Annotated in this window: 48 protein-coding genes and 1 pseudogene (1 of these 49 running past the window's edge); 25 read left to right on the top strand and 24 right to left on the bottom strand. The window is 71.3% G+C overall.

What is annotated here, in order from left to right; translation table 11 throughout:
• Together ACWDR0_RS12395 and ACWDR0_RS12390 are read left to right on the top strand one after the other, a co-directional pair.
• A protein-coding gene (locus tag ACWDR0_RS12395) for a transglycosylase domain-containing protein (protein ID WP_456351607.1) crosses the window boundary here: on the top strand, nt 1-986 show its 3' portion. It extends 1,792 nt beyond the left edge of the window; 986 of the gene's 2,778 nt are visible here — the last part of the coding sequence; its start codon lies beyond the left edge, outside the window; the stop codon is at nt 984-986.
• 127 nt (nt 987-1,113) lie between these two features.
• The gene (locus ACWDR0_RS12390) at nt 1,114-2,652 is read left to right on the top strand and encodes a glycosyltransferase family 87 protein (RefSeq protein ID WP_456351606.1); all 1,539 of its coding nucleotides are present in this window, start codon (nt 1,114-1,116) and stop codon (nt 2,650-2,652) included.
• 57 nt (nt 2,653-2,709) lie between these two features.
• On the opposite strand, the gene ACWDR0_RS12385 is transcribed toward ACWDR0_RS12390, so the two are convergent.
• The 3 genes from ACWDR0_RS12385 to ACWDR0_RS12375 form a co-directional block, all read right to left on the bottom strand.
• On the bottom strand, nt 2,710-3,741 hold the full coding sequence (locus ACWDR0_RS12385) for an alanine racemase (protein ID WP_456351605.1): 1,032 nt from the start codon (nt 3,739-3,741) through the stop codon (nt 2,710-2,712).
• Between the two features lie 141 nt (nt 3,742-3,882).
• The gene (locus ACWDR0_RS12380; protein WP_456351604.1) at nt 3,883-5,001 is read right to left on the bottom strand and encodes a lipid II:glycine glycyltransferase FemX; all 1,119 of its coding nucleotides are present in this window, start codon (nt 4,999-5,001) and stop codon (nt 3,883-3,885) included.
• A gap of 329 nt (nt 5,002-5,330) precedes the next feature.
• A complete protein-coding gene (locus ACWDR0_RS12375; protein ID WP_456351603.1) occupies nt 5,331-5,639 on the bottom strand; it encodes a hypothetical protein in 309 nt (102 codons plus the stop codon).
• A 280-nt stretch (nt 5,640-5,919) separates the two neighbouring features.
• Between ACWDR0_RS12375 and rpsF the strand changes: the two genes are divergently transcribed.
• The 4 genes from rpsF (at nt 5,920) to rplI (ending at nt 7,649) form a co-directional block, all read left to right on the top strand.
• Nucleotides 5,920-6,210 (top strand): 30S ribosomal protein S6, encoded by a 291-nt coding sequence (rpsF, locus tag ACWDR0_RS12370; RefSeq protein ID WP_005482942.1) that lies wholly within the window; start codon nt 5,920-5,922, stop codon nt 6,208-6,210.
• Between the two features lie 71 nt (nt 6,211-6,281).
• The gene (locus ACWDR0_RS12365) at nt 6,282-6,884 is read left to right on the top strand and encodes a single-stranded DNA-binding protein (RefSeq protein WP_456351602.1); all 603 of its coding nucleotides are present in this window, start codon (nt 6,282-6,284) and stop codon (nt 6,882-6,884) included.
• A 63-nt stretch (nt 6,885-6,947) separates the two neighbouring features.
• Nucleotides 6,948-7,184, top strand: coding sequence for a 30S ribosomal protein S18 (gene rpsR, locus ACWDR0_RS12360; protein ID WP_358826448.1), 237 nt, complete (start codon nt 6,948-6,950; stop codon nt 7,182-7,184).
• 18 nt (nt 7,185-7,202) lie between these two features.
• A complete protein-coding gene (gene rplI / locus ACWDR0_RS12355) occupies nt 7,203-7,649 on the top strand; it encodes a 50S ribosomal protein L9 (protein ID WP_456351601.1) in 447 nt (148 codons plus the stop codon).
• Between the two features lie 189 nt (nt 7,650-7,838).
• Here the strand turns inward: rplI and ACWDR0_RS12350 are convergent, their stop codons facing one another.
• Entirely contained in the window at nt 7,839-9,176 is a 1,338-nt protein-coding gene (locus tag ACWDR0_RS12350) for an MATE family efflux transporter (protein WP_456351600.1), read from the bottom strand.
• Nucleotides 9,177-9,602: 426 nt separating this feature from the next.
• On the opposite strand from ACWDR0_RS12350, the gene dnaB reads away from it, so the two are divergent.
• Nucleotides 9,603-11,099 carry a replicative DNA helicase gene (dnaB, locus tag ACWDR0_RS12345; protein WP_456351599.1) on the top strand — a complete coding sequence of 499 codons (1,497 nt, stop codon included), beginning with the start codon at nt 9,603-9,605 and terminating at the stop codon, nt 11,097-11,099.
• Nucleotides 11,100-11,135: 36 nt separating this feature from the next.
• On the opposite strand, the gene ACWDR0_RS12340 is transcribed toward dnaB, so the two are convergent.
• Together ACWDR0_RS12340 and ACWDR0_RS12335 are read right to left on the bottom strand one after the other, a co-directional pair.
• Nucleotides 11,136-11,699 carry a dihydrofolate reductase family protein gene (locus ACWDR0_RS12340; RefSeq protein WP_456351598.1) on the bottom strand — a complete coding sequence of 188 codons (564 nt, stop codon included), beginning with the start codon at nt 11,697-11,699 and terminating at the stop codon, nt 11,136-11,138.
• Between the two features lie 105 nt (nt 11,700-11,804).
• Complete coding sequence (locus ACWDR0_RS12335; protein ID WP_456351597.1) at nt 11,805-12,347, bottom strand: GNAT family N-acetyltransferase; 543 nt, start codon at nt 12,345-12,347, stop codon at nt 11,805-11,807.
• Nucleotides 12,348-12,437: 90 nt separating this feature from the next.
• Here ACWDR0_RS12335 and ACWDR0_RS12330 point away from each other — a divergent pair, with 90 nt between their 5' ends.
• Complete coding sequence (locus tag ACWDR0_RS12330; RefSeq protein ID WP_456351596.1) at nt 12,438-13,823, top strand: serine hydrolase domain-containing protein; 1,386 nt, start codon at nt 12,438-12,440, stop codon at nt 13,821-13,823.
• Nucleotides 13,824-13,876: 53 nt separating this feature from the next.
• Here the strand turns inward: ACWDR0_RS12330 and ACWDR0_RS12325 are convergent, their stop codons facing one another.
• From ACWDR0_RS12325 to ACWDR0_RS12305, 5 genes are all read right to left on the bottom strand, one after another.
• Nucleotides 13,877-14,356, bottom strand: coding sequence for a MarR family winged helix-turn-helix transcriptional regulator (locus ACWDR0_RS12325; protein ID WP_456351595.1), 480 nt, complete (start codon nt 14,354-14,356; stop codon nt 13,877-13,879).
• A 133-nt stretch (nt 14,357-14,489) separates the two neighbouring features.
• Nucleotides 14,490-15,350 (bottom strand): GNAT family N-acetyltransferase, encoded by an 861-nt coding sequence (locus ACWDR0_RS12320; RefSeq protein ID WP_456351594.1) that lies wholly within the window; start codon nt 15,348-15,350, stop codon nt 14,490-14,492.
• Between the two features lie 222 nt (nt 15,351-15,572).
• Nucleotides 15,573-16,052, bottom strand: a complete 480-nt coding sequence (locus tag ACWDR0_RS12315) for an NUDIX domain-containing protein (RefSeq protein ID WP_456351593.1) — start codon at nt 16,050-16,052, stop codon at nt 15,573-15,575.
• Nucleotides 16,053-16,146: 94 nt separating this feature from the next.
• Entirely contained in the window at nt 16,147-17,037 is an 891-nt protein-coding gene (locus ACWDR0_RS12310) for a LysR family transcriptional regulator (RefSeq protein ID WP_456351644.1), read from the bottom strand.
• Nucleotides 17,038-17,257: 220 nt separating this feature from the next.
• Nucleotides 17,258-18,409, bottom strand: a complete 1,152-nt coding sequence (locus tag ACWDR0_RS12305) for a cystathionine gamma-lyase (protein WP_456351592.1) — start codon at nt 18,407-18,409, stop codon at nt 17,258-17,260.
• Between the two features lie 183 nt (nt 18,410-18,592).
• On the opposite strand from ACWDR0_RS12305, the gene ACWDR0_RS12300 reads away from it, so the two are divergent.
• From ACWDR0_RS12300 to ACWDR0_RS12285, 4 genes are all read left to right on the top strand, one after another.
• Nucleotides 18,593-18,910 carry a cupin domain-containing protein gene (locus ACWDR0_RS12300; RefSeq protein WP_456351591.1) on the top strand — a complete coding sequence of 106 codons (318 nt, stop codon included), beginning with the start codon at nt 18,593-18,595 and terminating at the stop codon, nt 18,908-18,910.
• Between the two features lie 144 nt (nt 18,911-19,054).
• Nucleotides 19,055-19,273 (top strand): DUF5326 family protein, encoded by a 219-nt coding sequence (locus ACWDR0_RS12295; RefSeq protein ID WP_456351590.1) that lies wholly within the window; start codon nt 19,055-19,057, stop codon nt 19,271-19,273.
• 309 nt (nt 19,274-19,582) lie between these two features.
• Complete coding sequence (locus ACWDR0_RS12290) at nt 19,583-20,224, top strand: helix-turn-helix domain-containing protein (protein ID WP_456351589.1); 642 nt, start codon at nt 19,583-19,585, stop codon at nt 20,222-20,224.
• Nucleotides 20,225-20,370: 146 nt separating this feature from the next.
• The gene (locus tag ACWDR0_RS12285) at nt 20,371-20,805 is read left to right on the top strand and encodes an SsgA family sporulation/cell division regulator (RefSeq protein ID WP_456351588.1); all 435 of its coding nucleotides are present in this window, start codon (nt 20,371-20,373) and stop codon (nt 20,803-20,805) included.
• Nucleotides 20,806-20,943: 138 nt separating this feature from the next.
• Here ACWDR0_RS12285 and ACWDR0_RS12280 read toward each other — a convergent pair whose 3' ends face one another.
• Nucleotides 20,944-22,503 (bottom strand): YibE/F family protein, encoded by a 1,560-nt coding sequence (locus ACWDR0_RS12280; protein WP_456351643.1) that lies wholly within the window; start codon nt 22,501-22,503, stop codon nt 20,944-20,946.
• 428 nt (nt 22,504-22,931) lie between these two features.
• Between ACWDR0_RS12280 and thiC the strand changes: the two genes are divergently transcribed.
• Nucleotides 22,932-24,698 (top strand): phosphomethylpyrimidine synthase ThiC, encoded by a 1,767-nt coding sequence (gene thiC / locus ACWDR0_RS12275; protein WP_456351587.1) that lies wholly within the window; start codon nt 22,932-22,934, stop codon nt 24,696-24,698.
• A 28-nt stretch (nt 24,699-24,726) separates the two neighbouring features.
• On the opposite strand, the gene ACWDR0_RS12270 is transcribed toward thiC, so the two are convergent.
• The 3 genes from ACWDR0_RS12270 to ACWDR0_RS12260 all read right to left on the bottom strand — a co-directional run bounded on the left by ACWDR0_RS12270 (nt 24,727) and on the right by ACWDR0_RS12260 (nt 28,532).
• Entirely contained in the window at nt 24,727-25,560 is an 834-nt protein-coding gene (locus tag ACWDR0_RS12270) for a hypothetical protein (protein ID WP_456351586.1), read from the bottom strand.
• A gap of 149 nt (nt 25,561-25,709) precedes the next feature.
• Nucleotides 25,710-27,086, bottom strand: coding sequence for a metallophosphoesterase (locus ACWDR0_RS12265; protein ID WP_456351585.1), 1,377 nt, complete (start codon nt 27,084-27,086; stop codon nt 25,710-25,712).
• A gap of 333 nt (nt 27,087-27,419) precedes the next feature.
• Nucleotides 27,420-28,532: a LacI family DNA-binding transcriptional regulator gene (locus ACWDR0_RS12260; RefSeq protein WP_040915572.1), complete on the bottom strand. Its 1,113-nt coding sequence runs from the start codon at nt 28,530-28,532 to the stop codon at nt 27,420-27,422.
• Nucleotides 28,533-28,917: 385 nt separating this feature from the next.
• Between ACWDR0_RS12260 and hisC the strand changes: the two genes are divergently transcribed.
• The 6 genes from hisC (at nt 28,918) to ACWDR0_RS12230 (ending at nt 40,529) form a co-directional block, all read left to right on the top strand.
• A complete protein-coding gene (gene hisC / locus ACWDR0_RS12255; RefSeq protein ID WP_456351584.1) occupies nt 28,918-29,997 on the top strand; it encodes a histidinol-phosphate transaminase in 1,080 nt (359 codons plus the stop codon).
• Nucleotides 29,998-30,384: 387 nt separating this feature from the next.
• Complete coding sequence (locus ACWDR0_RS12250) at nt 30,385-31,893, top strand: cytochrome ubiquinol oxidase subunit I (protein ID WP_456351583.1); 1,509 nt, start codon at nt 30,385-30,387, stop codon at nt 31,891-31,893.
• 21 nt (nt 31,894-31,914) lie between these two features.
• Entirely contained in the window at nt 31,915-32,916 is a 1,002-nt protein-coding gene (gene cydB / locus ACWDR0_RS12245; RefSeq protein ID WP_456351582.1) for a cytochrome d ubiquinol oxidase subunit II, read from the top strand.
• 136 nt (nt 32,917-33,052) lie between these two features.
• The gene (gene cydD / locus ACWDR0_RS12240; protein WP_456351581.1) at nt 33,053-36,790 is read left to right on the top strand and encodes a thiol reductant ABC exporter subunit CydD; all 3,738 of its coding nucleotides are present in this window, start codon (nt 33,053-33,055) and stop codon (nt 36,788-36,790) included.
• A 317-nt stretch (nt 36,791-37,107) separates the two neighbouring features.
• Nucleotides 37,108-38,907 (top strand): sensor histidine kinase, encoded by a 1,800-nt coding sequence (locus ACWDR0_RS12235; RefSeq protein ID WP_456351580.1) that lies wholly within the window; start codon nt 37,108-37,110, stop codon nt 38,905-38,907.
• 299 nt (nt 38,908-39,206) lie between these two features.
• Nucleotides 39,207-40,529 carry a peptidoglycan DD-metalloendopeptidase family protein gene (locus ACWDR0_RS12230; protein ID WP_456351579.1) on the top strand — a complete coding sequence of 441 codons (1,323 nt, stop codon included), beginning with the start codon at nt 39,207-39,209 and terminating at the stop codon, nt 40,527-40,529.
• A gap of 70 nt (nt 40,530-40,599) precedes the next feature.
• Here ACWDR0_RS12230 and ACWDR0_RS12225 read toward each other — a convergent pair whose 3' ends face one another.
• Together ACWDR0_RS12225 and ACWDR0_RS12220 are read right to left on the bottom strand one after the other, a co-directional pair.
• Complete coding sequence (locus ACWDR0_RS12225; RefSeq protein ID WP_456351578.1) at nt 40,600-41,457, bottom strand: Cof-type HAD-IIB family hydrolase; 858 nt, start codon at nt 41,455-41,457, stop codon at nt 40,600-40,602.
• A gap of 100 nt (nt 41,458-41,557) precedes the next feature.
• The gene (locus tag ACWDR0_RS12220) at nt 41,558-42,451 is read right to left on the bottom strand and encodes an LLM class flavin-dependent oxidoreductase (protein WP_456351577.1); all 894 of its coding nucleotides are present in this window, start codon (nt 42,449-42,451) and stop codon (nt 41,558-41,560) included.
• 154 nt (nt 42,452-42,605) lie between these two features.
• On the opposite strand from ACWDR0_RS12220, the gene ACWDR0_RS12215 reads away from it, so the two are divergent.
• Together ACWDR0_RS12215 and ACWDR0_RS12210 are read left to right on the top strand one after the other, a co-directional pair.
• Nucleotides 42,606-42,887, top strand: a complete 282-nt coding sequence (locus ACWDR0_RS12215; RefSeq protein WP_456351576.1) for a hypothetical protein — start codon at nt 42,606-42,608, stop codon at nt 42,885-42,887.
• Complete coding sequence (locus ACWDR0_RS12210) at nt 42,884-43,276, top strand: type II toxin-antitoxin system VapC family toxin (protein WP_456351575.1); 393 nt, start codon at nt 42,884-42,886, stop codon at nt 43,274-43,276. The genes ACWDR0_RS12215 and ACWDR0_RS12210 overlap by 4 nt, the downstream gene beginning before the upstream one ends.
• A 38-nt stretch (nt 43,277-43,314) precedes the next feature.
• On the opposite strand, the gene ACWDR0_RS12205 is transcribed toward ACWDR0_RS12210, so the two are convergent.
• The 3 genes and pseudogenes from ACWDR0_RS12205 to ACWDR0_RS12195 all read right to left on the bottom strand — a co-directional run bounded on the left by ACWDR0_RS12205 (nt 43,315) and on the right by ACWDR0_RS12195 (nt 46,659).
• A complete protein-coding gene (locus tag ACWDR0_RS12205) occupies nt 43,315-43,914 on the bottom strand; it encodes an RNA 2'-phosphotransferase (protein ID WP_456351642.1) in 600 nt (199 codons plus the stop codon).
• Nucleotides 43,915-44,416: 502 nt separating this feature from the next.
• A pseudogene (locus ACWDR0_RS12200) lies at nt 44,417-44,746 on the bottom strand (MerR family transcriptional regulator); the annotation flags it as partial.
• 65 nt (nt 44,747-44,811) lie between these two features.
• The gene (locus ACWDR0_RS12195) at nt 44,812-46,659 is read right to left on the bottom strand and encodes an SDR family oxidoreductase (protein ID WP_456351574.1); all 1,848 of its coding nucleotides are present in this window, start codon (nt 46,657-46,659) and stop codon (nt 44,812-44,814) included.
• A gap of 430 nt (nt 46,660-47,089) precedes the next feature.
• Between ACWDR0_RS12195 and ACWDR0_RS12190 the strand changes: the two genes are divergently transcribed.
• From ACWDR0_RS12190 to ACWDR0_RS12175, 4 genes are all read left to right on the top strand, one after another.
• A complete protein-coding gene (locus ACWDR0_RS12190; RefSeq protein ID WP_456351641.1) occupies nt 47,090-48,157 on the top strand; it encodes an ABC transporter ATP-binding protein in 1,068 nt (355 codons plus the stop codon).
• Nucleotides 48,154-49,074: an ABC transporter permease gene (locus tag ACWDR0_RS12185; protein WP_456351573.1), complete on the top strand. Its 921-nt coding sequence runs from the start codon at nt 48,154-48,156 to the stop codon at nt 49,072-49,074. Before ACWDR0_RS12190 ends, ACWDR0_RS12185 begins: the two co-directional genes overlap by 4 nt.
• Before the next feature lie 91 nt (nt 49,075-49,165).
• Complete coding sequence (locus ACWDR0_RS12180; protein ID WP_456351572.1) at nt 49,166-50,077, top strand: ABC transporter ATP-binding protein; 912 nt, start codon at nt 49,166-49,168, stop codon at nt 50,075-50,077.
• Between the two features lie 19 nt (nt 50,078-50,096).
• Nucleotides 50,097-50,816 carry an ABC transporter permease gene (locus tag ACWDR0_RS12175; RefSeq protein WP_456351571.1) on the top strand — a complete coding sequence of 240 codons (720 nt, stop codon included), beginning with the start codon at nt 50,097-50,099 and terminating at the stop codon, nt 50,814-50,816.
• A gap of 435 nt (nt 50,817-51,251) precedes the next feature.
• Here ACWDR0_RS12175 and ACWDR0_RS12170 read toward each other — a convergent pair whose 3' ends face one another.
• The 4 genes from ACWDR0_RS12170 to efeB all read right to left on the bottom strand — a co-directional run bounded on the left by ACWDR0_RS12170 (nt 51,252) and on the right by efeB (nt 56,620).
• A complete protein-coding gene (locus ACWDR0_RS12170) occupies nt 51,252-52,037 on the bottom strand; it encodes an HAD family hydrolase (protein WP_456351640.1) in 786 nt (261 codons plus the stop codon).
• 113 nt (nt 52,038-52,150) lie between these two features.
• Complete coding sequence (serS, locus tag ACWDR0_RS12165) at nt 52,151-53,428, bottom strand: serine--tRNA ligase (protein WP_456351570.1); 1,278 nt, start codon at nt 53,426-53,428, stop codon at nt 52,151-52,153.
• 676 nt (nt 53,429-54,104) lie between these two features.
• Nucleotides 54,105-55,040: a prephenate dehydratase gene (pheA, locus tag ACWDR0_RS12160; protein WP_456351569.1), complete on the bottom strand. Its 936-nt coding sequence runs from the start codon at nt 55,038-55,040 to the stop codon at nt 54,105-54,107.
• 134 nt (nt 55,041-55,174) lie between these two features.
• Nucleotides 55,175-56,620: an iron uptake transporter deferrochelatase/peroxidase subunit gene (efeB, locus tag ACWDR0_RS12155; RefSeq protein WP_456351568.1), complete on the bottom strand. Its 1,446-nt coding sequence runs from the start codon at nt 56,618-56,620 to the stop codon at nt 55,175-55,177.
• Nucleotides 56,621-56,795 lie beyond the last annotated feature (175 nt).

Here is a 56,795-nt window from a genome sequence, read left to right as displayed (position 1 = left end):
AGGCGGCCGTCAAGGCCGGACTGCTGGAGAGCTCGCTCAACAAGTCCGACGTGCCCTCCTTCTCCATCGGCATCTCCACCCCGAGCGCCATCCGCATGGCCAGCTCGTACGGCACCTTCGCCGCCGAGGGCCAGCAGCGGGACCCGTACTCGGTGGAGTACGTGAAGCGGGGCGGCCGGGAGATCTACCGGCACAAGGACGACCCGACCGGCGGCTTCTCCCCCGCCGTCGCCAACAACGTCACCGACGTCCTGGTCGACGTGGTCGAGAAGGGCACCGGCACCAACGCCCAGGTCCCGGGCCGCCAGGTGGCCGGCAAGACCGGCACCACCGACGGCAACAAGTCGGCGTGGTTCGTCGGCTACACCCCGCAGCTGTCGACCGCGATCGACATGTACCGCCTCGACGACGACGAGAAGAACACCAAGCGTGCCTTCCTGGAGATGTTCGGCACCGGCGGCCAGAAGAAGATCCACGGTTCGTCGTTCCCGTCCGACATCTTCGCGGACTACATGAAGAAGGCACTCAAGGGCACCAAGGTGCTGGAGTTCCCCAAGCCGGAGCCGATCGGCGAGGCGTACTGGGGCGGTGGCGCCTCCAGCCCGCCGCCGTCGAAGTCCACGGAGCCCTCGGACGACCCGACGACCAAGGACCCGACGACCAAGCAGCCGACGAACGAGGAGTCGGAGTCCCCGCCGGCCACCGGCAACTCCCCCGACCCCAGCAACTCCTGCAACCCGTGGGACAACTGGAGCTGCGGTACCAACAACGGCGCCAACAACAACGGCGGCAACGGCAGCAACGCCAATAACGGCGGGCAGGCCAACAACGGTGGTCAGGCCAACAACGGCGGTGCGGCCAACAACGGGGGCGCCGCGAACAACGGCGGTGCGGCCAACAACGGCGGCGCCGCGAACAACGGCGGCAGCGGCCAGAACGGCAGCAACAGCAACGGCCTGGTGATCGGCGGACCCCAGGAAGAGTGACCCGCCGCCCGTCCGCGCCCCACGAGGGCCGTGGCATCCGGTACCCGCGCTCCGTGTCCCGTACACGGCCGCACCGGATTCCGCGGCCCTCGTGGCGTACCCCCGCCCGTACGGCAGGATGTGCACCATGCCCAGCGCAGAAGAGACCACCGTGCCCCGGGACGACCGGCCGGATGTACGGCCCACCCGGCGGGACTCCGTCGCGGCGGCCGGCAGCGAGCTGATCGGCGGCCCGGCCGGCCGCTGGGCCCTGCGCGTCCGCGGCGGCTACCTCACCCCCGTACGCGTGGTGGCGCTGACCGCCATCGGCATGTTCGCCCTGGGCATGGTCCAGAAGATGCCGTGCTACGACTGGGCCTGGTTCCGCGGGGCCAGCTCCCAGTACACCCACGCCTGCTACTCGGACATCCCGCACCTCTTCGTCGGGCGCGGCTTCTCGGACGGGCTGATTCCGTACTTCGACCGGCTGCCCGGCGATATGCAGTTCCTGGAGTACCCCGTACTGACCGGGCTCTTCATGCAGATCGCGGCCTGGCTCACCCCCGGGGGAGGGCCGCTCCAGGAGCAGCAGCAGCTCTACTGGATGGTCAACGCGGGCATGCTGATGGTCTGCGCCGTGATCATCGTGGTCTGTGTCTCGCGGACCCACGCCCGCCGCCCCTGGGACGCGCTCCTGGTCGCCCTGGCCCCGGCCTTCGCCCTGACCGCCACCATCAACTGGGATCTGCTGGCGGTGGCGCTGACCGCCGCGGCGATGCTGATGTGGTCGCGCGGCCGCGCACTCGCCTTCGGAGTGCTGATCGGACTGGCGACCGCGGCCAAGCTCTACGCCTTCTTCCTGCTCGGACCGCTGCTGGTGCTCTGCTGGCGGGCCGGGAAGTGGCGGGAGTACGGTCTGGCGGTTCTGGGGGCCGCGGGCTCCTGGCTGGCGGCCAATCTGTATGTGATGCTCGCCGCTCCGGAGGGCTGGCGGAAGTTCTACACCTTCAACCAGGAACGGGACATCGACTTCGGATCCTTCTGGCTGATCGTCGTCCAGCGCTTCGAGGTGACGATCACGCCCGAGGAGGTCAACCGGTACTCGCTGTTCCTGGCGGTACTGGCCTGCGCGGGGATCGCCTGGCTGACCCTGACCGCACCCCGGCGGCCCCGGTTCGCGCAGGTCGCGTTCCTGGTGGTGGCCGCGTTCATTCTGACCAACAAGGTGTACTCGCCGCAGTACGTGCTCTGGCTGATCCCCCTGGCGGCGCTCGCCAGGCCGCGCTGGCGGGACTTCCTGATCTGGCAGGCGTGCGAGGCGGCGTACTTCCTCGGCATCTGGATGTACCTCGCCTACACCACCAGCGGCAACCAGCGGCAGGGGCTGCCGCCCGAGGGGTACCACTTCGCGATCGCCCTGCACCTGCTGGGGACGCTGTACCTCTGCGCGATCGTGGTCCGGGACATCCTGCGGCCCGAGCGGGACGTGGTGCGCCAGGACGGGTCGGACGACCCCTCGGGCGGGGTGCTGGACCGGGCGGACGACGTTTTCGTGCTGGGCCGGGAGACGGCGTACTGCACCGGCCCCGGCACCGCAGACGACGAAGGCACGAAGGTGCGCTGGGGAGCCGGGCCGGTGGAGCCGGCCGGGACCGGCGAACCCGCGGCGCCGCGGGACGGCTCCTGAGGAGCGGTACGGGACCGGTCCCGGCGGCCCGTCCGGCGGGCCGCCCGCGGTCGGCCGTCAGCGCTCCACGATGCGGTCGAACTGGGTCGTGGTGTGCCGCAGATGGGCCACCAGCTCGTCACCGACCTGCGGCTCCTGGGCGTCCGCCGGGACGAACAGGATGGACACCTGCATATGCGGCGGCTCGGCGAACCAGCGCTGCTTCCCGGCCCAGACGAAGGGCGACAGATTCCGGTTCACCGTCGCCAGACCGGCCCGGGCCACTCCCTTGGCCCGCGGCATCATGCCGTGCAGCGCCTTGGGCGCCTCCAGACCGACACCGTGGGACGTGCCTCCGGCGACGACCACCAGCCAGCCGTCGGACGCGGCCTTCTGCTGGCGGTAGCCGAACCGGTCGCCCTTCGACACCCGGGTGACGTCGAGGACGGAGCCCCGGTACTCGGTGGAGTCGTGGTCGCCGAGCCAGAGCCGGGTGCCGATCCGGGCCCGGAACCGGGTCTGCGGGAACTGCTGGCGCAGCTTGGCCAGTTCGTCGGCGCGCAGATGGCTGACGAACATGGTGTGCAGCGGCAGCCGCGCGGACCGCAGCCGGTCCATCCAGGTGATGACCTCCTCGACGGCGTCGGAACCGTCGGTGCGGTCGAGGGGGAGATGGAGCGCGAAGCCCTCCAGCCGGACGTCGTCGATGGCGGCCGTCAGCCTGCCCAGGTCCTGCTCGGAGACGCCGTGGCGCTTCATGGTGCTCATGCACTCGATGACCACCCGCGCGCCGACCAGGGCGTGTACGCCGTCCACGGACGATACGGAGCGGATCACCCGGTCCGGCAGCGGCACCGGCTCCTCGCCCCGGCGGAAGGGGGTGAGGACCAGCAGATCGCCGCTGAACCAGTCCTTGATCCGGGCGGCCTCGTACGTCGTGCCGACGGCGAGCATGTCGGATCCGAAACGGGTCGCCTCCTCCGCCAGCCGCTCGTGCCCGAAGCCGTAGCCGTTGCCCTTGCAGACCGGTACGAGCCCGGGGAACTGGTCGGTCACCGACTTCTGGTGCATCCGCCAGCGGGTGGTGTCGACGTACAGGGAGAGCGCCATGGCCGGCCCGGAACCTTTCTGGTGGCTGCGGTGTATTGAAGGTGTGGACGGAACGGGGGAAGTTTCGTGATCTACGAGGTTACGGGGTGGGGACCGCCGGCGGCGGACGTGTCCGGGAGCCCGGCGGTCCCACCGGCCGGATCAGCGGCGCGACATATACATGTCCAGCGCCTTGTGCAGCAGCTTGTTGAGCGGGAAGTCCCATTCGCCGACGTACTCGACGGCCTCGCCGCCGGTGCCCACCTTGAACTGGATGAGGCCGAAGAGGTGGTCGGTCTCGTCCAGGGAGTCGCTGATGCCGCGCAGGTCGTAGACGGTGGCGCCCATGGCGTAGGCGTCGCGCAGCATCCGCCACTGCATCGCGTTCGAGGGCCGGACCTCGCGGCCGATGTTGTCCGAGGCGCCGTAGGAGTACCAGACGTGGCCGCCGACGACGAGCATGGTCGCCGCGGAGAGGTTCACACCGTTGTGCCGGGCGAAGTAGAGGCGCATACGGTTGGGGTCCTCGTTGTTGAGGACGGTCCACATCCGCTGGAAGTACGAGAGCGGGCGGGGCCGGAACCGGTCGCGGACCGCGGTGATCTCGTACAGCCGCTGCCACTCCTCCAGGTCGTAGTAGCCGCCCTGGACGACCTCGACCCCGGCCTTCTCGGCCTTCTTGATGTTGCGGCGCCAGAGCTGGTTGAAGCCCTTGAGGACATCGTCGAGGGAGCGGTTGGCCAGCGGCACCTGGTAGACGTACCGCGGCTGGACGTCGCCGAAGCCCGCGCCCCCGTCCTCGCCCTGCTGCCAGCCCATCTTGCGCAGCCGGTCGGCGACCTCGAAGGCGCGCGGCTCGATATGGGTGGCTTCGACGTCCCGCAGCCGCTTGACGTCCGGGTCCTGGATACCGGACTTGATGGCGGGGGCGTCCCAGCGCCGGATGACGACCGGCGGGCCCATCTTCACGGAGAAGGCGCCCTGCTGCTTGAGGTGGGCGAGCATCGGCTGGAGCCAGTCGTCCAGGTTCGGGGCGTACCAGTTGATGACCGGGCCCTCGGGAAGATAAGCGAGATACCGCTTGATCTTGGGGAGCTGGCGGTAGAGCACCAGTCCGACACCGACGAGCTGACCGTGCTTGTCGAACCACCCCAGGTTCTCCGAGCGCCATTCGGTCTTCACGTCCGACCACGCGGGGACCTGGCAGTGGCTTGCCGACGGCAGGGACTGGATGTACGCCAGATGCTGCTCTCGGCTGATGGTCCTCAGTGTCAGGCTCATATGGGGCGCTCCTCGGCAGGTGTGTCCCCATGGGTCAGGGGCTCCGGCTCTCGCGCCGAAGCCTACTGGGCTGGGGGAGCGCCCCGAATGGCCGCGTTCGATGTGGCTGTTCGACGCGGCAGGTCCGCCGTTGGAGTGGTCCACCGGTCCCGGGCCGCCCGGGAACCGGCACGGGTCGTCCGGCACCGGTCAACGGGCACCGGCTCGTCTCGGCGGGTTCCGCTCGTCCGGCACCGGTCGCCCGTCGTCGGGAGCGGGCCGTCGGCCGCCGACCGGAGCGGCGGTGGCTCACCGCCGGCTCCGGCCGGTGGAGGGACTTCCGGCGGCGGTCAGCCGATGACACCGCCGAAGAGGCCGCCGTGGGCCATGCCGAGGAAGAAGCCCGCGGCGGACGCCCCGAGCCCCAGGATCAGCACGAACCGCTCACGGGTCGTCGCCGAGATGAACTGTCCGTAGCCGCCCGTGAGGATGCCGACCAGGCCCGTCCACGAGCTGAGGAGATGGAGACCGGGAAACCACGAGGAGACAAAGGCCAGCACACCCAGGACCAGGGTCACACCGGCCAGAGTGTCCTGGAGGGGATGGGGCTTGCCGTCCGTGGCGAAGAGGGATGTCTGTCGTCGCACTGCCTGTGCCATGCGGCACCTCCTGGCGTTGCCGAGCGCGGCGCATCGTAGCCCCGCGCACACCCGATGTGTACAGATTGCGCCCACCGGCCGCCGGATTTCAACCGCAAGCACCTCTCCGGGTACTCTGTACGGTCTGCACGGTGTCTGCCCTGGCCACAGACCGATCCGGCCCGAAGGGCCGGTGAGTGTCAGTGGTCGCTGCTTTACTCGACACCGTTGCAGCAACGCATCACGACCCTCCTGCCACGGAACGACCGTGGCCGCTGAGTCCAAAGGAGGTGGGTTCCACATGCGTCACTACGAGGTGATGGTCATCCTCGACCCCGATCTGGAGGAGCGCGCTGTCGCCCCCCTGATCGAGAACTTCCTCTCCGTCGTCCGTGAGGGCAACGGAAAGGTCGAGAAGGTCGACACCTGGGGCCGTCGTCGTCTCTCGTACGAGATCAAGAAGAAGCCCGAGGGCATCTACTCGGTCATCGACCTGCAGGCCGAGCCTGCGGTCGTCAAGGAGCTCGACCGCCAGATGAACCTGAACGAGTCGGTCCTCCGGACCAAGGTCCTCCGCCCCGAGACCCACTGAGCATCCGCTCAGAGGTCAACGGGTTCGAGTAGCAGCAAGCAGCCAAGCAATCCCCGCCGAGAGGTTCACCCATGGCAGGCGAGACCGTCATCACGGTCGTCGGCAATCTCGTCGACGACCCCGAGCTGCGCTTCACCAACTCCGGTGCGGCGGTCGCGAAGTTCCGTGTCGCGTCCACCCCGCGCACCTTCGACCGGCAGACCAACGAGTGGAAGGACGGCGAGAGCCTCTTCCTGACCTGCTCGGTCTGGCGTCAGGCGGCTGAGAACGTCGCCGAGTCGCTCCAGCGCGGCATGCGTGTCGTCGTGCAGGGCCGGCTGAAGCAGCGGTCCTACGAGGACCGCGAAGGTGTGAAGCGCACGGTCTTCGAGCTGGATGTCGAGGAAGTGGGCCCCAGCCTCCGGAACGCCACGGCCAAGGTCACCAAGACCGCCGGCCGCGGTGGTCAGGGTGGCGGCGGCTACGGCGGTGGCGGCGGCCAGCAGGGCGGCGGCAACTGGGGCTCCGGCCCCGGCGGCCAGCAGGGCGGCGGCGGGGCTCCCGCCGACGACCCCTGGGCCACCGGCGCTCCCTCCGGCGGAGGGCAGCAGCAGGGCGGCGGGAGCAACTGGGGTGGAAACTCCGGCGGCTCCAGCGGTTCCGGCGGCGGCTACTCGGACGAGCCCCCCTTCTAGGTCCCGGGCCGGGATCCAGGGGTGCTCGTTACTCCCCATTCTTGATCACACAGGAGATACACCATGGCGAAGCCGCCTGTGCGCAAGCCGAAGAAGAAGGTCTGCGCGTTCTGCAAGGACAAGACCGCGTACGTGGACTACAAGGACACGAACATGCTGCGGAAGTACATTTCCGACCGCGGCAAGATCCGTGCCCGCCGCGTTACCGGCAACTGCACGCAGCACCAGCGTGACGTCGCCACGGCCGTGAAGAACAGCCGTGAGATGGCGCTGCTGCCCTACACGTCCACCGCGCGATAAGGGAAGGGTGACCGCACAATGAAGATCATCCTCACCCAGGAAGTCTCCGGGCTCGGTGCCGCGGGAGACGTCGTCGAGGTCAAGGACGGATACGCCCGCAACTACCTGGTCCCGCGCGGTTTCGCGATCCGCTGGACCAAGGGCGGCGAGAAGGACGTGGCGCAGATCCGCCGCGCCCGCAAGATCCACGAGATCGCGACCATCGAGCAGGCCAACGAGGTCAAGGCCAAGCTCGAGGGCGTGAAGGTGCGTCTGGCTGTTCGCTCCGGCGACGCCGGCCGTCTCTTCGGCTCCGTCACCCCGGCCGACATCGCTTCGGCGATCAAGACCGCCGGTGGCCCGGACGTCGACAAGCGCCGTGTCGAGCTCGGTGCGCCGATCAAGACCCTGGGCTCGCACCAGGTGTCCGTGCGTCTGCACCCCGAGGTCGACGCCAAGCTCGGCGTCGAGGTCGTTGCCGCCTGACGGCAGTCTCGACTGAGCTGACGAAGGGCCGTATCCGCTGGGTACGGCCCTTTGTGCTGCCCGAGGCCGGTTTCGCGCTGCTCGGGGCCGGCTTGGTGCCGGGCGGCTACTCGCCGTTTCACGTGAAACCGTGCCCTTCCTGGGGCATGTCCTCTTCCGAGGCGTGCCCGTTCCTGAGGAACGCGGTGCTCAGCGGGTCGCCCCCACGACGATCCACCGCCCGGAGCGGGTGCGCAGCCAGAGCGTGACCATTCGTACGGCCATCATCAGGCCCATCGCCCACCACAGCGCGGTGAGACCGCCGCCGAGGGCGGGGACCAGCAGGGCGAGCGGGGCGAAGACCGCCAGGGTCACCAGCATGGCTCCGGCGAGGTAGCGACCGTCACCGGCGCCCATGAGAACCCCGTCGAGGACATAGACGACCCCCGCGATCGGCTGGGTGAGCGCCACGACCAGCAGGACCGGCAGCAGCGCGTCATGGACGGCGGGGTCACTGCTGAACAGGGGCAGGAAGAGCGGGCGGGCAAGGACCAGCAGCAGGCCGAACACCACACCCGAGACGATGCCCCACTGCACCATCCGGCGGCAGACCTGGCGGGCTCCCTCGGTGTCCCCGGCCCCCAGATGGCGGCCGATGATCGCCTGGCCCGCTATCGCGATCGCGTCCAGGGCGAAGGCCATCAGGCTCCACAGGGAGAGCACGATCTGATGGGCGGCGATCTCGGTGTCACCGAGCCGGGCGGCAACGGCGGTGGCGATCATCAGCACGGCACGCAGGGAGAGCGTACGGACCAGCAGAGGGACCCCCGCCCGGGCGCTGGCGCGGATGCCCGCGGCGTCGGGGCGGAGCGAGGCGCGGTGCCGGCGGGCGCCGCGGACCACCACGACCAGATAGACGACGGCCATGGCGTACTGGGCAATGACGGTGCCCCAGGCGGATCCGGCGATCCCGAAGCCGGCGCCGTAGACGAGGAGGACGTTCAGAACCGCGTTGGCGGCGAATCCGCCGATCGCGACATAGAGCGGGGTACGGGTGTCCTGGAGGCCGCGGAGCACACCGGTGGCGGCCAGCACGACCAGCATGGCGGGTATGCCGATGACGGAGATCCGCAGATAGGTCACGGCGTACGGGAAGGCGGTGTCGGAGGCTCCGAAGACGCTGACGGCCCCGGGGGCCAGGGGCAGGGCCACGGCGACGACGGCGGCGCCCAGGAGGACCGCGAGCCAGATTCCGTCCATTCCCTGGCGGATCGCCCCGGGCAGATCGCCTGCCCCGACCCGGCGGGATACCGCTGCCGTGGTGGCGTAGGCGAGGAAGACGAAGACGCTCACCGCGGTCATCAGCAGGGCGGCCGCGATGGCCAGCCCGGCGAGCTGTGCGGTGCCGAGATGGCCGACGATCGCGCTGTCGACCATGACGAAGAGGGGCTCGGCGACCAGTGCGCCGAAGGCGGGAACGGCGAGGGTGACGATCTCTCGGTCATGACGGCGGCGTATCGCCTTCGGTGACACGGGAGCCTGGGTCATGGTCGCAGCGTAATCGTCCACAGGTAAGAGATGCAAGTGTTCTGTGATCCTTACTTATACTGAGGGTGACGGCTTGGCGCTGGGCCGTTTGTTCCGTTCGTGCTCCGGTTGGGAAAGTTTTTCTCCCCCACAGCCAGTGGATGGAAAAGGCGCAGGTCAGAGCTGGTGCGCAAGAAAGACCGGCCAGTTGTCCACAGTGCTGTCCCCCGCTCCGTGCACAGGTTCGGGGGAGTTCTCCACAGCATCTGCCCGCTCATCCACATGGCCTGTGGATAACCAGATTGGCTGACGGTGGCGAGCGGCCTAACGTGGACCGTCGCTCGACGCGCCGTAAGCCGGGTCGGGCCACTCGATTTGTCAGTGCTGTGCCGTAGAAAGAAGGGGCACGGCGAGGTCCGCTGCGCGGACGGGAGGAAGGTGGCCCGGGTGAGCATTTCCGAGCCCTTGGACGACCCGTGGGCGGCCGACGGAATCCCCGGTGACCGTCTGCCCGTCTCCCGTTCCCGCCGTGACGACCGCGGCCAGGACCGCCGCGGCGGCCGGGACGATCAGCACGAGCGCGGCCGGGACGGCAGTGGCTGGGACGGCGCCGGCGGGGGCTTCGAGCGGGTACCACCCCAGGACCTGGACGCCGAGCAGTCGGTGCTCGGCGGCATGCTCCTCTCCAAGGACGCCATCGCGGACGTCGTGGAGATCATCAAGGGCCATGACTTCTACCGCCCGGCCCACGAGACCGTCTACACGGCGATCCTCGACCTGTACGCGAAGGGGGAGCCCGCCGACCCCATCACGGTCGCGGCCGAGCTGGTCAAGCGCGGTGAGATCACCAGGGTGGGCGGGGCCTCCTATCTCCACACCCTGGTCCAGTCGGTGCCGACCGCGGCCAACGCCTCGTACTACGCCGAGATCGTCCATGAGCGGGCCGTGCTGCGCCGTCTGGTGGAGGCCGGTACCAAGATCACCCAGATGGGATATGCGGCGGACGGCGACGTCGACGAGATCGTCAACTCCGCCCAGGCCGAGATCTACGCCGTCACCGAGCAGCGCACCAGCGAGGACTATCTCCCGCTCGGGGACATCATGGAGGGCGCGCTCGACGAGATCGAGGCCATCGGCTCCCGCAGCGGCGAGATGACCGGTGTGCCGACCGGATTCACCGACTTCGACTCGCTGACCAACGGACTCCACCCCGGCCAGATGATCGTCATCGCGGCCCGTCCCGCCATGGGAAAGTCCACCCTCGCACTGGACTTCGCCCGGGCCGCCTCGATCAAGAACAATCTGCCGAGCGTCATCTTCTCCCTGGAAATGGGGCGCAACGAGATCGCGATGCGTCTGCTGTCGGCGGAGGCCCGGGTCGCGCTGCACCATATGCGCTCGGGCACCATGACCGACGACGACTGGACCCGGCTGGCCCGCCGGATGCCGGACGTCTCCCAGGCGCCGCTGTACATCGACGACTCCCCCAATCTCTCCATGATGGAGATCCGGGCGAAGTGCCGTCGGCTCAAGCAGCGCAACGACCTCAGGCTGGTCGTCATCGACTACCTCCAGCTCATGCAGTCCGGCGGCTCCAAGCGCGCCGAGAGCCGGCAGCAGGAGGTCTCCGACATGTCGCGAAACCTCAAGCTGCTGGCGAAGGAGCTGGAGCTCCCGGTGATCGCGCTCTCCCAGCTGAACCGTGGCCCCGAGCAGCGCACCGACAAGAAGCCGATGGTCTCCGACCTCCGTGAATCCGGCTCCATCGAGCAGGACGCGGACATGGTGATCCTGCTCCACCGCGAGGACGCCTACGAGAAGGAGTCCCCCCGGGCCGGCGAGGCCGACCTGATCGTCGCCAAGCACCGTAACGGCCCCACGGCGACCATCACGGTGGCCTTCCAGGGCCACTACTCGCGCTTCGTGGACATGGCCCAGACCTGATCGCCGCAGGCTTGCCGTGAGGCGGCAGGAGCCTGCTCAGCGCCTTGTCTCGTACCTGGTCAGGACCACGCCGCCGGGAAACGTCCGCGTCTCCACCAGGTTCAGGTTCACCCGGCTGTCCAGCGCGGCGAAGAACGGCGTGCCGCCGCCCACCAGAACCGGATGGGCGGCGATCACGTACTCGTCGATCAGCCCGGCCCGCATGGCCGCCCCGGCGAGCGTCGCGCCGCCGATGTCCATCGGGCCGCCGTCCCCGGCCTTGAGCCGGGTGATCTCGGCGACCGCGTCGCCGCCGACCAGGCGGGTGTTCCAGTCGACCGTGTCGATCGTCGAGGAGAACACCACCTTCGACATGTCCCGCCAGCGGCGCGCGAACTCGGTCTCCGCCGGGGTGGCGCCGGGCTGCTGGTCGCCGGTCGGCCAGTAGGAGCTCATCGTCTGCCACAGCTTCCGCCCGTACAGCGTCAGGCCGGTCGCCTGCAACTGGTCGGACCAGAACTGGAACAGCTCGTCGCTCGGTGTGCTCCAGCCGATGTCGCCGCCGGGCGCGGCGATATAGCCGTCCAGGGACAGGTTCATGCCGTAGATCAGTTTCCGCATGGCGCCAGCCTTCCGTGAGTCGGTCTCACACATACGGACCGGCGCGGTGCGGCAAACCCATCGGTGTCCGGCCTCGGCCCACCTGCGGTCGCCGTGCCGGCCGGCTCAGCCGTTGGACTCGTCGTTCGGCCCTGGAAGCGGCATCGGCCGGGGGCGGTGCCAGGTGGTCTCGTAGTAGCGCACGCGGTGGTCCTCACCGGTCAGGCGCATGCCCGCGGCGGTCATCACATGATGGGAGGGGGTGTTGTCGTGGTCGGCGTCGCCTCTGACCCGGGTGATGCCCAGGGCGCGGGCATGGGCGAGGACGGCGCGGAGGGCCTCGGAGGCATAGCCGCGGCCGCGGGCCGAGGGAACCAGGCCGTAGCCGACGGTGACGGTCCCGGTGTCGTCGGCGGGGCCGTGGAAGTCCACTCCGCCGATGGCCCGGCCGTCGGACCTGAGCCGTATCTCGAAGGCTCCGGGGTGCGGCCGGCCGGCGTCGGCACGGGACCGGGTCTCCAGGAAGCGGCGGGCCGCCGTGCGGTCGTCGGGCATGGGATAGCCCGGTGCCCATTCGGCCCCCGGGAAGGGCCTGCCCTCCGCCAGTTGCCCGGCTTCCCCGGGAGTCAGCGGATGGAGGACGAGGTGTTCGGTAACAAGATCTTTCATGGGGATGGCCTAGCACGTACCGGGGCCGGGACGCATCAGGTAACCAGTTGGTGCCCCGAGTCCGGCAAGGCTGCGGTAGACCTGGTAACCATGAACTCTTCATCTCTGACGGAACGTCTGCTGCCCGGCACCGAACGGGCCCTGCTGCACAGCGTCGCCGCGGCGCAGTCGGAGGGCCGGGCGCCCTCGCTCTCGGCGGCCGTGGCGCGTGAGGGCAAGGTGGTCTGGAGCGCGGTCCGTCCTGCCGGGGAGGGTCCGCAGCCGGGTCCCGAACCGCAGTACCGGATCGGCTCGATCACCAAGACCTTCACCGCGGTCCTGGTGCTGAGGCTGCGCGACGAGGGGCTGCTGGATCTCGGTGACCCGCTGGAGAAGCATCTGCCGGGGACGGACCTCGGCGACGTGACCATTGCGCAACTCCTCTCCCACACGGCCGGTGTGGCTGCCGAAACCCCCGGCCTCTGGTGGGAGCGGACGCCCGCGTCCCTCCGCCCCGGGCTGACGGAGGTGCTCGGCGACGCCCCGCTGAAGCACCCGGTGGGGCGTCGCTTCCACTACTCCAGTTCTGGCTACACGGTGCTCGGTTCGCTGGTCGAGGCCGTCCGCGGGGTGGGCTGGGCGGAGGCCGTCCAGCGGGAGATCCTGGAGCCGCTGGGTCTGGAGCGGACCAGTGTGCGGCCCCTGGCGGCCGCCGTGGAGGGGTGGGCCGTCCACCCCTATGCCGACGTTCTGCTGCCGGAGCCCGTCGAGGACCTCGGGCTGATGGCTCCGGCCGGGCAGATGTGGTCGACCCCCGGGGACCTGTGCCGGTTCGCTTCCTTCCTCGCCGAGGGCGACGACCGGGTGCTGAGCGCCGCGTCCGTACGCGAGATGGCTGTTCCCGCGGCCCCCCTGGAGAGCGAGGAGTGGGACGGCACCTACGGTCTCGGTGTCCAGGTGGCGAGGCTGTACGGCAGGACCATGATCGGTCATACCGGCTCGCTGCCGGGATATGTCGCCGGTCTCTGGGTGAGCCCGTCCGACGGGGTGGCGGCGGCGGTGCTGGCCAATGCCACCTCCGGTCCCCAGCCCTGGGCTGTCGCCGCCGAGCTGGTACGGACCGTGGCCGAGGCCGAGCCCCGGATGCCCGAGCCCTGGCGGCCGTTGCCGGACGTCGATCCACAACTGCTGGCGCTCACCGGCTCCTGGTTCTGGGGGCCCAAGCCCCATGTGCTGAAGCTCCTGCCGGAGCGGGGGCTCGTGCTCGCTCCCGCCGACGGCTTCGGGCGCGGGGCGCGCTTCCGGGCCGAGGAGGACGGCACCTGGACCGGGCTCGACGGGTACTACGCGGGGGAGACCCTGCGGGTGGTCCACCGGCCGGACGGAACCGTCCGCCATCTCGACCTCGGCTCGTTCGTTCTCACCCGTGAGCCCTATGAGCCCGACGCCGGGGTCCCGGGCGGCGTCGACCCCGGGGGCTGGCGGGGCCGCCCCTGAGCCGTCCGCCAAAGGGCACGCAGTGCCCCTGTTTCACGTGAAACAGGGGCACTTCACTCCGCCGTGGTCTCCGCCCCGGCGGAGAGGGGCAGCGTCTCGACAGCGCGGACCAGCGGGGCCAGCAGGGGATTCTCCGCGGCCTCGTCGAAGGCCCGCCGCAATGCCGTGTCATGGGTGGGGCGCGCCTCCGCCAGCAGGGCCAGCCCGGCTTCCGTCACATCGGTGTAGATCCCGCGGCGGTCGGTATCGCAGAGATAGCGGGTCAGCAGCCCCCGGTCCTCCAGCCGGGTCACCAGCCGGGTCGTGGCGCTCTGGCTCAGTACGACGGCGTCGGCGACCTGTTTCATCTGGAGATGCCCGCCCGGCCCGTCGTGCTGTCGGCTCAGCACATCCAGCAGGGAGTACTCGCGCACGCTCAGACCGTGGCCGTTCTGGAGCGTGCGCTCGACCAGGGCCTCGATCTTTCCGTGCAGCAGGGAAAGGGCGCACCAGTTCCGGGCGAGACCGGTGAGCGCGGGGTCGGTGGCGGGCATGGGATCCTCCTCCGGTGCGCGTCCGTGCCCGGAACTCCGGTGCGACGGCCCTGCCAGGGTATGCGACAAACGCAATATCCCGCGTCCGCAACCATTGGCTGCCGCCGGGACCGTGAAGCGCGGGGCGGGAGGATCAGCCGGTCGCCACGGAGAGCGGTACGAAGGAGCGCCGCCAGTCGCCGGGGAGCGCGTCGATGCCGTAGGTCATGAGTACGGTCGTCCCCGCGGCCCGCATGCCGTACTCCACGGCCCAGTCCAGCAGCTCCTGATGACGGCCGTCGACATCGGCCCGCACCTCGCCGTCGACGGCGCCGCCCGCGGCCGCCAGCAGCGCCCGGGCCGTCGGGGTGTCCTTCGCGGTCAGCGGGCCCAGCTTATGGCGGCTGCCGTCCTCCCAGACCCCCGCGAAGCCGCTGAGGCCGTGGTCGTCCTCCGCCACCCACAGCCGTTCGGTCACGCCCGGCAGCCTTGTGATCATCGCGGTCCGGTCCAGGCCGAAGCACTCGGCGTCCAGCCGCACGATGGCGGGGATGTCCTCGGCGGTGGCCCGCCGGGTCCGCACTCCCCGTACCGAGTCCATCGCGGCCGCGGAGAGCCGGCCTCTGATCCGCTCGACGTTCCCGATATTGGTGAAGCCGAGCTTCTGGTAGAGCGGCTGGCCGTACGGTGTCGCATAGAGCACCAGCGGGGTATCACCCGCCGCCTCCATGACCCGGTTCATCAGCCGGCGGCCCATGCCCTGGTGCCCGTACTCCTTGGCGACCAGCAGCTTGCCCACCGCGGCGAGTTCACCGCCGTACGGGGTCAGAACACAGCAGGCCGCCAGCCCCTTGCCCCCGGGGTCGTCGATTCCGAACCCCGTTCCCGCCGTCAGAAGCAGTGCCCAGGTGCTCTCCTCCCGGGACCAGCCGCGGTGCTCGGAGAGTTCGGCGCAGTCTGCGAGGTCGCCCCTGGTGAGTCGGCGGACGGGAAGTTCGGAGGGCGCTGTCGGCATAGGGGTCAGACTGTACGGCGTGGTGATCGCTCGTCCAGTACTTTCCGGGAACTGATCTCTGCCCGCAATCGACCGCGGCGCCGGGCCGGTCCCGGGAGCCGGGGCACGGAGACCGAGGCCGTCGACGGACGGGGCGCGGAGGAAGACGGTGGCCCGCGTGCGGTGGACGGGGGTGCCGCTGGGTGTTTCACGTGAAACACCCCCCGGAGCGGTGCCGGGTCCTCAGCCAAGGTCGGGTGCGTGCAGCGCCCGGACCCCCTCGATATTGCCGTCGAGGTAGTGGCGCAGCGAGAGCGGTACCAGATGGACCCCGGCGATTCCCATCCGGCTGAAGGGCACCCGGACGATCTCGTACTCGCCCTGGGGCTCGTCGACCTCCGGGCCGTGCCGCCGGTCCGGATCCATGGAGAGCAGCCGGCAGACGAAGAAGTGCTGCACCTTCACCCCGGTCACCCCGCCGTCCGTGAAGTGCTCCACGGTGTCGACGAAACAGGGCACCACATCGGTGACCTTGGCGCCCAGCTCCTCGTCCACTTCCCGGTGGAGGGCTTCGACGACGCTGCCGTCCCCCGCTTCCACCCCGCCGCCGGGGGTGAGCCAGTACGGATCCACACCGGGCCTGGTGCGCTTGATCAGGATCAGATCGTCGCCGTCCAGAAGGACGGCTCGTGCGGTGCGCTTGACCACGGGACGTTCGGTCATGCCTGGACCATGGCCCGTACGGCGCGTCCTGAAACTCCCCGCGGGCCGGGGAGCCGCCGGGACGGCGGCCCCGGACCGTTCGCTCCGGCGGCTGTCACCACTCCGCCGCCGCCCGCATCAGCCACTCATGGGCCCGGGCGATATGCGGAAGGGCGAGGGTGCCGGCCCGTACGACGAGGAAGTAGGTCCGCAGCGGGGGCACCGGCGGTTCCAGCAGGGTCACCAGCCGTCCGCTGCCCAGGGCCTCTTCGCAGAGATAGCGCGGCAGTACGGCCAGTCCGGCGCCCGAAGCTGCGCTCTCCAGTACGGCCCGCAGATCCGGGACGATCACGGTGCCCGCGGCGGCGGGCGGGGATTCGAAGACGCTGGACCAGTAGCGGGAGACCAGGGGCAGCGATTCATGCACCTCGACGACCGGCAGTTGCTCCAGCACCACCCGGCCGCCGCGCAGAACGCCGGGCCCCAGCCGGGCCGCCCAGCGCGGTGAGGCGACCAGGACATGCTCCTCGTCGCAGAGCGGAGTGGCGGCGAACAGCCCGCCGCGCGGCCGGGCCGTGGTGATGGCCAGATCGTGGTGTCCGGCCGCCAGTCCCTCCAGGGACTCCTCGGCCTTGCCGAAGGCGGCGCGCAGCGCCAGCCCCTGGGAGAGCAGCGGGGTGAGCGCGGGCAGGGCGCGCAGGGAGGTGAATTCGGGCGGGCCGGCGAGATGAAGCGTCCGTACCCCCGCCTCCTCGTCGAGCCCGGTTTCGGCGATCTCCACCAGGGCGTCGAGATGCGGGGCCGCCCGGTGGGCGAGTTCGTCGCCGACGCTGGTGGGCGTGACTCCTCTGGCCTGCCGCAGGAAGAGGGGTTTGCCGAGCTGCCGCTCCAGGGTCCGTATCTGACCGGTCACGGCGGGCTGGGAGAGCCCCAGAAGGGCGGCGGCCCGGGTGAACGAACCGGCCCGGTGCACCGTGACGAACGTGCGCAGCAGGGCCAGATCCATGCCGAGCGCCTCCTCGACCGACGGTGTCCGCGGATCGGACAACTATAAATAAGTCGATAGGTTGCTGTCGCTACTGTGATTGGACACTGACGCAGAGTCAACTAGCCTTGTGGGGCGGTTCTTCGGGGAGGAACCGGGGCGGTCCGAGCCATGAGGGGGGAGGCTCGGGCCGTCCGCCCGAGCCTGCCCCGCGCCGGGCCGGTCGGCCCCGGCCGGGTCTTCAGCAGTCCGGATCCGCGGTCTCGTCCAGGGCCCGCAGCACATCGGCGACCAGATCGCCGGTGTCCTCGACACCCGCCGACAGCCGGATGAAGCCCTCCGGGACCGCGTCCCCGCCCCACCGTCCGCGCCGTTCCGCCGACGAGCGCACCCCGCCGAAGCTGGTCGCGTCGTCGACCAGCCGCAGCGCGTCGAGGAAGCGCTCGGCACGGCCGCGGTCCGGCAGGACGAACGAGACCACCCCGCCGTACCGCCGCATCTGCCGTCCGGCCAGGGTGTACGAGGGGTCCGCAGGCAGCCCCGGATAGCGCAGCCCGGTCACCTCCGGCCGTTCGGCCAGGGCCTGCGCCAGGGCCAGGGCGTTGCTGCACTGCCGGTCGATCCGCAGCTGCAGGGTGGCCAGCGAACGGTGGGCCAGCCAGGTCTCCATGGGGCCGGGAATCGCCCCCACGATCTTCCGCCAGCGCCGTACCTCCGCGGCCGGTCCGGGGTCGCGGCAGGTCACATGCCCGAGCAGTAGATCGCCGTGGCCGGTCATGCCCTTGGTGTCGCTGGCCACCGAGAAGTCGGCGCCCAGCGCCAGCGGGCGCTGGGCGAGCGGGGTGGCCAGGGTGTTGTCGACGGCGACCAGGGCACCCCGGGCATGCGCCACCCGGACCATCCGGCGGATGTCGCAGACGTCGAGCCCCGGATTGGACGGGGATTCGATCCACAGCAGCCGGGCCCCCTCCAGTACCTCCAGCTGGGCCTCGCCCGCGGTCGGCGCGGTGCGCACCTCGACCCCGTACGCCTCCAGCTGGTCGCGGACCAGGGGCAGCGCCTGATAGCCGTCGCTCGGCAGCACGACCGCGTCACCCGCGCGGAGCGTGGAGAACAGCACGGCCGAGACGGCCGCCATTCCGGAGGAGAACACCGTGGTCTCCACGGATTCCCCCGGTGCCTCCAGCTCCCCGATCGCCCGCTCCAGCAGCGTCCAGGACGGATTGGTGTCGCGCCCGTAGGTGTACGGCCCGGTGGGCTCGCCCGGCAGATGGAAGTGGGCGGCGAACGCCGGACCCGGCAGGGCGGGCTCGTGTCTGACGGGCTCGGGCAGCCCCGCCCGTACCGCTCTGGTGCCGTCCCCGAAACCCGCGTCCCCGAAACCCGCGACCATGGTCGTACCGCTCCTCTCGCCGGTGGGATCCCCCGCCCGGGCGCCCGGCCCGAAGGTTCGGCGGACTGCCGCTCCGGCGCCCTTGACGAGGGAATTCCTTCCTGTGTCTGATCGTGACAGATGTGATCGGGAGAGAGTCGGCCGCGTCGGACGCGACCGGAACGAGAGCAGGGGCGGAGCAGGATGAAGGCATTCCGGCTGGACGAACTGGAGGCGGAGCGCGCCGCCAACGACGGCGCGTATCTGCAGTTCCTGCGCGAGCGGAACATGTCCGTCGGCCTGTACGCGCTCGACGCCGGGGCGCTCGACCCCCAGCAGCCCCACCGCCAGGACGAGGTCTACTTCGTGGTCAGCGGGCGGGCCGCGATCACCGTCGGGACGGAGACGACGCAGGTCGCCCGGGGCAGTGTGGTCTATGTGCCCGCCGGAGTGCCGCACAAGTTCCACCACATCAGCGAGGACCTCCGGGTCATGGTCGTCTTCTCTCCCCCTGAGAGCTGAGGGCCGGCCCCGGGATCCCTAAGGGGCGGTTCAGGGGAGACCAAGGGCCCGGAGCGCCCCGCACCGGCCGCGGCCCGCCTAGCATCGGGGGCAGCAAGCCGGGTATGCGGCCGGGAGAGCCGGAGGAGAGACGAGGTAGGGACCATGGCTGTACGGGAGATCGTCACGGGGCTGCCGTGGTGGGTGAAGTGGGTGGTCGCGCCGGTGCTGGTGCTGCTGCTCTTCGGCGGAGTGGTCGCCCATGTCGTCGGGGTGCTGATCGGACTGCTCTTCAAGGTGCTCGCGCTGGTCGCCCTCATCGGCGGACTGGTGTTCGTCGTCCGGAAGTTCAAGGGGGCGTCGAACTCCCGCGGGGACTCGTAGCCCCCGGGGCAAGGCGTTAACCCGGCCGGGGGAACCCCGGGCCAACCCCGGTCACACTCGGTTGAATGGCCATTACAGTGGCAGTCCGCCGCCGGGTATCCGGATTCACCACCCTTGTGCGCCCTCTCGTACGCCTGTGAGCGCCCCCGTGGGGCCGGGCCGGAAACGGTGCGGCCCCGGGGCCACGGGCCGGGACGGCCGGCCGTCCGGAACCGGCAACCGGGTGCTCCGGTGCGGCGGCGAGCGCACGGGGACCGACCCCGCGGGCGGGCGTCGGCCCGCCACCATGTCAGGGGGTGATCCGTGGCCATGACCCCGGAAGAGTGCGGTACGGGCCGGGCCGTGTGCGCCCGTACGCCGGCCCCCGGCGGCGCGCCCACCCTGATCACCTCGGTGCAGCGGGCCCTGCGGCTGCTGGAGGCCGCCTCCTCGTACCCCGCGGGCGCACCGGCCAAAGTGCTGGCCCGGGCGGCGGCCATCCCGCTCCCCACGGCGTACCACCTGCTGCGCACCCTCGTCCACGAGGGCTATCTCCGGCGTGAGAACGGAGTGTTCGTCCTGGGCGACGCGGTGGGCAGACTGGGGCCCGAGGCGCCCTCTGCCCCTCTGCAGAATCGTCGCAGCAGTCCGAAATCGGGCACGGCGGCCCCGAAATCGGGCGCGGCGGACCCCGAAACGGCCGCCGGGCCGAAGGCCGGACCGGACCCCGGCCCGCAGGCCGGCTCACAGACCGGCCCGCAGACCGACCCGCAGGCCGGCTCACGGACAGGGGCCGCGCCCGGGCCCGCCCGGACGATCGCGATATCCCTCTCGCCCGGCCGGCCCCAGCGGCTGCCGCCGGTCATCGGGCGGCTCCGGCCGGGCCGTGCGGACTGCCCGGTCCGCCCGGTCGCGCCTGCCTCCCGCCCGGCTTCCGGTCACCCGGTAGGCCCGGCGTCTATCAGTATCTGAAAAATCACTCCTTGTAGTCCCCCGGTGACTTAGCGCACGATTATGAGGAGAGCGTCAGGGGAACTCTTCCTGACCCGTTTCGACAGGCTTCAGCAAGAAGGCTGCCCACCAGGCCCATCCGGGCTTTCGTCACTGCGGGGTACACGATGCACGAGTCGGTCCAGGCCGAGGTCCTGATGAGCTTCCTTGTCTCCGAGGAGCTGTCGTTCCGTATCCCGGTGGAGCTGCGCTATGCCACGGCGGATCCGTATGCCGTGCGCATGACCTTCCACCTGCCCGGAGACGCACCGGTGACCTGGGCCTTCAGCCGGGATCTGCTGCTCGACGGGATCGTCGGGCCGAGCGGCGACGGCGATGTGCACATCGCGCCGCTGGGGCCGGACGACACGGCGGACATCGGGATCCGGCTCCAGGTCGGCGAGGACCTCGCCCTGTTCCAGGTGAGCGCCGCGCCCGTCGTGGCCTTCCTCGACCGTACGGACCGGCTCGTTCCGCTGGGCCAGGAGCGGACGTTCGGGGACTTCGACACCGAGCTGGAGCAGGTGCTGCGCAGCATCCTGGCGGAGGAGAACGCGGGCTGAAGCCGGCCGGGCGAGGCTGCCGGGGCCGGGGGCGGCACCCCCGGGTCCCGGCCGTCCTCCGCCCGGGGCGGCGGCGGGGGTACGGCCGGGAACGGCGGCCGACGGGCCCGGCCCCGTTTCCGGTGCGTCCGGCCGCCGTTACTTCTTGCGGCGCCGCCCCTTGCCGGCCCGCGGCCGTACCCCCGCGGCCCCGGACGGCTGCCCGGACCCGCCTTCGGCGACCGCCGGGCCGGGGCTGACCGCGGGCCGGTCGGCCGAGACGACCAGCGCCGCCAGGGCCGTGGTCACCGGTACGGAAGCAACCAGTCCGATCGAACCGATCAGCGTCCGTACGATCTCCTCCGCGATGATCTCGCTGTTGGCGACCGTCCCCACCCCGCTCTGCGCGATGCTGAACAGCAGCAGCAACGGCAGGGCGGCACCCGCGTAGGCCAGGACGAGCGTGTTGACCACGGAGGCGATGTGGTCCCGCCCGATCCGGATGGCCGCCCGGTACAGCGCGCGCGGCCCCATGCCGGGATTCGCCTGCCGCAGCTCCCAGACCGCCGAGGTCTGGGTGACCGTCACATCGTCGAGCACCCCGAGCGAACCGATGATCACCCCCGCCAGCAGCAGCCCGCTCATATCGATGCCCGGATAGAGCCCGTGGATGAGCCCGGTGTTGTCGTCGGTATTGCCGGAGAGATGCGCCCAGTCGATGAAGAACGAGCCCAGCAGCCCGATCAGCAGCAGCGAGATCAGGGTGCCGAGGACCGCCACCGAGGTACGTGCGGTGATGCCGTGACAGGCGTACAGCGCGATCAGCATGATCGCGCTCGCCCCGACGACCGCGACGACCAGCGGATTGGATCCGTCCAGGATCGCGGGAAGGATGAACATCGTCAGTACGGCGAACGAGACGGCCAGCGCGATCAGCGCCATCAGCCCGCGCATCCGCCCCACCAGCACCACGGCCAGCGCGAAGACACCGGCCACCACCGCGAGCGGGAACCGGCGGTTGACGTCGATGACGGCGTACTGGAGGTCGCGGGGCGCATCGGGGGCGTACGCCACCACGACCTGCTGCCCCCGCTCCAGCTTCCGTGACGCGTCCGGCTGGACGATCTCCGCGAAGACCCGGCCCATGTTCGCCCCGGAGGTGATCCTGATGGTCGCCTTCGAGCACTCGCCCCGCTGGGCCGCGACCGCGGCCCGGCCCTGGGGCGTACCGGTGTCGCCGGTCGGTGGCACCTGCGCCGCGTTCACCGACTTGCAGTCGACCGGGTCGACACGGGTGACGACGGCCTGCTCGGTCTGGCGGTCGAAGCCGACGCCGGTGCGTTCGTGGCCGGGGGCCGAGCCGGGCCAGAGGACCGCCAGCCCCACGACGACGGCCGCGGCGAAGGGGATCAGCACCGCGGCGATGACGCGCCGCAGATGCCGTGAGACGGGGGCGGCGGGGCCGTGGCCATGGCTGTGACCGTGGAAGTGGCCGTGTCCGTGGTGATGGCCACCGCCGTGGTCGCCGCCGTCCCCACCGCCGGGACCGGTGGACGTGGACGTGGGCCCGTGCCCGTACTCGTGCGGGCGGTCGGTTCCGGGACCGTGGGGCCCGTGCGGCCCGTGGTGGTCGCCGTGGCCCAGGCCCTGCCCGGGCCCGCCGGATCCGGGACCCGGCCCCGGTGCGGGCGGTGGCGGTACGGGCGGCGGCGGGGCCACGGACGGCGGCGCGTGCGCGTGTTCATGGCTCTGCCCGGGGGGCCGGGCGGGCGTCGGCGGGGCCGCCGGAGCGGCGGCGGGGGCGGGATCCGGGCCGGGGCCGTAACCCTGACCACCGCCGTCCGCCGGACCGTACGCGAACCGGGAATCGGGACCCCGCTGGGGACCGGGCGCTGATGACGTCACCGACCGATCATCGCAAGAACGGCAGGGGGCCCCTGTTCAGCACGCCAGAAATGGCGCTAGCGTGGTGTCACCTTTGCACACGCGGGAGCTCGGAGCACCGGGCTGAGAGGGCGCTGACCTCCGTCGACACACCACCGGCCGGATATGCGGGACATATTCACGCCGGGATGCCGTCCACGGGAACCGCTGCGTCGACCGCCGAACCTGTTACCGGGTAATGCCGGCGTAGGGAGTAGGTCTTCATGACCGTTCAGGATGCACGCGTACGCACGCCCGGCTGGCACAAGGGATACGTCGAGGGTTCGCGCCCCGACCTCCGGGTGCCGGTCCGTCAGGTGCACCTCACCAACGGCCGGGACGTGACGCTGTACGACACCTCCGGCCCGTACACCGACCCCGCCGTCGAGACCGATGTACGCCGCGGTCTGGCCCCGCTGCGGGAGAACTGGATCGTCGCCCGCGGCGACACCGAGGAGTACGCCGGCCGTCCCGTGCGGCCCGAGGACGACGGCGTACGGCACACCGCGCCCCGCGGTGGACTGCGCAATCTCGACGCGGTCTTCCCTGGCCGGCCGCGCCAGCCGCGCCGCGGCCGCGACGGCCGGGCGGTCAGCCAGCTCGCCTACGCCCGCCGGGGCGAGATCACCCCCGAAATGGAGTTCGTCGCTCTCCGGGAAAACGTTTCGCCCGAGATCGTCCGGGAGGAGATCGCCGCGGGCCGCGCGGTGCTCCCGGCCAACGTCAACCACCCGGAGATCGAGCCGATGATCATCGGCAAGCGGTTCCTGGTGAAGGTCAACGCCAATATCGGCAACTCCGCGGTCACCTCCTCCATCGAGGAGGAGGTGGAGAAGATGACCTGGGCCACCCGCTGGGGCGCCGACACGGTCATGGACCTCTCGACCGGGCGCAATATCCACACCACCCGGGAGTGGGTGCTGCGCAACTCACCCGTTCCGATCGGCACGGTGCCGCTCTACCAGGCGCTGGAGAAGGTCGACGGCCGGGCCGAGGAACTGAGCTGGGAGATCTACAAGGACACCGTCATCGAGCAGGCCGAGCAGGGCGTGGACTATATGACCGTCCATGCCGGGGTGCTGCTGCGCTATGTGCCGCTGACCGCGCGCCGCAAGACCGGAATCGTCTCGCGCGGCGGTTCGATCATGGCGGCCTGGTGTCTGGCGCACCACAGGGAATCGTTTCTGTACGAGCACTTCGAGGAGCTGTGCGAGATCCTCGCGGCGTACGACGTCACCTACTCCCTCGGCGACGGGCTGCGGCCCGGTTCGATCGCGGACGCCAACGACGCGGCGCAGTTCGCGGAGTTGCGCACGCTCGGGGAACTCAACGGGATCGCCAAGCGTATGAATGTGCAGACGATGATCGAGGGCCCCGGTCATGTCCCGATGCACAAGATCAAAGAGAACATCGACCTCCAGCAGGAGATCTGCGAGGAGGCCCCCTTCTACACGCTCGGCCCGCTGACCACCGATGTGGCTCCCGCCTACGACCACATCACTTCCGGTATCGGGGCGGCGATGATCGCCTGGTGGGGCACGGCGATGCTCTGCTACGTCACGCCCAAGGAGCACCTCGGCCTGCCCAACCGGGACGACGTCAAGACCGGGGTGATCACCTACAAGATCGCGGCGCATGCGGCCGACCTCGCCAAGGGGCATCCGGGAGCCCAGGAGTGGGACGACGCGCTGTCGGACGCCCGGTTCGAATTCCGCTGGGAGGACCAGTTCAATCTGGCCCTCGACCCCGATACGGCGCGGGAGTTCCATGACGAGACCCTGCCGGCCGAGCCGGCGAAGACGGCGCACTTCTGCTCGATGTGCGGCCCCAAGTTCTGCTCGATGAAGATCAGCCGTTCGATCAACGAGCAGTTCGGCGGGGACGGCGCGGCCGAAGAGGCGAGCGACGAGGACATCGCCGAGGGGATGCTCCGGAAGTCCGAGGAGTTCGCCGCCGGCGGTAACCGCGTCTATCTGCCGATGGCCGACTGACCGGTACGGACCCGGCCGCACCTCCTGGTCACTCGGGGGTGTGGTCGGGCCCGCCGAAGTCCGGACTGGTGAAGTCCGGGCTGGTGAAGGTGGGGCGCTGCCCGGCCGTGGCCCCCTCGCTGGGGCTGGAGAAGTCCGGCCGGTCGTAGCCGACCTTCGGTATCCGGCCCGTCGGGCGCGGCGGTGCCAGGGAGAGCGGTACGGCGCCGGGGTTCTCCAGCGCCGTCCGCAGGAAGGGCAGCAGGCCGCGCTCCAGTACGGCATGGAGCCAGGCGTCCTTGGCACGTGCCACCTCGTCGGGAAGCTCCTCGGAGAACTCCTCGGAGGCCACCTGGGTGGCGCTGTTGCGCACGGCGGTGACCAGCAGCCCGATCGCCGCGGCCAGGATCGCCGCGGCGGTGAGGGCGGCGAAGAACCAGCCCGCGGAGACCAGGGGCGAGGCGAGGGAGGGCGCCGGGTCGAGCATCTTCAGCAGATGGCCGACGAGCAGGAAGATCAGGGCCGCGGTACCGGCGAGCACCGGTGCGAGCACCGTGAACACGGCGCCGAGACCGGCGCCCGTGCCGTCGTTCTCGTTCTCCCCGCCGGTGGGCTCCGGGGGGCCGGGCGGCCCGGCGGCCGGGGGCGAGGGAGAGCGTGCCTCCTCGCGGATCCTCACATAGTGCGCGTACTCGGGCGAGGCGGAGGCGGTGATCAGAGCGGTGGCGTTCTGCGCCAGCGTACGCAGCTGAGTGGCATTCAGCCGCTCGCCGATCGTGGCCAGTTCCGGTCGTTCATGGGCGGTGCTCAGTACGTCGTCGAGGAGCCGCTGGAATTCGGCACGGTCCTCGCTCTGCAGCTGCGGAGCGCTGTTCATGTGCATCCCCCGATGCTCCGTACGCCCGGAAGGCCCGTACGGAAACGGGTCTTCCGGTGGTAAACGGAGGAGAGCCTGCAACGGATAAGCAGATGGTAGAGCCGCTACGGCACGGGGTGACAGAGCCTTTCGGTAAAACGCGTGTCCGGCTTCGGTCAGCCGGCCACGGGCAACCGGACGACAAGGAGCTTTCCGGCCATGGTGACTCCGCCGTCCATGGCGATCGCCAGCCCGCCCGCGTAGACGTGCGGCCCTTCGACGACCGGGCGCTCGCCGTCCTCGCCGTCCTCCGTACCGACCTCGCCGAGGAGATACGGAATGGGGCTGTGACCATGGACGACCCGCGTGCCGCCGTAGGCGTCGAGCAGTTCGCGCACCGCCTGCGGGCCGGCCTCCTCGTCGCGGAAGGAGAACCGCTTGGTCATCTTCCGGAAGAGGTCCCAGCACTCGTCGGGGTCGTTGCGGGTGAGGATGTCGTGCACCGCCTCGTTGACGTCCTCGACGGTGCCGCCGTAGTCGAGATAGGCGGTGGTGTCGGAGTGCAGCAGCAGATGGCCGTCCTCGACGACGACCGCGTCTAGCCGGGACATCCACTGGACATGGACGTCCTGGAGCCGGTCCATATCGGACTTCTGACCGCCGTTGAGCAGCCAGGCGGCCTGGAAGGTCGCGGTGCCGGCGCCGGAGTTCACCGGTGTGTCGACGAAGCGTTTGGCACCGAGCAGCAGCAGCTCGTGATTGCCCATCAGGGCCTTGCAGTAGCCGCCGGCGGCCGCGGCTTCCGCCGAGAGACGCATCACCAGGTCGATGACGCCGATGCCGTCGGGTCCGCGGTCGGTGAAGTCGCCGAGGAACCAGAGCCGGGCATTGCCCGCGGCCCAGTTCCCGTCGGCGTCGATCAGCCCCTGGGCGGTGAGGGCCGCGACGAGCTGGTCGAGATAGCCGTGGACGTCGCCGACGACATAGAGGGGGCCGAGCTCGTTCGCCGCGGGGGCCTCTCCCGCACCCGGCAGGGGCTCCGCCGCGGGCTCGGCGCGGCTGATCACGGGAAGATCCCGCTCGGTGGGGGTGTAGCCCTCGGGCAGCTCGTCCTCGGGGACGGCGTTCCCGGGGTGGTCGTGCTGCGCCACGGGGTACGCGGCGGGCGCCCCGCCGTACGCCGGGGGCTCCTGGTGGTACGCCGGCGGCTCCGGCTCGTGCCGTGGCGCGGCGGTCACCGGGTACTCCGGCGCGGCCGGCGGTACGGCGTGCTCCGGGGCGGCGGGCGGCTGCGCCGGATCCGCCGCCTCGTGGCCGGGCAGCGCTCCGCCGGGCGGTACGGCGGCCTCCGGCGCGTGCGCGGGTGCCGTGTGCCCGGGCGCCGTACGGTCCTGGGCGCCGGCCTCCGGCGCGCGCGGTGCCGGGATGCTCTCGGGACGTTCGCCGTCCTGCGGACTCTCCGACTGCACGGGCATCCGCGCATACGGCGGAACGCGGAAATCGCGCAACGTCGCCGTGCGCACCACGGGTCCTTGACCGGCCCCCTGAGTCATCGACCCCTCCACCACCGTCGCGCCGCCGTTCACCTCTCGGCCCAGCCTGGTCGGGGTGGTCCGCGGTGTCGTCCGCCCATCATAGGAATGAGGTCCGCGCTGTGTGACGCACCAGGGGTGGTGAATCCGGCCGTACCCCGCACACCTCGGCTGTTTCGCCCCAATAGGGCCCCAATTGGGGACGCCGGGCCGTCGTGCCGGACATCCACCGGGGACGTACTGGTGACGCGCCGGTGACGGTCCGGGGCCCGTCCGGGGGCTCGTCCGGCCCGGGTGCCCGGCGGGACGGCCGGTGCGGCCGTCCCGGGGCGCCGCCCGCCGGGCGGAGACGGCCTAGTCCGGCGCCGGGGAGCGCGGCGGGCTGACGGTGGTCCTCGGGGAGCGGCGCTGCGAGGAGGTCCGGACGATCAGCTCCGTCGGTATCACCTGCTCGACCGGACGGTCCTCGTCGATTCCCTCGATGGCGTCGATGAGCAGTTGGACGACCGCGGTGCCGATCCGGCGCGGTTTGAGCGAGAGCGTGGTGATGGGGGGCTCGGTGGTGGCGTAGACCGTCGACTCGCTGCAGCAGACGAGCAGCAGGTCGTCGGGGACCCGCAGCCCGTACCGGCGGGCGGCGGCCAGCAGGTCCGTGCCATTGGGGTCGAAGAGGCCGTACACGGCGTCGGGGCGGTCGGGGCGGGCGAGGAGCCGGTCGGCGGCGACGGCCCCGGCACAGGGGTCGTGGGCGGGGTAGGACTCGTAGACCGGGTCCTGTCCGACCCGCTCGCACCAGTTCAGATAGGCGGTGGTGGAGAGCCGGGTGTAGGTGTCCGTGGTGGTGCCGGTGAGCAGCCCGATCCGGCGGGCGCCCGCGTCGGCGAGATGGTCGAGGAGGTCGAGTACGGCGGCTTCGTGGTCGTTGTCCACCCAGGCGGTGACCGGGAGGGTGCCGGCCGGGCGTCCGTCGGAGACGACGGGCAGGCCCTGCCGGACCAGCTCGGTGACGACCGGATCGTGGTCGGAGGGGTCGATGACGACCGTGCCGTCGAGGGCGACGTTGGACCAGACGTCGTGGCGGGAGGTCGCGGGCAGGATTACCAGCGCATAGCCCCGGGCGAGCGCGGCGGAGGTGGCCGCCCGCGCCATCTCGGCGAAGTACGCGAACTCCGTGAAGGTGAAAGGTTCATCCCCGTACGTCGTCACGGTCAGACCGATGAGGCCCGACTTTCCGGTACGGAGGGTGCGGGCGGCCGCCGACGGGCGGTAGCCCAGCCGGTCGGCGACTTCGCGCACGTGTCTGCGGGTGGCGTCCGGGAGCCGGCCCTTCCCGTTCAGCGCGTCCGAGACGGTCGTGATGGAGACACCGGCTGCGGCGGCGACGTCTCGGATGCCTGCCCGACCTTGCCGGCTGCCCCGGCGGGTTGTGTCCGTCCGGCTCACCTGGTGCTTCCCTGCTGCTGTCATGGCGTGCCGATATTAGGGCTCGGGCGGGCGGTGGGCCCGATCACCTCTGCCTCCGTTGACAGGCACGATTCTGCATGATCATAAGCCATCAACTACCTTGGAATTTAAGGCACTTATCCGTTAGTCATAGGTCGGCTGAGGTGTGCTTCGGTCCAAGCCTGGAGCTGGTTCGAGGTCTCGGAGAGGTCTCAACTCACCTCTACGGGGGACGCGCGCCACGGAGCGAACCACGGGCGCGCGGCGGAATGCCTTGCGCTCCCCCGGATTCCGAGGGGGTTCACGGGCTTCTCTCCGGAGGTAATCCTCATAAGGTGTGCAGTATTGGGTCCGGCCGGATTCCGGCGGGGCCGTGGACGGTCGTTCGGTTGGTCGAGGAGGATCTGCGGTGAGCGAGACGAGCCCCAAGCTACGTGCCGAGCTGGACGGAATTCCCACGTACAAGCCGGGCAGGCCGGCGGCCACCGACGGCCCCGTCGCCTACAAGCTGTCGTCCAACGAGAACCCCTATCCGCCGCTCCCGGGGGTGCTGGAGAGCGCCCTCGCGGCGGCGCACAACCTCAACCGCTACCCCGATATGGCCTGTACGGGGCTGATGGCCGAGCTGGCGGACAGGTTCGGGGTGCCGGTGTCGCATCTGGCGACCGGTACGGGATCGGTCGGTGTGGCCCAGCAGCTGCTCCAGGCCACCGCGGGCCCGGGCGACGAGGTGATCTACGCCTGGCGGTCTTTCGAGGCGTACCCGATCATCACCCGGGTCAGCGGGGCGACGCCGGTGCAGGTGCCGCTGACCGCGGGCGAGGTGCACAATCTGGACGCCATGGCCGATGCGGTCACCGACCGGACCAGGCTGATCTTCGTCTGCAACCCGAACAACCCGACCGGGACGGTGGTACGGCGCCAGGAGCTGGAGCGTTTCCTCGACCGGGTGCCGTCGGACGTGCTGGTGGTGCTGGACGAGGCGTACCGGGAGTTCATCCGGGACACGGCCGTACCGGACGGTGTGGAGATCTACCGCGACCGGCCCAATGTGGCGGTGCTGCGGACCTTCTCCAAGGCGTACGGCCTGGCGGGGCTGCGGGTCGGCTTCGCGATCGCCCATGAGCCGGTCGCGGCCGCGCTGCGGAAGACGGCCGTGCCGTTCGGGGTGACGCAGCTCGCGCAGGACGCGGCCGTCGCCTCGCTGCGGGCGGAGGACGAGCTGCTGGGCCGGGTCGGGATGCTGGTCTGCGAGCGGGCCCGGGTCTGCGAAGGGCTGGTCGGGCAGGGCTGGACCGTGCCGGAGACCCAGGCCAACTTCGTCTGGCTGAGGCTGGGGGAGCGGACGGCGGAGTTCGCTGCGGTGTGCGAGGAGGCAGGTGTCGTGGTCCGGCCCTTCCCGGGCGAGGGCGCGCGGATCACGATCGGCGAGCCGGAGGCGAACGACCTCTTCCTGAGGGTGGCGGGCGACTTCCGGCAGAAGCTCTGACGGACCGCGCCCCACGGCGCTCCCCCGGGAAACCACAGTGTGATCGCGGCCCGGGTCCTTCGAGGACCCGGGCCGCCGGTGTTTCCGGCCGCGCCCCGCCGGGCCGGTGTCTGTCGCCGGTCCCCGGTCCGGGTGGCCGGCCCGGGACCCCGGGCGGCCGGTGCCGCGGATCCGGGCCCGCCGAGGGCGGGCGGCCGACGGGGCGATCAAGCATCCGGACCGTTGTCGAGTCAAGAGGTACCCCCCGGTCACCAGTCCGGATTTCGTATGAGACATAATCTCATGTGAATGTGAACGCTTTCACAAGCGTGTCTCGTTCATCCCGCTCTGACCGGGATTAATCAGGCAAACTGCCGATCGACCTCGTCGATGTAAGGAGATGACGACGTGGACTTGGCTCTGGCGCCGGAGACCCTGGCGCGATGGCAGTTCGGCATCACGACCGTCTACCACTTCCTCTTCGTCCCTCTGACGATCTCCCTCGCCGCCCTGACCGCCGGTCTGCAGACCGCCTGGGTCAGGACGAACAAGGAGAAGTACCTCAAGGCGACCAAGTTCTGGGGCAAGCTGTTCCTGATCAATATCGCCATGGGTGTCGTCACCGGCATCGTGCAGGAGTTCCAGTTCGGGATGAACTGGTCGGACTACTCCCGCTTCGTCGGTGACATCTTCGGCGCTCCGCTCGCCTTCGAGGCACTGATCGCCTTCTTCTTCGAGTCGACCTTCATCGGGCTCTGGATCTTCGGCTGGGACAAGCTGCCCAAGAAGATCCACCTGGCCTGTATCTGGATGGTGTCGATCGGTACGGTCCTCTCCGCCTACTTCATCCTGGCGGCGAACTCCTGGATGCAGCACCCCGTGGGCTACCGCATCAACGAGGAGCGCGGCCGGGCCGAACTGACCGACTTCTGGCGCGTGCTCTCCCAGGACACCGCGGTCACCCAGTTCTTCCACACGATCACCGCGGCCTTCCTCGTCGGCGGCGCCTTCATGGTCGGCATCGCCGCCTACCACCTGGCCCGCCGCAAGCACGTACCGGTCATGCGGACCTCGCTCCGGCTGGGCCTGGTGACCGTGATCGCCGCCGGGCTGCTCACCGCCGTCAGCGGTGACTTCCTGGGCAAGGTCATGTTCAAGCAGCAGCCGATGAAGATGGCCGCCGCCGAAGCCCTCTGGGACGGCGAGGCCCCGGCACCCTTCTCCCTCTTCGCCTACGGCGACGTCGACAAGGGGCACAACGAGGTCGCCCTGGAGATCCCCGGGATACTGTCCTTCCTCGCCAACGGCGACTTCGACTCGTACGTCCCCGGCATCAACGACATCAACAAGATGGAGCAGGAGAAGTACGGCCCCGGCGACTACCGGCCGAACATCCCCGTGGCCTACTGGGGCTTCCGCTGGATGATCGGCTTCGGTATGGCCTCCTTCGCCCTCGGTCTGCTCGGCCTCTGGCTGACTAGGAAGAAGTTCCTGCTCCCGGCGGCGCTGCGGACGGGCGAGGACGAGGTGCCGAATCTGGTGCTCTTCCGGCGCAAGGCGCTGAGCCCGCGCTTCGCCCGCTGGTACTGGATCACCGCCCTGTGGACCATGACCTTCCCGCTGATCGCCACTTCCTGGGGCTGGATCTTCACGGAGATGGGCCGCCAGCCCTGGGTGGTCTACGGAGTGCTGCGGACCAAGGACGCGGTCTCCCCCGGCGTCTCGCAGGGCGAGGTCCTCACCTCGATGATCGTCTTCACCCTGCTCTATGCGGTGCTCGCCGTGATCGAGGTCAAACTGCTGGTCAAGTACGTCAAGCTGGGCCCGCCCGAGCTGACCGAGGCCGATCTCAACCCGCCCACGAAGATCGGCGGCGACGACCGTGACGCCGACCGGCCGATGGCCTTCTCCTACTGAGGCCGAAGGAGCTGCTCAGTCATGGAACTCCACGACGTCTGGTTCGTGCTGATCGCCTTCCTCTGGACGGGCTACTTCTTCCTCGAAGGGTTCGACTTCGGGGTCGGCGTGCTGACCAAACTGCTCGCCCGCGACCGCAGGGAGCGGCGGGTACTGATCAACACCATCGGCCCGGTCTGGGACGGCAACGAGGTCTGGCTGCTGTCGGCGGGCGGTGCCACCTTCGCCGCCTTCCCCGAGTGGTACGCCACCCTCTTCTCCGGCTTCTATCTGCCGCTGCTGATCATCCTGTTCTGCCTGATCGTCCGGGGCGTCGCCTTCGAGTACCGGCACAAGCGGGACGAGGACCGCTGGCAGACCAACTGGGAGCACGCCATCTTCTGGTGCTCGCTGATCCCGGCGTTCCTCTGGGGTGTGGCCTTCGGCAATATCGTGCGCGGCGTCAAGATCGACGGTGAGATGGAGTACGTCGGCAATGTCGCGGACCTCCTCAACCCGTACGCCCTGCTCGGCGGACTCGTCACCCTGACCCTGTTCACCTTCCACGGGGCGGTCTTCACCGCGCTGAAGACCGTGGGCGACATCCGCGGCCGGGCCAGGGCGCTGGCCACCAAGCTGGGTCTGCTCACCGCCGTACTCGCGCTCGGCTTCCTGGGCTGGACCCAGGCCGACCGCGGCGACACGGCGAGCCTGGTCGCGATGGTCGTGGCGGTGCTGGCCCTGGTGGCCGCCATCGCCACCAATCTGGCCGGGCGCGAGGGCTGGTCGTTCGCCTTCTCGGGCGTGACCATCGTGGCCGCCGTCGCGATGCTCTTCCTGACGCTCTTCCCGAACGTCATGCCCTCGTCGCTCAACGAGGCCTGGAACCTGACGGTCACCAACGCCTCGTCGACCCCGTACACCCTGAAGATCATGACCTGGTGCGCCGGGATCGCCGCGCCGCTGGTGATGCTCTACCAGGGGTGGACGTACTGGGTCTTCCGCAAGCGGATCGGTACACAGCACATTGCCGACGCGCACTGAGCGCCGCGTACCGGCCGGTGCAGGGGCCGGTGACCGCGGGCCCCGGGCCCGCGGTCAGGCTCCCGCCGGCCCGGCCCGGGGCGGTGCTCAGAACCGCTCCGCCCTTCCCGACCGTAGGACTGCTCGTCCGTAGGGGATGTTTCACGTGAAACCGATCGACCCGCGTCTGCTCCGTTACGCCCGGACCACCCGCCGCTTTCTGGCCGCGGTCGTACTGCTCGGCCTGATCGGGGCGGCGCTGGTCATCGCCCAGGCGATGCTGATCGCCGAGGTGGTGGTCGGGGCCTTCCAGAAGGGGTACGGCGCCACGGAGGTGCTGACCCCGGTCACCCTGCTGGCGGCGGTCGCCGCCGGCCGGGCGCTGGTCTCCTGGCTCACCGAACTCGCGGCCCACCGGGCGAGCGCGGCGGTCAAATCGGAGCTGCGGGGACGGCTGCTGGAGCGGGCCGCGGTGCTCGGCCCCGGCTGGCTGAGCGGACAGCGGACCGGGTCCCTGGTCGCGCTGGCCACCCGGGGCATCGACGCCCTCGACGACTACTTCGCCCGCTATCTGCCCCAGCTGGGGCTGGCCGTCGTCGTACCGGTGGCGGTACTGGCGCGGATCGTCACCGAGGACTGGGTGTCCGCCGCCATCATCGTGGTGACCCTGCCGCTGATCCCGCTCTTCATGGTCCTGATCGGCTGGTACACCCGGGCCCGGATGGACCGTCAGTGGCGGCAGCTGTCCCGGCTGTCGGGGCACTTCCTGGATGTCGTCGCCGGTCTGCCGACGCTCAAGGTCTTCGGCCGGGCCAAGGCACAGGCCGAGTCGATCCGTACGATCACCGCCGAGTACCGGCGGGCCACCATGCGCACCCTGCGGGTCGCCTTTATCTCCTCCTTCGCGCTGGAGCTGCTCTCCACCCTCTCCGTCGCCCTGGTCGCCGTCACCATCGGTATGCGGCTGGTCCACGGCGGAATGGACCTCTACACCGGGCTGGTCATCCTGATCCTCGCGCCGGAGGCCTATCTCCCGATCCGGACGGTGGGCACCCAGTACCACGCCGCCGCGGAGGGGCTCGCGGCCGCCGAGGAGATCTTCCAGGTCCTGGAGACCGAGCCGCGCCGCGCCGGGACCCGGCCGGTGCCCGGCTCCGTAAAGCTGGAGCTCACCGGGGTGACGGTCCGCCACGAGGGGCGCGCCGAACCGTCCCTGGACTCGGCGACCCTGACCGTCGGGGAGGGCGAGACCGTCGCCCTGGTCGGCCCGAGCGGAGTCGGCAAGTCCACCCTGCTCGATGTGGTGCTGGGGTTCACCGAACCGGCCGAGGGCCGGGTCACGGTCGGCGGTGTCCCGCTCGGCGAGCTGGACACCGCCCGCTGGCGGGAGCGGATCGCCTGGGTGCCCCAGCGGCCGTACCTCTTCGCGGGGACCGTCGCCGAGAACGTCCGGCTGGCCCGGCCGGACGCCGACGACACCGCCGTACGGCAGGCCCTGCGGCAGGCCGGGGCGGACGGCTTCGTCGCCGAGCTGCCCGAGGGCGTCGACACCGTACTCGGTGAGGACGGCTCCGGGCTCTCCGCGGGCCAGCGCCAGCGGCTCGCGCTGGCCAGGGCCTTCCTCGCCGACCGGCCCGTGGTGCTGCTCGACGAGCCCACCGCGGCGCTGGACGGCGGTACGGAGGAGGAGGTCGTGGCGGCGGTACGGCGGCTCACCGCCGGCCGGACCGTGCTGCTGGTGGTCCACCGCCCGGCGCTGCTGGCGGTCGCGGACCGGGTGGTACGGCTGACCAGGACGCGTACGGCGGACGGCGGGGCGCTCGTCGTGGCCGCACGGGAGCCGGAGACCGGGGCGTACGCCAGCCCGTTCGCCGGTGCCGGGGATGTCCGTACCGGTGATGTCCGTACCGGTGATGCGCGTACGGGTGACGCCGGTGCCGGGGATGCCGGTCCGGGCGCGGACGGGAGTCCGGGCGCGGACCCGTCCGGCCGGGAACACGGCAGCGGCGGGTACGACTTCGAGGACGGGCGCACGGCGGCCCGGGGCATCCGGGTCCCCGCGCTCACCCGGGTCCGGCGGGCCGCCCGCCACCAGCGCGGCCGGTTCCGGCTGGCGCTGCTGCTGGGCAGTCTGGCGCTGGGCTCCGCCGTCGGTCTGATGGCGGTCTCCGGCTGGCTGATCTCCCGGGCCTCCGAACAGCCGCCGGTGCTCTATCTGATGATGGCCGTCACCGCGACCCGTGCCTTCGGTATCGGCCGGGCGGTCTTCCGCTACGCCGAACGCATCGTCTCCCACGACGCGGTGCTGCGGATGCTCGCCGAACTCCGGGTGGCCGTCCACCGCGGGCTGGAGCGGATCGCGCCGGCCGGACTGAACCGCAGCCGCCGGGGCGATCTGCTCTCCCGGCTGGTCACCGATGTCGACGCACTCCAGGACTACTGGCTGCGCTGGCTGCTCCCCGCGGGCTCCGCCCTCCTGGTGAGCGCGGGAGCGGTCGGCTTCACGGCGTGGCTGCTGCCGGAGGCGGGTGCCCTGCTCGCCGCCGGACTGCTGATCGCCGGAGTGGGCGTACCGCTGCTCAGCGGCGCGGTGGCGCGGCGGGCGGAACGGCAGCTCGCGCCCGCGCGGGGCCTGCTGGCCACCCGTACGGTCGATCTGCTGCACGGCACCGCCGAACTGACGGTGGCCGGGGCCCTCGGCGCCCGTACCGAAGCCGTACGGGAGGCGGACCGGCGGCTGACCGGCATCGCGTCCCGGGGTGCGGCCGCCACCGCGCTCGGCGCCGGGCTCACCGCGCTCGCCTGCGGACTGACGGTCGTGTTCGTGGCGCTCGCCGGGGCCCAGGCGGTCCTGGACGGTCGGCTCGACGGCGTCAGCCTCGCGGTTGTCGTCCTCACCCCGCTTGCCGCCTTCGAGGCGGTGAACGCACTGCCGCTGGCCGTGCAGTACCGGCAGCGGGTCGGCCGGAGCGCGGAGCGGGTCTACGAGGTACTGGACGCGCCCGTACCGGTCGGCGAGCCCGAGGTGCCCGCGGAGGCACCCGCGACGGCGTTCCCGCTGGAGCTGCGGGGCGTACGGGCCCGGTACGCGGGTCAGGAGCGGAACGCCCTCGACGGGATCGACCTGCGCATCGCGGCGGGCAGCAGGATCGCGGTCGTCGGCGCTTCCGGGTCCGGGAAGACCACGCTCGCGCAGGTCCTGGTCCGTTTCCTGGACACCGCGGAGGTGAACGCCGCGGATATGGCGGACACGCCCGGCGCGGCCGCCGGTGTGCCCTACACCCTGGGCGGGACGGATGTCCGGACGCTCGACGGGGACGCCGTCCGCGGTCTGGTCGGTCTCTGCGCCCAGGACGCCCATGTCTTCGACAGCTCGGTCCGCGAGAACCTGCGCATCGGCCGCCCCGGGGCGACCGACGACCAGCTGCGGCGCGCGCTCGAAGAGGCCCGGCTCCTGGAGTGGGTCGAGGGTCTGCCGCAGGGCATGGACACCCTGGTCGGCGAGCACGGCGCCCGGCTCTCCGGGGGCCAGCGGCAGCGGCTCGCGCTCGCCCGCGCGCTCCTCGCGGACTTCCCCGTGCTGGTGCTCGACGAGCCGGCCGAGCACCTCGACGTGGCCACCGCCGACGCGCTGACCGCGGATCTGCTGGCGGCGACGGAGGGGCGGACCGGCCGGGGTGGAGCCACGGTGCTGATCACCCACCGGCTCCGGGGGCTCGAAGCGGTCGACGAGGTGGTGGTCCTGGCGGACGGACGGGTCGCGCAGCGCGGCCCGTACGCCGAACTGGCGGCGGTGGACGGTCCGCTGCGGCGGATGCTGGACCGGGAGCGGGCCACGGACGAGACGGCCGGGGAACTGCTGGAGACGGCCGGGGTGGCGGTCCGGGGGCGGTGAGGGCGCGGCGGGCCGCTGGTCCGCGGGGTGCCGGGCCCGCCGGTTACGCCGGACCGTCCGGCCCGGGCGCCCCGGCCATGGGCCCGGTCGGGGCCGTCCGGCGGCCGCGCCCCGGGGTACGGAGCCGGCCGGGGTGGACGAGCCGCTCCTCGGCCGGCAGGGGGGCAGTGCGCCTTCGGCCGGGGAAGCCGCCCGCGTGCCGTGGGGCGTCCGGGGCGTGTTCCGGGACGCTTCGGCCCGGGCGGGCGCCCCTGTGTCCCAGGGCGCCCGAGGGAGCCGACTTTTCTCGCTAAAACGGAATTACTAGGCTCAAGGTCATGACAGACCCCGTCCCGGACCCCACCGATGCCGACGCCGGCGCACCCGTCGGCGACACCGCGCCGGACCGCGGGCCGGAACCCGCTGAACCGGCTGAACCGGCGGAAACAGGGGATCCGCTGGAGGCCGCGACCCGGGTGACCCGCAGCCTCCAGGGGCTGTCGACCGAGCTGACCGCCCGGGTGCCGCAACTGCTGGAGGCGATGCGGTCCGTCGGCACCGGGCTGGAACTGCACACCACCCTCGACCGGATCTGCGAGACCGCCGCCGAACTCGCCGACGCTCGCTATGCGGCCATCGGAGTGGTCGACAGCGAGGGTCGGGGACTCTCCGACTTCGTCACCCACGGCATCGACGAGGAGACCGCCACCCGGATCGGCCACCGGCCGGACGGCCAGCGGGGCCTGCTCGGCGCGCTGATCCACGATCCGGCGCCTGTGATGCTGGCGGATCTGACCACCGATCCCCGCGCGGCCGGTTTCCCGCCCGGCCATCCGCCGATGCGGACCTTCCTCGGTGTCCCGATCCGCGTCCAGGGCGAGATCTTCGGCAACCTCTATCTCGCGGAGAAGCGGGGCGGGGCCGAATTCAACGACTACGACCTCCATATGGTCCGGGTGCTGGCCACGGAGGCGGGCATCGCCATCGGCAACGCCCGGCTTTACGAGGCGGCCCGCCAGCGCGAACGGTGGATCGACGGCTCGGTCGCCGTCACCACCGCCCTGCTGTCGGGCGGCGACGCCGAGGACGCCCTGGCCGTCGTCGCCGAACAGGCCCGCAGGCTCGCCGACGCGGCCGCCGGGATCGTTCTGCTCCCCGCCGACGAGGGCGGCCTGGAGATCGTCGCCGTCGCCACCGACCGGCCCACGACGGCGCTGGGAGAGGTGATGCCGCCGGAGAGCCCGGTGATCGCCAGGCTGCTGGCGGGGGAGCCGGTCTTCGTCGCGGACGCCGCCACCGACCCACGGGTGATCACCCGGAGCGCCGGACGGTACGGGCCCTGCATGATGCTGCCGCTCCAGAGCGGCGGGCGGGTGCTGGGTGCCCTGGCCACCCCGCGCAACCGGGGCGCCCGGCAGTTCACGGAGGCGGAGCGGACCCTCGCCACCCAGTTCGCCTCGCAGGCCGCACTGGCCCTGATCATGGCCGAGGCGCAGCGGGACCGGGAACGGCTCGCGGTCTACGAGGACCGGGACCGGATCGCCCGCGACCTCCACGATCTCGTGATCCAGCGGCTGTTTGCGACCGGGATGATGCTGGAGGGGGCCCAGCGGCGGTCCCGGGTGCCCGCCGTCCAGGACGGTGTCGGCAAGGCCGTCGACGAACTGGACGTGACCATCCAGGAGATCCGTACGGCGATCTTCGCGCTCCAGCAGGGCCCGGCGGAGGCGCCGTCCGGGCTGCGGACCCGGGTACTGCGCGAGATCAACATGGCGGCCGTACCGCTCGGTTTCACCCCGGGCCACCGTTTCCTGGGCCCGGTGGACACCGTCGTCGGCGAGCTGACCGGCAAGAACCTGATCGCGGCGCTGCGCGAGGCGCTGTCGAACGCCTTCCGGCACGCGGACGCCTCCCGTATCGACGTCGTCGTGGACGCGACGGTGAAGCTGCCGGACGGTTCGGAGGGGGTACGGCTCACGGTCGCCGACGACGGGGTCGGCATCCCGGCCGGGGGGCGCCGCAGCGGCCTGCGCAATCTGGCGCGGCGGGCGGAGTCGCTGGGCGGGTCGAGCACCTGCGGCCCGGGTATCGGCGAGGGCGGGCAGGGCACGACGGTCCGCTGGGAGGCACCGCTGTAGGCGCGGGTGCGGGCGGGTTTGTTGCGGTATGTGGTGGGTGCCCGGTCGCCGGGCGTGTGTCCGGGCCCGTGCGGGCCCGTTGCAGGGAGGCGCTCGGGCCCGGGCGGGTTTGTTTCGGTACGTGCCCGGTGCCGGTCACCGGGCGCGTTTCCGGGCCGGTGCCGCCCCGTTGCGGGTACGCGCCCGCTGCCGGTCACCCGCCGGGTACCGCCGGGCCGGGGGGATTTGCTGGTCCGGGTGGCCGTACGACCCCAGGGCGCTCCCCGGGATCGACGGGTCCGCGGGTGACGATCCGGGGCATGTGCCTGTGCCGAAAACGCCGGTCGCCGCTGTCCGTGCTGGTGATGGCGGTATGCGTCCTGCTGGTGCCCGGTCCGCTGACGCCCGGCCCGGCGTCAGCCGCCGGTACGCATACGGAGCAGGACCCCGCGGGTACGGAGGGCGGCGGGGAGCCGCCGGTGAGCGGCCCGGCCGAACCGGAACCGGAGGGTGGTGGCCGTACCGAGGAGGCCGGTCCGGCCGGGAGCCGGGAGTACGGAGGGCGGCCGGAGGACTCGCCGGACTCCCCGACCTCCGCGGCCGGGGGCAGCGGGACCGGTGAGGCCGGTGCGACCACCGCCCACGGATCGGCGCTGGCCGGAGCCTCCGCCGAGGTGGCCCGGCTCTACGAACGGGCCGCGGAGGTCACCGCGGCGTACGGGAGGAGCCTGCGGGCGGCGGACGCCCAGCGGGCCGTGCTCGCCCGGCTCCGGGAACAGCTCGACCGGCGCCGCGGTGACCTCGCCGTCCTGCGCGACGCCGTGGGCGCGGTCGCCCGCGACCAGTACCGCACCGGGGGGCAGCTCACCGCCACCGCCGGACTGCTGCTCGCCCGCGACCCGGACCAGTTGATGCACGGCCGACGGGCCGCCAGACAGGCCGAGACCGCCGTCCGGCGGCTGCTCGCGCGGGCCGCGGCGGCGGAGGCCCGGCTGGAGACGGCCGAGGAGCGGGCCCGCCGGGTGCGGCAGGATCTCGACGCACGGACGGAGCGGCTGGCCCGGGTACGGAAGGGGCTGGAGCGCAGTCTGGAGGCGGCGCGGTGGCGGCTCCGGAGCGAGGCGGCGGCGCTGGCCGCTGCCGGGACCTGCGCGGGCCCGGCCGGGAACGGGGCAGGAGCCGAACTGCCGCCGGAGCCGGACGGCGGTGCCGGTGGCGGTCCGGCCTGGGTGGCACCGGTCGACCGGTACCGGCTGTCGGCGGGCTTCGGCAGCGGCGGTGCGCGCTGGGTGCACCGTCATACGGGCCAGGACTTCGCCGTCGACACCGGAACGCCCGTCCGGTCGGTGGGCGCGGGCCGGGTGCAGTCGGTGTCCTGCGGGGGAGCCTTCGGTATCCAGATCGTCGTACAACACCCCGGCGGCTACTACACGCAGTACGCGCATCTGTCGGCGGTGACGGTGGGGCAGGGCCTGCGGGTGGGCACGGGGCAGGTGATCGGGCTGGCGGGTTCGACGGGCAATTCGACCGGCCCGCATCTGCACTTCGAGGTGCGGCTCACCCCCTACCTGGGTTCGGGGGTGGATCCCGCCGGATGGCTGCGGGAGCGGGGGGTGAGCCTGATCTCTGAGCCCGGCCCGTAGCGGGCCCACGGCTCCGCGGCCGTGCTGCCGCCCCGTCGAGGCCGGCCCGGCATCGCGTACGCCTGCACCCTCAGCCCCGTTCGCGCAGGATCCGTTCGATGACGACGGCGACCCCGTCCTCGTTGTTGGCGGCGGTCCGCCCCGACGCCGCGGCCAGGACCTCCGGATGGGCGTTGCCCATCGCGTACGACGTCCCGGCCCAGCGGAGCATCTCCACGTCGTTCGGCATATCCCCGAAGGCGACGACCTCAGCGGCGGAGATACCGCGCTCGGCGCAGCACCGGGCGAGGGTGCTGGCCTTGCTCACGCCCGGCCCGCTGATCTCCAGAAGCGCTCCGGCGCTGGACCGGGTGACGGAGGCGAGGTCCCCGATGTGCTCCCGGGCCAGCGTGTGGAAGGTGTCGGGTGCGAGTTCCGGGTGCTGGGCGAGCAGCTTCAGTACGGGTGATCCGGTCGCGGCCTCGCTCCGGAGGAGCTTCTCGGCCTCGGTGACGATGGTCCCGGGTTCGTCGGCGTACAGCGTCGGATAAGCGGGCTCGTGGTGGAAACCCGTGGTGGTCTCGACCCCGAAGGTGGTGCCCGGCGCGATCGCGCCCAGGGTCCGTACGACGCCGAGGGCGTCGGCGCGCTCCAGCGGATGGACGGTGAGCAGGGTGCCGCCGGAGTGCAGGTCGACGACGGCGGCGCCGTTGGCGCAGATCGCCAGGCCATGGCCGTGGACATGGCCGCTGACGACGTCCATCCAGCGTGCGGGGCGGCCGGTGACGAAGAAGACCTCGATCCCGGCGTCCTCGGCCGCGGCGAGCGCGGCGACGGTCCGTGCCGAGACCGACTTGTCGTCGTGCAGCAGGGTGCCGTCCAGATCCGTGGCGATCAGCCTGGGCGGAGGGGCCGGGGACGGGCCGCGGGGATCGGTTGCAGGGGTCACCCATTCATTCTTCCGTACGGAGCCGCGCAGGCGTACGGGTGTGCGTGGTACGCGTGTGCGGAGGTACGGGCCCGGGGCCGCCGGGCCCGGGCCCGTACCGTCAGCGCAGCTGGGCCAGGGCGTCCGAGGCGATCTTCTCGTAGACGGCCTGGTCCGCGGCGAACTCCGAGCCCGGGATCGGGGAGTGGATCACGATCTCGTCGATGCCCAGCGCGAAGTGGGCACCCGCGAAGTCGACGAAGGCGTCCAGGGACTCCAGCGGGGCGTTGCGGTCGGGGGTGAAGCCGGTCAGCAGGATCCGGTCGGGCCGGGCGGCGGTCCGGCCGGTCTCCGCGCAGATCTCGTCGAGGCGCCGGATCTGGGCGCCGATCGCCGCGCGGGACTCCTCCGGGGTTCCGGTCTTGGCGATCTTCGGGTCGCCCGTGGTCACCCAGGCCTGGCCGTGGCGGGCCGCGAGCCGCATCCCGCGCGGTCCGGTCGCCGCGACGGCGAACGGCAGGCGCGGCCGCTGGACACAGCCGGGGAGGGCCCTCGCCTCCCGGGCCGAGTAGTGGATGCCCTCGTGGCTGACGGCCTCCTCGGTGAGCAGCCGGTCCAGCAGCGGTACGAACTCCGCGAACCGGTCCGCGCGCTCCCGGGGCGTCCACGGCTGCTGGCCGAGGGCGGTGGCGTCGAAACCGTCGCCGCCCGCGCCGATGCCGAGGGTGAACCGGCCGCCGCTGATGTCGTCGAGGGCCATCAGCTCCTTGGCGAGGGGGACGGGGTGCCGGAAGTTCGGTGAGGTCACCAGGGTGCCGAGCCGGATGCGTCCGGTCACCGAGGCGGCGGCGGTCAGGGTCGGCAGGGCGCCGAACCAGGGGCCGTCCCGGAAGGTGCGCCAGGTCAGGTGGTCATAGGTGTACGCGGTGTGAAAGCCGAGGTCATCGGCCTGCTGCCAGATCTTCTGACCTTCGGCCCAGCGATGGATGGGAAGGATCACGGTGCTCAGACGCATGCTCCCGACCCTACGTGGGCTTTCCATCGCCGCGGATTCGACGAGAGCGAGACCCGTCCCGGCGGCCCCGCCATCGGTGAACCCCCTCGCGGACCCGCCGCCGGTCGTCTCGGAACGCCGAATCAGTTAGTAGTTCATGTACTACACTTGACCCATGGATACGCCACGCCCCGGCAAGACCCGAGTCACCAGCGTCTCCCTGCGGGCCGAGACCCTGGAGGCAATCCGGGCACGCGCCGGCAAGCAAGGCGTTTCCTCCTATATCGAGGAGGCCGTACAGCGGCAGCTTCAGCGCGAGGCCATCGACGAGTACATCGCCGCCGCCGAAGCGGAGCACGGCTCTGTTGACCCTGCCGAGGTGTCGGACAGGGCCGAGCGTGTCCGCGCCCACCATGCTGCCCACCGTGGTGGATCCGCCCCGGCAGACGCCGCATGAGCGGGACCCTCGTGCTCGACAGCGAGGCCCTTTCCAAGCTCTCCCGCCGGCACCGGGACATGACCGTATGGCTGGACGTCGCCCGCAGACTGGACCTGTTCGTTGTGACGAGTGCCGCCACACTGGTGGAGGCGCGCGATCCGAAGGTGCCGCAGGCGGCATTCGACCATGCTGTTTCCCTGGCCAAGGTGCGTCCCGTCACGGAGGAGATCGCACGAGCGGCAAGCAGACTGCTCGCTTCCGAGAGTCTGCATGGTCACAAGTACGCCATCGACGCGATGCTCGCGGCCACGGCCCACACGGAGCACGGCGATGTCACCGTGATCACAAGCGACACGGACGACCTCCGCCGACTGTGCCTGCCCCGCATCGCCGTCGAGCCGATCTGAGCGCGGACGGCGCTCCTCGCCGGGATCCGGCGCTCGCCTCAGCGCCGGGCGGGCCCGTTGTCCCGGCCCGTCGGGCCCGGGAAGCGGAGGAAGGCGGGCGGGACCGTATCCGCCAGCCAGACGCCGTTGGCGCTGACCCGGAAGGTGTGCCCGGCCCGGTGCATCGCCCCCGCGTCGACCGACAGCACCACCGGGCGGCCGCGGCGGGCGCCGACGCGGGTTGCCGTCTCCCGGTCGGGGGAGAGATGGACATGGTGGCGGGCCATGGGGCGCAGCCCCTCGGCGCGGATCGCGGGGAGCCGGGCCGCGACGGTGCCGTGGTAGAGGTACGCGGGCGGGGCGGCGGCCGGCAGTGCGAGGTCCACCGCGACCGTATGGCCCTGGTTGGCCCGGATGCGGTCGCCGTCGATGGTGAAGCGGCGCTTGTCGTTGACGGCGACGACATGCTCCAGTTCGGCGCGGGTCAGCGGCATCCGGTGCTCGGCGAGCGCCGTCAGCAGCTCCTCGACGCCGACCCATCCCTGGGCGTCCAGGGTGAGTCCGATGCGCTGCGGCTGATGCCGCAGATGCTTCGAGAGGTACTTCGACACCCGCACGGTCCGCCGGTCGTCGGGTCTTTCTGCCCCCGGTCCTCTCAACGGTCCTGTTGCCGGTCCTGCCACCGCTCCTTCGGACGGTCTTTCAAGCGGTCCTTCATTCGGTCCGGCGTCCTGATGTTCATCCTGAGTGATCTTTTTGTCGCTCTTCTTCGCCATGGCTCTCAGGGTGATCCGCTTCTGTGGGCGATGCCACCGAAATAGTGAGCACTCCCAGGTTTGATCCACAGCGAACATGAGTTATCCACAAGGGAATTGGCGATTCTGTGGACAACTGGGCTCGCGGCTCTGCCCCTTGGTGAAGTCAGTTGTCCGTCAACGGTCTTGGTACCAGCGCGTCCAAGGTCCTGGCCTGCAGCTCCCGTTCCGTGGCAGCCGTGATGAACTCCACGGTGTTCTCCGGGCCGACAAGGCTTTCCACGGCCCGGATCGTCCCGGCCGGAAGGGCCACCGTAAGCCTCCCGTTCCGCGGTCCGCGGGTTCCGTCGTCCGCCGGATTGCGGTGGAGGCGACCGGTGTCAACGGACCACATCACCCGGCGCGGTTCGGCGGATTCCGCCTCCGCCGACTTCTCGCCGGGCCATGGCTCCCGCACCTCGGCCGTCACCAGGCCGAGCACCCCGCCGAGCCCCCGTCCGGTGTCCCACGCCTCCAGCAGTTCTCCGATCGAAGCCAGCGTGTAACCGCGGTCGAGGAGCCCGGATATCCGCCGCAGCCTGGTGAGATGGGCGGTTCCATAGATATTGGACCGGCCCCGCCGCTCCGGCTTCGGCAGCAGACCGCGGTCCTGATAGGCGCGGATCGTCCGGACCGTGGCACCGCTCAGCTGCGCCAGATCCTCGATCCGGTACTCGGCGACCGGCTGCTCCGCCATCACGCCTCCCTCCCCCGGCAGTTGTCCGTACTCTTCCGGTCCGCCCCGGGCCCCGGGGCGGACCGTCACAGCGGCGGCCGCACCCGCGCCAGGCCGCGCAGCGCTCTCGGAGTGAGCCGGGACAGCAGCAGCGCCCCGCGGGCCTCGGGTGTCACCGGGACCACCGCGCTGTTGCGCACCACGGCGCGGAGGATCGCTTCCGCCACCTTCTCCGGCGGGTAGTTCCGCAGGCCGTAGAGCCGGGAGGCCCTGTCCTGGAGGCGCTTCTCCTCGGCCTCGCCGACCCCGGTGAACCGGCTGGTGGCCGTGATGTTGGTGTTGACGAAGCCCGGGCAGATCGCCGATACCCCGATGCCGCGGCCCGCCAGTTCGGCCCGCAGACTCTGGCTCAGCATCAGCACCGCCGCCTTCGACGTCCCGTAGGCGGGGAGCGATCTGGAGGGCTGATAGGCCGCCGCGGACGCGATGTTGACGATATGGCCGCCCTGGTTCCGGTCGGCCATCTGCCGACCGAAGAGCCGGCAGCCGTGGATCACGCCCCAGAGATTGACGTCCAGCACCTTCCGCCAGTCCTCGGACGACGTCTCCAGAAAGGGCCCGGACATCCCGATCCCCGCATTGTTGACCAGGACGTCGACCACGCCGTACGCCGAGGCGACCCGGGCCGCGAGCTTCTCCATCGCCGCCTCGTCCGAGACGTCGGCCGGTTCGCTCCAGGACTCCGGCGCCCCGGCCAGCCGGGCCAGCCCGGCGGTCCGGGCCGCACCCTCGGCGTCCCGGTCGACGGCGACCACCCGTGCCCCGGCCCCGGCGAAGGCGAGCGCCGTCGCCCGGCCTATGCCGCTCGCCGCGCCCGTCACCAGCACCAGCTGTCCGCCGAACCGTTCGGCATACGGCCCGGGGGCGACGGCGGTACCGGCCCGCCTGTCCGGAGCGGCCGGAGCGCCGCCGGGCCCGCCCTCCAGGGCCCGCACGAACCCGGCGATCCACGCCGACAACTGATCGGGCCGGGTGCGCGGTATCCAGTGTCCGGCGGGCAGGGAACGGCGGGTCAGCCGCGGCACCCACTCCTCCAGACCGTCGTTCAACCGCTCGGAGAGGAACTTGTCCCCGGTCGCCGTGATGAGCTGGACCGGGCAGTGTGCACGGGCGTCCTCGCGCGGCCGGGCCAGCCGGGCGCGCACATTGTCCCGGTAGAGCCAGGCTCCGTGCGCCGCGTCCTCGGGCAGCGACGACGTCGGATACCCCTCGGCGGACACCTTCTCGCCGCGGGCCAGCAGCCGGGGCCAGGCCCTCCCCAGGGCGCCGCGCCAGGCCAGCTCGGGCAGGGCGGGGGTGTGCAGCGCGTACACGTACCAGGAACGGGCGCCCTGGCCCAGCAACTGGGCCAGCCGGCGCGGGGTGGGCCGGGCGGCCCGCCGTCTGACCCAGTGGCCCAGATGGTCGAGCGACGGCCCGGACATCGAGGTGAAGGAGGCGATCCTGCCCTCCGTACGCGCCACGGTGGCGAACTCCCAGCCCTGCACCGACCCCCAGTCGTGGCCGACGACATGCACCGGCCGGTCCGGGCTCACCGCGTCCACGACCGCCAGGAAGTCGTCCGTCAGCTTCTCCAGGGTGAACCCGCCGCGCAGCGGGCGCGGCGCCGACGAACGGCCGTGCCCCCGGACGTCGTACAGCACCACATGGAGACCGTGCTCCGCGGCCAGCCTTCCCGCGACCCCGGACCACACCTCCTTGCTGTCGGGATAGCCGTGGACGAGAACGACCGTCGGGCGGTCCGTGTCGCCCGGTCCGGCCGTGCCCAGCTCGGCCACGCACAGCTCGACCCCGCCCGTCCGCACCCGGCGCTCCCGCGCGCCCGGCACCGGTGCCCCGGCCGCCGCCGTACCGCTCCGGTCACCCGCACTCATGTCCGTGCCTCCCCTGCGCTCCCCGCGCCGCGGACCGGCCGTGGCCGCCCGCGCCCGTACATCCGCCGCCGTACCTCCCGGAACCCCCGCGGCACCCGCGGGCCGGAGGCCACCGGACCGCCGCCGGTGCGTACGCACGCGGTCGCGCTCCGCACCCACCGTCCGACACTGATGAATGTGACAATGACCGACGGCTGCGTCAAGGCCCGCATACGGCGCCTGTGGACAACCCCGCCCGGCGGCCTCCGGCGGTCCCTCCTGCTCCACCCGTCGTACCCGCGGCGCCGCCGATCGGACGACAACCGGCACCGCCGCGCTGTTCTCTTTAGTAGGGAGACCCCGGGGCCGGTCCCCCTGGAGTCTGATACGGATCCGACCGCCAGGTCTGACGTCCTCGCCGCCCGGCACCACTACGGTCGTGTCCGTGAATGTGATTGCCCTAGAAGGCCTCAGTAAGCGGTACCCCCGGGTGACCGCCCTCGACCGGCTCTCCTTGGACATCGGACCGGGCGTGACCGGGCTGGTGGGTGCCAACGGGGCCGGCAAGTCCACATTGATCAAAATCCTGCTGGGGCTGGCGCCCGCCACCGAGGGCAAGGCCGCCGTCCTTGGCCTCGACGTCGCCACCCACGGCAGCGCCATCCGCGAGCAGGTCGGCTATATGCCCGAGCACGACTGCCTGCCGCCCGATGTCTCCGCCACCGAGTTCGTCGTCCATATGGCGCGGATGTCCGGGCTGCCGCCCGCCGCCGCGCGTGAGCGCACCGCCGACACCCTGCGCCACGTCGGCCTCTACGAGGAGCGGTACCGCCCCATCGGCGGCTACTCGACCGGTATGAAGCAGCGGGTCAAGCTCGCCCAGGCGCTGGTCCACGACCCCCGGCTGGTCCTCCTCGACGAGCCGACCAACGGTCTGGACCCGGTCGGCCGGGACGAGATGCTCGGCCTGATCCGCCGCGTGTACACGGACTTCGGCATCTCCGTACTGGTCACCTCCCACCTCCTCGGCGAACTGGAGCGCACCTGCGACCATGTCGTCGTCATCGACGGCGGCTCGCTCCTCCGCTCCAGCTCCACCAGCGACTTCACCCAGGTCACCACCACCCTCGCGGTCGAGGTCACCGACTCGGACACCCACCCGGACGGCACCGCCGCCCTGCGGGAGCGCCTGGTCGCCGCCGGAGTCGTCCTCCACGACCGGACCGAGGAGGGCCTGCCCGGGGCCGGCCACATCCTCCTCATGGAGGCGCCGGGCGAGGAGACGTACGACATCGTCCGCGACACCGTCGCCGGACTGGGCCTCGGCCTCGTACGGATGGAACAGCGCCGCCACCGGATAGCGGAGGTCTTCCGGACGGACGCCGGCGACCACACCACGGCGCATCCGGCCGGTCATGCGCCCGCCGCGCGCTCCCAGGCGCCCACGGCACCCGCCGCCGCCACCCCCGCCGGGCCCGCGAACGACCCGGCCCAGGCCATGAAGGGGCAGCCCCGATGAGCACCACGACCCCGCCCCCGGCCCCCGGCCCGGACGCCGCGCCCGACGGCGCCCGTATCCACAACATCGGCTACCGCAATTACGCGGGCCGCCGCCTCGGCCGGGCCTACGTCCGGCGCTCCCTCTACGTACAGTCCCTGCGCGGATCCTTCGGACTCGGCCGCTCCGGCAAGTCCAAGGTCATGCCGATGCTGCTGTCCGCCGTGATGTGCCTGCCCGCACTGATCATGGTGGCGGTCGCGGTCAGTATGAAGTCCGACGAACTGCCCCTGGAGTACACCGGGTACGCCGGCGCGCTCTCCATGGTCGTCGCACTCTTCCTGGCCTCCCAGGCGCCCCAGAGCGTCTCCCGCGACCTGCGGTTCCGTACGGTGCCCCTCTACTTCTCCCGGCCGATCGAACGTGTCGACTACGTGCTCGCGAAGTACGGGGCGATGGCTTCGGCCATGCTGCTCCTCACCGGAGTGCCGCTGGTCATCCTCTATATCGGCGCCCTGCTCGCCAAGATGGACTTCCTGGAGCAGACCGAGCAGTTCGCCCAGGGACTCGTCTCCGTTGCCGTGCTGTCCGTCCTGTACGCCGGAATCGGCCTGGTGCTCGCCGCCGCCACCCCCCGCCGGGGCTTCGGCGTCGCCGCGATCATCGGCACGCTGACCATCACCTTCGGCGCCGTGACCTCCGTCCAGGCCATCGCCGAGTCCTCCGGCTCCACCGGGATGGTCAAGTGGTTCGGCCTGTTCTCGCCGTTCAGCCTGATCGACGGTCTCCAGAGCGCCTACCTCGGGGCCGACAGCGGTTTCCCCGGCGGCGAGGGCCCCGGTGCCGGGGCCGGCGTGGTCTATGTGCTGGTCGTCCTGGCGCTGATCGCCGGGTCGTACGCCGTGCTGATGCGCCGGTACGCGAAGGCGGGGCTGTGACCGCCGCGAACCGTGCGGCGCACGCCGCCATCCACCGAGCCCCCGGCGGACTCCCCGAGTCCCGGCAGATCCGAGAGAACGGGCCGCGCCCATGACCACCATTTCCATCGACCACGTCTCCCGGTGGTTCGGCAACGTCGTCGCCGTCAACGACATCACCATGTCCATCGGACCGGGCGTCACCGGACTGCTCGGACCGAACGGAGCCGGGAAGTCCACCCTCATCAACATGATGGGTGGTTTTCTGGAGCCCTCGACGGGCAGTGTCACCCTGGACGGCACCACGATCTGGCGGAACGAGTCCGTCTACCGCCGGATCGGCGTGGTGCCCGAGCGCGAGGCGATGTACGACTTCCTCACCGGCCGGGAGTTCGTCGTCGCCAACGCCGAACTGCACGGCCTCGGTGCCAAGGAGGCCGCGTACGCCCTCGCCACCGTCGAGATGGAGTACGCCCAGGACCGCAAGATCTCGACGTACAGCAAGGGCATGCGCCAGCGCGTGAAGATGGCGTCGGCGCTGGTCCACAACCCGTCCGTGCTGCTGCTCGACGAGCCGTTCAACGGGATGGACCCCCGGCAGCGCATGCAGCTCATGGAGCTGCTGCGGCGCATGGGCGACGACGGCCGTACGGTGCTGTTCTCCTCCCACATCCTGGAGGAGGTCGAGCAGCTCGCCGCGCATATCGAGGTCGTCGTCGCCGGGCGCCATGCCGCGTCCGGGGACTTCCGCCGGATCCGCCGGCTGATGACGGACCGCCCGCACCGCTATCTCGTCCGCTCCAGCGACGACCGCGCGCTCGCCGCCGCGCTGATCGCCGACCCCTCGACCTCCGGTATCGAGGTCGACCTCACCGAGGGCGCCCTGCGCATCCAGGCCGTCGACTTCGGCCGGTTCACCGAGCTGCTGCCCCGGGTGGCCCGGGACAACTCCATCCGGCTGCTCACGGTCTCGCCGTCCGACGAGTCCCTCGAATCGGTCTTCTCCTACCTCGTAGCGGCCTGAAAGGAGCTGTGACGCCACCATGTACAACCCCACGGTCGCCCGGCTCACCTACCGGGCCGTTCTCGGCCGCCGCCGGGCCGCGATCCTCTTCGCCCTGCCCGGACTGCTGCTGGTCATCGCCATCGCCGTCCGTTTCTTCAACGGCGCCGACGACGACACCGCCAACCAACTGCTCTCCGGCTTCGCCCTCGCCACCATGGTCCCGCTGATCGGGGTCATCGCGGGCACCGGCACCATCGGCCCCGAGATCGACGACGGCTCCATCGTCTATCTGCTCGCCAAGCCGGTGAAGCGGTCGACGATCATCTTCACCAAGCTGATCGTCGCGATAGCGGTCACCATGGCCTTCTCGGCCATTCCGACCCTGCTCGCGGGTCTCATCCTCAACAACAACGGCCAGCAGATCGCCGTCGCCTACACCGTGGCCGCGCTCTTCGGGTCGATCGCCTACAGCGCGCTCTTCCTGCTCATCGGCACGGTCAGCCGGAACGCCGTCGTCATCGGCCTGATCTACGCCCTGGTCTGGGAAGGGCTCTTCGGCCGGCTGGTCGAGGGCGCCCGCACGCTGAGCGTGCAGCAGTGGTCGCTGGCGCTCGCCGAGCGGATCGCCGGTGACGGACTGGTCGGCGCCGCCGTCGGTCTGCCGCTGGCGGTCGTCATGCTGACCGTCGTCACCATCGCGGCGACCTGGTACGCGGGCCAACGGCTCAAGGTGCTGAAGCTCGCCGGCGAGGAGTGACGGCGGGGCGTTCGCCGCACCGGGACGCTCCCCGGCGGGCCCTCCCTGCACGGGCTGCCCGGCGGGCGCGCGCCGCACCGGCGCCGGGACCCACCGCCGGTAAGGGTGCCCGCCGCAAGGAAATTGGGTGGCGGGTCCGGGCCCGCCGGGAGGAGAGTGGAGAGGCCGGGAGAACCGGACCTCCGGGACCGGGAGAGGAGCGCGGCGCGACGCGAGCGTCCGTCGCGCTTCCGTCCGGGCCGTGCCGGACCGGCCGCGGAACCGCCGTATCGGCGGAAGTCCGCGCCACGGTACGGCCCGAGGGGGCGGCCGCTTCGAGCGCGCTCACGCGCGGGCCGCCCCCTTCCCCCGGCATCCGGCGCCCACCCCACCGGGGTACGGCGACGCCCCGGCCGGTACGACCGGGTCCGGGGCGCGCAAGGGGAACGTTCCGGCTCAGGCCGCGAGCAGTGCCTCCAGCACCACCGCGATGCCGTCCTCGTCGTTGGAGACCGTGACCGCGTCCGCGACGGCCTTCAGCTCGTCATGGGCGTTGGCCATGGCCACCCCGTGCGAGGCCCAGGCGAACATCGGTATGTCGTTGGGCATATCGCCGAAGGCGATCGTGCCGGACGCCTTCACCCCGAGGCGGCGGGCGGCGAGGGAGAGCCCGGTGGCCTTGGTCAGCCCCAGCGGGATCAGCTCCACGATGCCCGGCCCCGCCATGACGACGTCGACGAGACCGCCCACGGTCTCCCGGGCGGCCTTCGTCAGCGCGTCGTCGTCGAGCTCCCGGTGCTGGATGTAGATCTTGCTGAGGGGCTCGGCCCACAGCTGCTCCACATCGGTCAGCGGGACATACGGCAGCGGTCCGTCATGGGCCGCGTAGTCCGGGCTGATCAGTACGTCCCCGTCGAGACCGTCCCGGCTGGCGGCCAGCGCCACCCGGCCGATCTCCGCCTCCAGCTTGGCCAGCGCGATGGCGGCGATCTTCCGGTCGAGGGTGAGGGAGGTCAGCAGCCGGTGCTCCCCGGCGTGGTAGACCTGCGCGCCCTGGCCGCAGACCGCGAGCCCGTCATAGCCGAGATCGTCGAGTATGTAACGGGTCCACGGCACACCGCGGCCCGTGACGACGATATGCGCGGCCCCCGCCGCCGTGGTCGCGGCGAGCGCGTCCCGGGTACGGGCGGAGACCGTGCCGTCGCCGCGCAGAAGCGTTCCGTCAAGATCGGTCGCGATCAGGGCGTACGGGAACGGCCCATGGCCCTCCCGCGACCGCCCGGCTTCCCGCGATCGCCCGGCCTGGTGCGGCCGGGCGGCCTCCCGCGGCTCGCGCGGCTCCTGTGCTGGCGTACTCACCGGGTGACCGGCTCCAGCAGCTCTCGTCCGCCCAGGTAGGGCCGGAGGACCTCGGGCACCCGGACCGAACCGTCCGCGAGCTGGTGGTTCTCCAGCAGGGCCACGATCGTGCGCGGTACGGCGCAGAGCGTGCCGTTCAGCGTCGACAGCGGCTGCGTCTTCTTGCCGTCCCGGACCCGGACCGAGAGCCGGCGGGCCTGGAAACCGTCACAGTTCGACGCGGACGTCAGCTCGCGGTACTTGCCCTGAGTCGGGATCCACGCCTCGCAGTCGAACTTCCGCGACGCGGAGGACCCCAGGTCGGCCGAGGCCACGTCGATGACCTGGAACGGCAGCTCCAGCGAGGTCAGCCACTGCTTCTCCCACTCCAGGAGCCGCTGGTGCTCGGCCTCGGCGTCCTCGGGCGCCACGTACGAGAACATCTCGACCTTGTCGAACTGGTGCACCCGGAAGATGCCCCGGGTGTCCTTGCCGTACGTGCCCGCCTCGCGCCGGAAGCAGGGGGAGAAGCCCGCGTACCGCAGGGGCAGCTTCTCGGCCTCGATGATCTCGTCCATGTGGTACGCGGCGAGCGGGACCTCGGAGGTGCCGACCAGGTAGTAGTCGTCCTTCTCCAGGTGGTAGACGTTCTCCGCGGCCTGGCCGAGGAAGCCGGTGCCCTCCATGGCGCGCGGCCGGACCAGGGCCGGGGTGAGCATCGGGATGAAGCCCGCCTCGGTGGCCTGCGCGATCGCGGCGTTGACCAGGGCCAGCTCCAGCAGGGCACCGACGCCGGTCAGGTAGTAGAAGCGCGAGCCGGAGACCTTGGCGCCGCGCTCGACGTCGATGGCGCCCAGCGCCTCGCCCAGCTCCAGATGGTCGCGGGGCTCGAAGCCCTCGGCGGCGAAGTCGCGGATCGTGCCGTGCGTCTCCAGGACGACGAAGTCCTCCTCGCCGCCGACCGGAACGTCGGGGTGGACCAGGTTGCCCAGGCGGAGCAGCAGCTCGCGGGTCTCCTCGTCGGCCTCGTTCTGTGCGGCCTCGGCCGCCTTGACGTCGGCCTTGAGCTGCTCGGCCCGCTTCAGCAGTTCGACGCGCTCCTCGGGGGACGCCTTGGAGACGAGCTTGCCGAGCGACTTCTGCTCGGAGCGCAGTTCGTCGAAGCGGGTGCCGGACGACCTGCGCCGCTCATCGGCGGAGAGGAGGGAGTCGACGAGCTCGACGTCCTCTCCACGGGCGCGCTGGGAGGCGCGAACACGGTCGGGGTCCTCACGGAGCAGGCGAAGGTCAATCACCCCACCAGGCTACCGGTGCCCGACTCTCACTCGGCCACCTCATTTTGCGTTGCGTAGCCTTTTGTCCCTATTGATGGGATTTGGTGGCGTGTGGGGTGATGCCCCGGCGGGCGGTGTCCGGTGCCCGCTCCGACGGTCGTGCGCGTCAAGGGAAATCATTCCGCATCCCCGGTACGGGGCATGTTCCGGCGGCCGGAATTGACCCATGTTCCTTGTGGGCTGCGGGACTTGGCCGGGGGTTGTCCACAGGTGGTGCCGGTGCTCAAAAGTTATCCACAGGCTGTGTGAGAAAACTGTGGATTGCGGAACTGATCATTCCCGAGGGCTCCGCCGCAGCTTCGGGATTCCCTTCTCAAACCCTCCCCACCCACTCATTCGGGTGGGAATTGCTCGCTCCAAAGAGGTGACCGATGAAATGAGGGTGACGACTGCATGTCAGGGGTGCGTCCCGCCGACTGTGGACGGCCGGGGCCCCGGCGGGGGTCGTCCGGGGTCCGTGAGCCGATTTGTCGACCATGCGGCTCCGCCCTGTCGACTTGTCCCCAGGTCGAGACCCGACCCCTGTGGATAACTCTGTGGATGATGAAAATCAGCAGGTAGGAAAGTTCCGGTCAGACACTCCGGTCAGACACTCCGGTCAGACGTTCCGGTCGGACGTCGGTGTCGGACGTTCCGGTCAGGCTCTGCCGTCCTGGCAGCGGGCCAGCCAGTCGGACGCGGCGGTGAAGTCCGCGTCCGAGGTGCCCGCCCGGGGCCCGCCGACGTCCTCCGGTGCCACCCCGGCCCTGGGATACGACCCCAGGAACCGCACCTCGGGGCAGATCCGCTTCAGCCCCATCAGGGCCTCGCCCACCCGGCGGTCGGAGATATGTCCCTCGGCGTCGATCGCGAAGCAGTAGTTCCCGATGCCCTCGCCGGTGGGGCGGGACTGGAGCAGCATCAGGTTCACACCCCGTACGGCGAACTCCTGGAGCAGCTCCAGCAGACCGCCCGGATGGTCCTCCCGCTGCCAGATCACGACCGACGTCTTGTCCGCGCCGGTCGGCGCCGCGGGCCGGGCCGGGCGGCCGACCAGAACGAACCGGGTCTCCGCGTTCTGCGCGTCGTGGATATCGGTCACCAGCGCTTCGAGGCCGTACGTGGCCGCCGCGAACTCGCCCGCGAAGGCCGCGTCGTACCGGCCCTCCTGCACCAGTCGGGCACCGTCCGCGTTCGAGGCCGCCGACTCCCACAGGGCATCGGGGAGATGGGCCCGCAGCCATTTGCGGACCTGGGGCTGGGCCACCGGATGACCGGTGACGGTCCTGATCTTGGACAGCTCCGTACCCGGCCGGACCAGCAGCGCGAAGGCGATCGGGAGCACGACCTCGCGGTAGATCATCAGGGGCTCGCCCGAAGCGAGTTCGTCGAGCGTCGCCGTCACCCCGCCCTCGACGGAGTTCTCGATGGGGACCAGGGCGGCCGCGGCGTCCCCGTTGCGTACGGCGTCGAGCGCGGCCGGGACCGACACCATCGGGACGAGTTCCCGGGTGGCGGCCTCCGGCAGCGTACGGAGGGCGGCCTCGGTGAAGGTGCCCTCGGGACCCAGATACGTGTACCGCGTGGCTGACATACGAATCACCCTAGTCCGCCCCCGGACCCGCCCGGCCCGGTTTCCCGGACCCGGTCCGGGCCCGGTCCGGGCCCCGTTCGGGCCCGGGTGTTCGGAACCCCGGGCTCCCCTGCGGCGGACCCCGGACCCCGGACTCAGGACTCCAGGAGCCGCTGTCCCACGTACTCCCCCTCCGCCGGGCCGCCCGGGACCGCGAACAGCGCGCTCGCCTCGTGCCGGATGAACTCCGACAGCGCGTCCCCCCGGTCCAGCTTCCGCTGCACCGGGACAAAGCCCCGCAGCGGATCGGCCTGCCAGCAGACGAAGAGCAGACCGGCGTCCGGGGACCCGTCCGGCAGGATGCCGTCGTGGTACGAGAAGGGGCGTCGGAGCATCGCCGAGCCCTGGTTCTGTTCCGGGGCGGAGATCCGGGAGTGGGCGTTGGCGGGGATCACCGGTTTGCCGTCCGCGTTCAGCTTCTCCAGACCGAGCGGGGTCGTCTCCGAACCGCCGGTCAGCGGGGCGCCGTCGGACTTCCGGCGGCCGATCACCTGTTCCTGTTTCGCAAGCGGCAGCCGCTCCCAGGAGTCCAGGAGCATCCGGATCCGCCGGACCACCGCGTACGAGCCGCCGGCCAGCCAGTCCTGCCCGCCACCGCCCGGCACGAAGATCCGCCGCTCGAAGTCGGGATCGGAGGGCCGGGGGTTGTTGGTGCCGTCGACCTGGCCCATCAGATTGCGGGCGGTCATCGGCCGGCCCGTGGCCCCCGGCGAGCGGTTGAACCCGTCCATCTGCCAGCGCGGGCGCGCCGCGTCCCCGGCCGTCCGCTGCACCGCGCGCAGTGCGTGGAAGGCGACCAGGGCGTCGTCCGCGCCGATCTGGACCCAGAGGTCGCCGTTCGAGCGCCGGGGGTCCAGCTGGTCGGCGGAGAACGCGGGCAGCGGGTCCAGCCCCTCGGGGCGCCGGCCGGTCAGCCCCGTACGGTCGAAGAACGTCCGGCCGAAGCCGAAGGTGAACGTCAGGGACGACGGGCCCGCGTCGAGGGCGACCCCCGTATCGGCATCCGGCGCGGGCCTTCCCGCCATCAGCGCCGCCGCCAGCGCCGACCAGCGGCGGAGCAGTGCGGCCGCCTCCCTGCGCCCGGCGCCGGGGGCCAGGTCGAAGGCGATCAGATGACCGCGGGCCTGGAGCGGGGTGGTGATGCCCGCCTGATGTTTCCCGTGAAACATCACCTCGGTGGCGCCGACCGCCGTCAGCGCCGTCGGTGAGTCGGCAGTGACCGCGGCATGGGTCAGGGCACCCCCGGCGGCGCCCAGCGCCAGTCCGGTGGCCCCGGCCGTTCCAGCGGCGGTGATGATGCGCCGACGCGAGGGGAGGCGGGTGTTCCGGTCGCCGGTGCGGTCCGGGGCGGAGTCCGGGTCGGGGCCGGAGTCCGCGGGGGCGCCGCCGGATGTCCGCCGGGCGTCTCCGGGGAGGGTTCCGCCGGAGGGCCCGGTGTCCGGGCGGCCGCCCCGCCCCGCCGGGACCGCGCCGTTCGCGGCCGCTCCGGGTGTCCCGGTCCGGGCCGTCCGCGCGGTCCGGGTTCTCGTCTTCTTCGCCATGGGGTGTGTCAGCCGATCTTCACGTTCTCGTCGACGGTCGTCTGGTCGATCTCGGAGGTCCGTACGGTCACCTTGACCAGCCAGTCGCCGGGCATCGGGATCCGGACCTGCCCGGCGCTCCACTGCCCCGGCGCGGACTTCTCCAGGGTGACCGGCAGCGGGCCGATCTGCTGGT

The sequence above is a fragment of the Streptomyces sp. NPDC003691 genome, from assembly GCF_053981115.1.
This window is presented reverse-complemented; position numbering and strand designations above follow the sequence as displayed.

Excerpts from the sequence above, each read along its gene's own strand:
- ACWDR0_RS12390 (WP_456351606.1), top strand. The coding sequence starts at position 1,114 with ATGCCCAGCGCAGAAGAGACCACCGTGCCCCGGGACGACCGGCCGGAT.
- ACWDR0_RS12385 (WP_456351605.1), bottom strand. The coding sequence starts at position 3,741 with ATGGCGCTCTCCCTGTACGTCGACACCACCCGCTGGCGGATGCACCAG.
- ACWDR0_RS12380 (WP_456351604.1), bottom strand. The coding sequence starts at position 5,001 with ATGAGCCTGACACTGAGGACCATCAGCCGAGAGCAGCATCTGGCGTAC.
- ACWDR0_RS12375 (WP_456351603.1), bottom strand. The coding sequence starts at position 5,639 with ATGGCACAGGCAGTGCGACGACAGACATCCCTCTTCGCCACGGACGGC.
- rpsF (WP_005482942.1), top strand. The coding sequence starts at position 5,920 with ATGCGTCACTACGAGGTGATGGTCATCCTCGACCCCGATCTGGAGGAG.
- ACWDR0_RS12365 (WP_456351602.1), top strand. The coding sequence starts at position 6,282 with ATGGCAGGCGAGACCGTCATCACGGTCGTCGGCAATCTCGTCGACGAC.
- rpsR (WP_358826448.1), top strand. The coding sequence starts at position 6,948 with ATGGCGAAGCCGCCTGTGCGCAAGCCGAAGAAGAAGGTCTGCGCGTTC.
- rplI (WP_456351601.1), top strand. The coding sequence starts at position 7,203 with ATGAAGATCATCCTCACCCAGGAAGTCTCCGGGCTCGGTGCCGCGGGA.
- ACWDR0_RS12350 (WP_456351600.1), bottom strand. The coding sequence starts at position 9,176 with ATGACCCAGGCTCCCGTGTCACCGAAGGCGATACGCCGCCGTCATGAC.
- ACWDR0_RS12340 (WP_456351598.1), bottom strand. The coding sequence starts at position 11,699 with ATGCGGAAACTGATCTACGGCATGAACCTGTCCCTGGACGGCTATATC.
- ACWDR0_RS12335 (WP_456351597.1), bottom strand. The coding sequence starts at position 12,347 with ATGAAAGATCTTGTTACCGAACACCTCGTCCTCCATCCGCTGACTCCC.
- ACWDR0_RS12330 (WP_456351596.1), top strand. The coding sequence starts at position 12,438 with ATGAACTCTTCATCTCTGACGGAACGTCTGCTGCCCGGCACCGAACGG.
- ACWDR0_RS12325 (WP_456351595.1), bottom strand. The coding sequence starts at position 14,356 with ATGCCCGCCACCGACCCCGCGCTCACCGGTCTCGCCCGGAACTGGTGC.
- ACWDR0_RS12320 (WP_456351594.1), bottom strand. The coding sequence starts at position 15,350 with ATGCCGACAGCGCCCTCCGAACTTCCCGTCCGCCGACTCACCAGGGGC.
- ACWDR0_RS12315 (WP_456351593.1), bottom strand. The coding sequence starts at position 16,052 with ATGACCGAACGTCCCGTGGTCAAGCGCACCGCACGAGCCGTCCTTCTG.
- ACWDR0_RS12310 (WP_456351644.1), bottom strand. The coding sequence starts at position 17,037 with ATGGATCTGGCCCTGCTGCGCACGTTCGTCACGGTGCACCGGGCCGGT.
- ACWDR0_RS12305 (WP_456351592.1), bottom strand. The coding sequence starts at position 18,409 with ATGGTCGCGGGTTTCGGGGACGCGGGTTTCGGGGACGGCACCAGAGCG.
- ACWDR0_RS12300 (WP_456351591.1), top strand. The coding sequence starts at position 18,593 with ATGAAGGCATTCCGGCTGGACGAACTGGAGGCGGAGCGCGCCGCCAAC.
- ACWDR0_RS12295 (WP_456351590.1), top strand. The coding sequence starts at position 19,055 with ATGGCTGTACGGGAGATCGTCACGGGGCTGCCGTGGTGGGTGAAGTGG.
- ACWDR0_RS12290 (WP_456351589.1), top strand. The coding sequence starts at position 19,583 with ATGACCCCGGAAGAGTGCGGTACGGGCCGGGCCGTGTGCGCCCGTACG.
- ACWDR0_RS12285 (WP_456351588.1), top strand. The coding sequence starts at position 20,371 with ATGCACGAGTCGGTCCAGGCCGAGGTCCTGATGAGCTTCCTTGTCTCC.
- thiC (WP_456351587.1), top strand. The coding sequence starts at position 22,932 with ATGACCGTTCAGGATGCACGCGTACGCACGCCCGGCTGGCACAAGGGA.
- ACWDR0_RS12270 (WP_456351586.1), bottom strand. The coding sequence starts at position 25,560 with ATGCACATGAACAGCGCTCCGCAGCTGCAGAGCGAGGACCGTGCCGAA.
- ACWDR0_RS12265 (WP_456351585.1), bottom strand. The coding sequence starts at position 27,086 with ATGACTCAGGGGGCCGGTCAAGGACCCGTGGTGCGCACGGCGACGTTG.
- ACWDR0_RS12260 (WP_040915572.1), bottom strand. The coding sequence starts at position 28,532 with ATGACAGCAGCAGGGAAGCACCAGGTGAGCCGGACGGACACAACCCGC.
- cydB (WP_456351582.1), top strand. The coding sequence starts at position 31,915 with ATGGAACTCCACGACGTCTGGTTCGTGCTGATCGCCTTCCTCTGGACG.
- cydD (WP_456351581.1), top strand. The coding sequence starts at position 33,053 with ATGTTTCACGTGAAACCGATCGACCCGCGTCTGCTCCGTTACGCCCGG.
- ACWDR0_RS12235 (WP_456351580.1), top strand. The coding sequence starts at position 37,108 with ATGACAGACCCCGTCCCGGACCCCACCGATGCCGACGCCGGCGCACCC.
- ACWDR0_RS12230 (WP_456351579.1), top strand. The coding sequence starts at position 39,207 with ATGTGCCTGTGCCGAAAACGCCGGTCGCCGCTGTCCGTGCTGGTGATG.
- ACWDR0_RS12220 (WP_456351577.1), bottom strand. The coding sequence starts at position 42,451 with ATGCGTCTGAGCACCGTGATCCTTCCCATCCATCGCTGGGCCGAAGGT.
- ACWDR0_RS12215 (WP_456351576.1), top strand. The coding sequence starts at position 42,606 with ATGGATACGCCACGCCCCGGCAAGACCCGAGTCACCAGCGTCTCCCTG.
- ACWDR0_RS12210 (WP_456351575.1), top strand. The coding sequence starts at position 42,884 with ATGAGCGGGACCCTCGTGCTCGACAGCGAGGCCCTTTCCAAGCTCTCC.
- ACWDR0_RS12195 (WP_456351574.1), bottom strand. The coding sequence starts at position 46,659 with ATGAGTGCGGGTGACCGGAGCGGTACGGCGGCGGCCGGGGCACCGGTG.
- ACWDR0_RS12185 (WP_456351573.1), top strand. The coding sequence starts at position 48,154 with ATGAGCACCACGACCCCGCCCCCGGCCCCCGGCCCGGACGCCGCGCCC.
- ACWDR0_RS12180 (WP_456351572.1), top strand. The coding sequence starts at position 49,166 with ATGACCACCATTTCCATCGACCACGTCTCCCGGTGGTTCGGCAACGTC.
- ACWDR0_RS12175 (WP_456351571.1), top strand. The coding sequence starts at position 50,097 with ATGTACAACCCCACGGTCGCCCGGCTCACCTACCGGGCCGTTCTCGGC.
- pheA (WP_456351569.1), bottom strand. The coding sequence starts at position 55,040 with ATGTCAGCCACGCGGTACACGTATCTGGGTCCCGAGGGCACCTTCACC.
- efeB (WP_456351568.1), bottom strand. The coding sequence starts at position 56,620 with ATGGCGAAGAAGACGAGAACCCGGACCGCGCGGACGGCCCGGACCGGG.